49 protein-coding genes (2 of these 49 running past the window's edge) are annotated in these 57,671 nt (G+C 57.6%); 28 read left to right on the top strand and 21 right to left on the bottom strand.

What is annotated here, in order from left to right:
- The 5 genes in view from gsiD to iaaA are tightly spaced (at most 52 nt apart) and all read right to left on the bottom strand, a layout consistent with a single transcriptional unit that may run on beyond the window.
- A protein-coding gene (gsiD, locus tag KOSB73_RS11815) for a glutathione ABC transporter permease GsiD (RefSeq protein WP_004135139.1) crosses the window boundary here: on the bottom strand, window positions 1-528 show its 5' portion. Its footprint begins 384 nt before the window's first position; only the first 528 of its 912 coding nucleotides appear in the window; it begins with the start codon at window positions 526-528; its stop codon lies beyond the left edge, outside the window.
- A gap of 1 nt (window position 529) precedes the next feature.
- Window positions 530-1,450, bottom strand: a complete 921-nt coding sequence (gene gsiC / locus KOSB73_RS11810) for a glutathione ABC transporter permease GsiC (protein ID WP_004130799.1) — start codon at window positions 1,448-1,450, stop codon at window positions 530-532.
- A gap of 52 nt (window positions 1,451-1,502) precedes the next feature.
- Window positions 1,503-3,041, bottom strand: coding sequence for a glutathione ABC transporter substrate-binding protein GsiB (gsiB, locus tag KOSB73_RS11805; RefSeq protein WP_004135142.1), 1,539 nt, complete (start codon window positions 3,039-3,041; stop codon window positions 1,503-1,505).
- Window positions 3,042-3,078: 37 nt separating this feature from the next.
- A complete protein-coding gene (gene gsiA / locus KOSB73_RS11800) occupies window positions 3,079-4,932 on the bottom strand; it encodes a glutathione ABC transporter ATP-binding protein GsiA (protein ID WP_024360112.1) in 1,854 nt (617 codons plus the stop codon).
- Window positions 4,933-4,944: 12 nt separating this feature from the next.
- The gene (gene iaaA, locus KOSB73_RS11795; RefSeq protein ID WP_004135143.1) at window positions 4,945-5,886 is read right to left on the bottom strand and encodes a beta-aspartyl-peptidase; all 942 of its coding nucleotides are present in this window, start codon (window positions 5,884-5,886) and stop codon (window positions 4,945-4,947) included.
- Window positions 5,887-6,063: 177 nt separating this feature from the next.
- On the opposite strand from iaaA, the gene moeA reads away from it, so the two are divergent.
- The 6 genes from moeA (at window position 6,064) to KOSB73_RS11765 (ending at window position 13,970) form a co-directional block, all read left to right on the top strand.
- Entirely contained in the window at window positions 6,064-7,299 is a 1,236-nt protein-coding gene (moeA, locus tag KOSB73_RS11790) for a molybdopterin molybdotransferase MoeA (RefSeq protein WP_004135145.1), read from the top strand.
- Window positions 7,299-8,054, top strand: coding sequence for a molybdopterin-synthase adenylyltransferase MoeB (moeB, locus tag KOSB73_RS11785; RefSeq protein WP_004135152.1), 756 nt, complete (start codon window positions 7,299-7,301; stop codon window positions 8,052-8,054). The genes moeA and moeB overlap by 1 nt, the downstream gene beginning before the upstream one ends.
- Before the next feature lie 152 nt (window positions 8,055-8,206).
- Complete coding sequence (locus KOSB73_RS11780; protein WP_024360114.1) at window positions 8,207-9,106, top strand: glycyl-radical enzyme activating protein; 900 nt, start codon at window positions 8,207-8,209, stop codon at window positions 9,104-9,106.
- A gap of 4 nt (window positions 9,107-9,110) precedes the next feature.
- Window positions 9,111-11,543, top strand: a complete 2,433-nt coding sequence (locus KOSB73_RS11775; RefSeq protein WP_049131729.1) for a formate C-acetyltransferase/glycerol dehydratase family glycyl radical enzyme — start codon at window positions 9,111-9,113, stop codon at window positions 11,541-11,543.
- Window positions 11,544-11,752: 209 nt separating this feature from the next.
- The gene (locus KOSB73_RS11770) at window positions 11,753-12,568 is read left to right on the top strand and encodes a Cof-type HAD-IIB family hydrolase (protein ID WP_004135161.1); all 816 of its coding nucleotides are present in this window, start codon (window positions 11,753-11,755) and stop codon (window positions 12,566-12,568) included.
- Between the two features lie 136 nt (window positions 12,569-12,704).
- On the top strand, window positions 12,705-13,970 hold the full coding sequence (locus tag KOSB73_RS11765) for a DUF1479 domain-containing protein (RefSeq protein WP_004135162.1): 1,266 nt from the start codon (window positions 12,705-12,707) through the stop codon (window positions 13,968-13,970).
- Here the strand turns inward: KOSB73_RS11765 and KOSB73_RS11760 are convergent.
- Window positions 13,967-15,040: a LacI family DNA-binding transcriptional regulator gene (locus KOSB73_RS11760; RefSeq protein WP_024360117.1), complete on the bottom strand. Its 1,074-nt coding sequence runs from the start codon at window positions 15,038-15,040 to the stop codon at window positions 13,967-13,969. The genes KOSB73_RS11765 and KOSB73_RS11760 overlap by 4 nt on opposite strands.
- 298 nt (window positions 15,041-15,338) lie before the next feature.
- Here KOSB73_RS11760 and KOSB73_RS11755 point away from each other — a divergent pair, with 298 nt between their 5' ends.
- Together KOSB73_RS11755 and KOSB73_RS11750 are read left to right on the top strand one after the other, a co-directional pair.
- A complete protein-coding gene (locus KOSB73_RS11755) occupies window positions 15,339-16,640 on the top strand; it encodes an MFS transporter (protein WP_004135164.1) in 1,302 nt (433 codons plus the stop codon).
- Between the two features lie 15 nt (window positions 16,641-16,655).
- Window positions 16,656-19,019: a glycoside hydrolase family 31 protein gene (locus KOSB73_RS11750; protein ID WP_098140526.1), complete on the top strand. Its 2,364-nt coding sequence runs from the start codon at window positions 16,656-16,658 to the stop codon at window positions 19,017-19,019.
- Between the two features lie 168 nt (window positions 19,020-19,187).
- Here the strand turns inward: KOSB73_RS11750 and KOSB73_RS11745 are convergent, their stop codons facing one another.
- Window positions 19,188-20,780, bottom strand: coding sequence for an ABC-F family ATPase (locus KOSB73_RS11745; protein ID WP_004135166.1), 1,593 nt, complete (start codon window positions 20,778-20,780; stop codon window positions 19,188-19,190).
- 177 nt (window positions 20,781-20,957) lie between these two features.
- On the opposite strand from KOSB73_RS11745, the gene KOSB73_RS11740 reads away from it, so the two are divergent.
- Complete coding sequence (locus tag KOSB73_RS11740; protein WP_098140525.1) at window positions 20,958-21,740, top strand: tyrosine-protein phosphatase; 783 nt, start codon at window positions 20,958-20,960, stop codon at window positions 21,738-21,740.
- A 190-nt stretch (window positions 21,741-21,930) separates the two neighbouring features.
- Window positions 21,931-22,845 (top strand): L,D-transpeptidase, encoded by a 915-nt coding sequence (gene ldtB / locus KOSB73_RS11735; RefSeq protein ID WP_004130773.1) that lies wholly within the window; start codon window positions 21,931-21,933, stop codon window positions 22,843-22,845.
- Between the two features lie 43 nt (window positions 22,846-22,888).
- Here the strand turns inward: ldtB and KOSB73_RS11730 are convergent, their stop codons facing one another.
- From KOSB73_RS11730 to mntR, 5 genes are all read right to left on the bottom strand, one after another.
- On the bottom strand, window positions 22,889-23,605 hold the full coding sequence (locus KOSB73_RS11730; RefSeq protein ID WP_004135171.1) for a GntR family transcriptional regulator: 717 nt from the start codon (window positions 23,603-23,605) through the stop codon (window positions 22,889-22,891).
- 70 nt (window positions 23,606-23,675) lie between these two features.
- Entirely contained in the window at window positions 23,676-25,052 is a 1,377-nt protein-coding gene (locus KOSB73_RS11725) for a glycoside hydrolase family 1 protein (protein WP_024360121.1), read from the bottom strand.
- A gap of 151 nt (window positions 25,053-25,203) precedes the next feature.
- Entirely contained in the window at window positions 25,204-26,244 is a 1,041-nt protein-coding gene (locus KOSB73_RS11720) for an aldo/keto reductase (protein WP_098140524.1), read from the bottom strand.
- 109 nt (window positions 26,245-26,353) lie between these two features.
- The gene (locus tag KOSB73_RS11715) at window positions 26,354-27,460 is read right to left on the bottom strand and encodes an anion transporter (RefSeq protein WP_004135174.1); all 1,107 of its coding nucleotides are present in this window, start codon (window positions 27,458-27,460) and stop codon (window positions 26,354-26,356) included.
- Window positions 27,457-27,930, bottom strand: coding sequence for a manganese-binding transcriptional regulator MntR (mntR, locus tag KOSB73_RS11710; protein ID WP_004130763.1), 474 nt, complete (start codon window positions 27,928-27,930; stop codon window positions 27,457-27,459). The genes KOSB73_RS11715 and mntR overlap by 4 nt, the downstream gene beginning before the upstream one ends.
- Before the next feature lie 182 nt (window positions 27,931-28,112).
- Here mntR and mntS point away from each other — a divergent pair, with 182 nt between their 5' ends.
- Window positions 28,113-28,238, top strand: a complete 126-nt coding sequence (gene mntS, locus KOSB73_RS11705) for a manganase accumulation protein MntS (protein ID WP_004130761.1) — start codon at window positions 28,113-28,115, stop codon at window positions 28,236-28,238.
- Window positions 28,239-28,506: 268 nt separating this feature from the next.
- Window positions 28,507-30,084, top strand: coding sequence for a phosphoethanolamine transferase (locus KOSB73_RS11700; RefSeq protein WP_098140523.1), 1,578 nt, complete (start codon window positions 28,507-28,509; stop codon window positions 30,082-30,084).
- A 69-nt stretch (window positions 30,085-30,153) separates the two neighbouring features.
- Here the strand turns inward: KOSB73_RS11700 and ompX are convergent, their stop codons facing one another.
- Complete coding sequence (ompX, locus tag KOSB73_RS11695; protein WP_004130755.1) at window positions 30,154-30,666, bottom strand: outer membrane protein OmpX; 513 nt, start codon at window positions 30,664-30,666, stop codon at window positions 30,154-30,156.
- Between the two features lie 351 nt (window positions 30,667-31,017).
- Here ompX and rhtA point away from each other — a divergent pair, with 351 nt between their 5' ends.
- From rhtA to ybiO, 6 genes are all read left to right on the top strand, one after another.
- On the top strand, window positions 31,018-31,905 hold the full coding sequence (rhtA, locus tag KOSB73_RS11690; RefSeq protein WP_004130753.1) for a threonine/homoserine exporter RhtA: 888 nt from the start codon (window positions 31,018-31,020) through the stop codon (window positions 31,903-31,905).
- A 221-nt stretch (window positions 31,906-32,126) separates the two neighbouring features.
- A complete protein-coding gene (gene dps, locus KOSB73_RS11685) occupies window positions 32,127-32,630 on the top strand; it encodes a DNA starvation/stationary phase protection protein Dps (RefSeq protein ID WP_004130751.1) in 504 nt (167 codons plus the stop codon).
- 376 nt (window positions 32,631-33,006) lie between these two features.
- Window positions 33,007-33,753, top strand: a complete 747-nt coding sequence (glnH, locus tag KOSB73_RS11680) for a glutamine ABC transporter substrate-binding protein GlnH (protein WP_004135178.1) — start codon at window positions 33,007-33,009, stop codon at window positions 33,751-33,753.
- Window positions 33,754-33,887: 134 nt separating this feature from the next.
- Window positions 33,888-34,547 carry a glutamine ABC transporter permease GlnP gene (glnP, locus tag KOSB73_RS11675; protein WP_004100490.1) on the top strand — a complete coding sequence of 220 codons (660 nt, stop codon included), beginning with the start codon at window positions 33,888-33,890 and terminating at the stop codon, window positions 34,545-34,547.
- A complete protein-coding gene (gene glnQ / locus KOSB73_RS11670) occupies window positions 34,544-35,266 on the top strand; it encodes a glutamine ABC transporter ATP-binding protein GlnQ (RefSeq protein ID WP_004135180.1) in 723 nt (240 codons plus the stop codon). The genes glnP and glnQ overlap by 4 nt, the downstream gene beginning before the upstream one ends.
- Window positions 35,267-35,375: 109 nt before the next feature.
- Window positions 35,376-37,586 carry a mechanosensitive channel protein gene (gene ybiO / locus KOSB73_RS11665; RefSeq protein ID WP_098140522.1) on the top strand — a complete coding sequence of 737 codons (2,211 nt, stop codon included), beginning with the start codon at window positions 35,376-35,378 and terminating at the stop codon, window positions 37,584-37,586.
- Here the strand turns inward: ybiO and rlmF are convergent.
- Window positions 37,581-38,495: a 23S rRNA (adenine(1618)-N(6))-methyltransferase RlmF gene (gene rlmF / locus KOSB73_RS11660; protein WP_024360126.1), complete on the bottom strand. Its 915-nt coding sequence runs from the start codon at window positions 38,493-38,495 to the stop codon at window positions 37,581-37,583. The two genes, ybiO and rlmF, sit on opposite strands and share 6 nt — an antisense overlap.
- 95 nt (window positions 38,496-38,590) lie before the next feature.
- On the opposite strand from rlmF, the gene KOSB73_RS11655 reads away from it, so the two are divergent.
- The 5 genes from KOSB73_RS11655 to ybiJ all read left to right on the top strand — a co-directional run bounded on the left by KOSB73_RS11655 (window position 38,591) and on the right by ybiJ (window position 43,394).
- Complete coding sequence (locus KOSB73_RS11655) at window positions 38,591-39,205, top strand: flavin reductase family protein (RefSeq protein ID WP_024360127.1); 615 nt, start codon at window positions 38,591-38,593, stop codon at window positions 39,203-39,205.
- Between the two features lie 296 nt (window positions 39,206-39,501).
- On the top strand, window positions 39,502-41,790 hold the full coding sequence (locus tag KOSB73_RS11650) for a catecholate siderophore receptor Fiu (RefSeq protein WP_082237398.1): 2,289 nt from the start codon (window positions 39,502-39,504) through the stop codon (window positions 41,788-41,790).
- Window positions 41,791-41,835: 45 nt separating this feature from the next.
- Window positions 41,836-42,513 (top strand): PKHD-type hydroxylase YbiX, encoded by a 678-nt coding sequence (gene ybiX, locus KOSB73_RS11645; RefSeq protein ID WP_004135195.1) that lies wholly within the window; start codon window positions 41,836-41,838, stop codon window positions 42,511-42,513.
- 68 nt (window positions 42,514-42,581) lie between these two features.
- Complete coding sequence (locus KOSB73_RS11640) at window positions 42,582-42,848, top strand: DksA/TraR family C4-type zinc finger protein (RefSeq protein WP_004130731.1); 267 nt, start codon at window positions 42,582-42,584, stop codon at window positions 42,846-42,848.
- Between the two features lie 285 nt (window positions 42,849-43,133).
- Entirely contained in the window at window positions 43,134-43,394 is a 261-nt protein-coding gene (ybiJ, locus tag KOSB73_RS11635) for a DUF1471 family protein YbiJ (protein WP_004130722.1), read from the top strand.
- 122 nt (window positions 43,395-43,516) lie between these two features.
- Here the strand turns inward: ybiJ and ybiB are convergent, their stop codons facing one another.
- The 7 genes from ybiB to KOSB73_RS11600 all read right to left on the bottom strand — a co-directional run bounded on the left by ybiB (window position 43,517) and on the right by KOSB73_RS11600 (window position 52,428).
- On the bottom strand, window positions 43,517-44,485 hold the full coding sequence (ybiB, locus tag KOSB73_RS11630; protein ID WP_024360129.1) for a DNA-binding protein YbiB: 969 nt from the start codon (window positions 44,483-44,485) through the stop codon (window positions 43,517-43,519).
- Between the two features lie 42 nt (window positions 44,486-44,527).
- Complete coding sequence (gene dinG, locus KOSB73_RS11625; RefSeq protein WP_098140521.1) at window positions 44,528-46,672, bottom strand: ATP-dependent DNA helicase DinG; 2,145 nt, start codon at window positions 46,670-46,672, stop codon at window positions 44,528-44,530.
- Window positions 46,673-46,874: 202 nt separating this feature from the next.
- Window positions 46,875-48,227 (bottom strand): ATP-dependent RNA helicase RhlE, encoded by a 1,353-nt coding sequence (rhlE, locus tag KOSB73_RS11620; protein ID WP_049087280.1) that lies wholly within the window; start codon window positions 48,225-48,227, stop codon window positions 46,875-46,877.
- A 218-nt stretch (window positions 48,228-48,445) separates the two neighbouring features.
- Window positions 48,446-49,438, bottom strand: coding sequence for a transketolase family protein (locus tag KOSB73_RS11615; RefSeq protein ID WP_049087279.1), 993 nt, complete (start codon window positions 49,436-49,438; stop codon window positions 48,446-48,448).
- Complete coding sequence (locus KOSB73_RS11610) at window positions 49,438-50,283, bottom strand: transketolase (protein ID WP_098140520.1); 846 nt, start codon at window positions 50,281-50,283, stop codon at window positions 49,438-49,440. The genes KOSB73_RS11615 and KOSB73_RS11610 overlap by 1 nt, the downstream gene beginning before the upstream one ends.
- 13 nt (window positions 50,284-50,296) lie before the next feature.
- Window positions 50,297-51,046 (bottom strand): SDR family NAD(P)-dependent oxidoreductase, encoded by a 750-nt coding sequence (locus tag KOSB73_RS11605; RefSeq protein WP_024360134.1) that lies wholly within the window; start codon window positions 51,044-51,046, stop codon window positions 50,297-50,299.
- 50 nt (window positions 51,047-51,096) lie between these two features.
- Window positions 51,097-52,428, bottom strand: coding sequence for an MFS transporter (locus tag KOSB73_RS11600; protein WP_064342381.1), 1,332 nt, complete (start codon window positions 52,426-52,428; stop codon window positions 51,097-51,099).
- Window positions 52,429-52,767: 339 nt separating this feature from the next.
- Here KOSB73_RS11600 and KOSB73_RS11595 point away from each other — a divergent pair, with 339 nt between their 5' ends.
- The 5 genes from KOSB73_RS11595 to KOSB73_RS11575 form a co-directional block, all read left to right on the top strand.
- Window positions 52,768-53,691 carry a LysR substrate-binding domain-containing protein gene (locus tag KOSB73_RS11595; protein WP_004135224.1) on the top strand — a complete coding sequence of 308 codons (924 nt, stop codon included), beginning with the start codon at window positions 52,768-52,770 and terminating at the stop codon, window positions 53,689-53,691.
- A gap of 71 nt (window positions 53,692-53,762) precedes the next feature.
- Window positions 53,763-54,440: a transcriptional regulator CecR gene (gene cecR, locus KOSB73_RS11590; RefSeq protein WP_024360135.1), complete on the top strand. Its 678-nt coding sequence runs from the start codon at window positions 53,763-53,765 to the stop codon at window positions 54,438-54,440.
- On the top strand, window positions 54,437-55,429 hold the full coding sequence (hlyD, locus tag KOSB73_RS11585; RefSeq protein ID WP_049087275.1) for a secretion protein HlyD: 993 nt from the start codon (window positions 54,437-54,439) through the stop codon (window positions 55,427-55,429). Before cecR ends, hlyD begins: the two co-directional genes overlap by 4 nt.
- Window positions 55,426-57,165, top strand: a complete 1,740-nt coding sequence (locus tag KOSB73_RS11580) for an ATP-binding cassette domain-containing protein (protein ID WP_024360137.1) — start codon at window positions 55,426-55,428, stop codon at window positions 57,163-57,165. Before hlyD ends, KOSB73_RS11580 begins: the two co-directional genes overlap by 4 nt.
- Window positions 57,155-57,671: the beginning of an ABC transporter permease gene (locus KOSB73_RS11575; protein WP_004135232.1), read on the top strand. Its footprint extends 617 nt past the window's final position; 517 of the gene's 1,134 nt are visible here — the first part of the coding sequence; it begins with the start codon at window positions 57,155-57,157; its stop codon lies off the right edge, out of view. The genes KOSB73_RS11580 and KOSB73_RS11575 overlap by 11 nt, the downstream gene beginning before the upstream one ends.

Genomic DNA, 57,671 nt, shown 5'->3' with positions numbered 1-57,671 from the left:
GATCGAAAAGATCGCCACCGCGATAATCACGTTCGACATTCCGCTTCCCATTACCGCCACCACCGCAATTGCCAGCAAAATCCCCGGGAAAGCGAACAGCACGTCACAGATACGCATAATAATGCGGTCCCACCAGCCTTCGTAGTATCCGGCCAGTAGCCCAAGCACCGTGCCGATGGCCGCGCCGATGAATACCGCGAGTACCCCGGCGGCCAGCGAGATCTGCGCCCCCACCAGCACCCGACTGAAGATATCCCGCCCCAGGGAATCAACGCCGAACCAGTGCATCATTGACGGGCCGTCGTTGAGCCGGTCGTAATCAAAATAGTTTTCCGCATCGAACGGCGCAATCCACGGCGCTACGATCGCCACCGCGATCAGCAGCAGGACAAATATCCCCGCCCCCATCGCCACCGGCTGACGGCGAAACCGCCGCCAGAACTCGTGCCATGGGGTACGTATCTGCCCGGGTTTAATCCCCGGCATCGCGTTGATAACCGCTTGTCTTCTCCAGTTGAGCAATCGCACCTTACTTGTACCTGATAGCTGGATTAATGGCGGCATACAGCACGTCCACCACTAAATTAATAAGAATAAACTCCAGCGAAAACAGGAGGACTTCCGCCTGAATCACCGGGTAATCGCGCATCTCCACCGAGTCCACCAGCAGACGCCCGAGGCCTGGCCAGTTAAAGACCTTCTCCACCACGATTGAACCGCCGAGCAAAAAGCCGAACTGCAGCCCCATCATGGTCACCACCGGGATCATCGCGTTGCGCAGGCCGTGCTTGAGCACCACCAGCGTTTCGCTGACGCCTTTCGCCCGCGCGGTACGCATGTAATCTTCATGCAGGACATCGACGAACGAGGCGCGGGTAAAGCGCGCCATCACCGCCGCCACCGCCGCACCCAGGGTCAGCGAAGGCAGAATATAGTGGCGCCAGCTGTCGGCGCCCACCGTCGGCAGCCAGCCCAGCTCAACGGAAAAGACCTGCATCAACAGCATGCCGAGCGCGAACGCCGGGAACGAGATCCCGGTCACCGCCAGCGCCATCCCCAGGCGATCCGGCCAGCGGTTGCGCCACACCGCCGCCACGATCCCCGCCGCCATCCCGAACACTACCGCCCAGCTCATGCTGGCGAGCGTCAGCCAGAACGTGGGCATGAAACGGCTGGCGATTTCGCTGCTTACCGGGCGACGCGAGGCCATCGAGGTACCGAAATCCCCCTGCACAATATTGCTGATATAGTGCCAGAACTGCACGTGCAGCGGCCGATCGAGCCCCAACTGCTGGCGCACCATTCCCACCACCTGAGCATCCGCTTCCGGCCCGGCAATCAGCCGCGCCGGGTCCCCGGGCAGCATATGCACGAACAGAAACACCAGCACCGCCACAATCAGCAGCGTGGGGATCAGCCCCAGCAGGCGTTTAATCACATAATTGAGCATGCTTCTCCTTGCGTGAAATCCCCGCAGCCTGCGCCCGGGGACCCACAGCTATCTACTTAAGATCCGCCTGTTCAAAGCTAAATCCGGTATCCGGCTGGATATAGAATCCGGTCAGATTTTTACTGTGCGCTGAGACCAGTTTTTCGACCACCAGCGGCACCCACGGCGACTCTTTCCAGATAGTATCCTGCGCGTCCTTATACAGCCGCGTTTTTTCCTGCGCATCGGTGGTTTTCAGCGCGTCGTTGAGATCTTTATCGACCTGAGGATTGCTGTAGAAAGCGGTATTAAATAGGGTCGGCGGCCAGTTTTGCGACGCGAACAGCGGCGACAGCGCCCAGTCAGCTTCCCCGGTCGACGCCGACCAGCCGGTGTAGAACATGCGTACGCCGCTCTCTTTCTGCCCCTTACCTTCCACCTCCGCCGCGCGCTGGCCCGCATCCATCGCCGTCAGCTGCGCCTTAATGCCCACCTGCGCCAGCTGCTGCTGGGTAAACTGCAGCACTTTCTGCGCCGTACTGTGGTTATGCGACGACCACAGCGTGGTGCTAAATCCATTCGGATAGCCTGCCTCTTTCAGCAGCTCGCGGGCCTTGGCCGGATCGTACGGCCAGGCGCTGTAGCTTTCAGCGTAGGCAATAGACGGTGGCACCACGCCGGTCGCCGGGGTGGCATAGCCCGCAAAGGCCACCTTCACCAGCGCCTGACGGTTGATGGCGTAGTTAATCGCCTCGCGCACTTTAGGGTTATCGAACGGCTTCTGCGTCACGTTCATGCTGATATAGCGCTGCATGATCGACGGGCTGGCCACCAGCTCCAGCTTGCTGTTTTTCTCCAGCAGCGGCGCCTGCTCGTAGGGGATCGGGAACGCAAACTGCGCTTCGCCGGTCTGCAGCATCGCCGCGCGGGTATTGTTATCCACCACCGGACGCCAGGTAATGGAGTCCAGCTTCGGCAGCCCCGGCTGCCAGTAACCGGCGAACTTCTTCACTTTAACGAAGTCGGTCTGATTCCAGGTGTCGAGCTGGTACGGACCGGTGCCGACCGGATGGAAACCAATCTCTTTACCATATTTCTTCAGCGCCGCCGGAGAAATCATCGCCGTTGCCGGGTGGGCCAGGATATTAATAAACGCCGAGAAAGGCTGTTTGAGGGTAATTTTCACCGTCGTCGGGTCAACCGCCTCGGTGCTGGCGATATTTTTATACAGGTTATAGCGCTTGAGATGATTTTCCGGATTGCTGGCGCGATCGAGGTTGGCCTTGACCGCTTCGGCATTAAACTCGGTACCGTCCTGGAACTTCACCCCCGGGTGCAGCTTAATGGTATAAACCAGCCCGTCCGGAGAAACGGTATAGCTTTCCGCCAGCACGTTATGCAGTTTCATCTCTTTATCCAGGCCGAACAGCCCCTGATAGAAAGACTTCGCCACCGCCTGCGACAGCGTGTCGTTAGCATCATAGGGGTCGAGGGTCGTAAAGTTAGAACCGACCGCCACCACCACATCTTTTGCGGCAAAAGCCGGCGTCGCTGCCAGCGCCGAAGCGACGCCCAGCGCCAACAGCCATTTGCCTGAAACGCGTTGAGTCATGTTGTTCTCCTGAAATGCTGCATTATGGATGTCGTTGTTATCGTGCCAGCACGTCGGCGGCGGACTCTCTGGCGACAAAGTGCCCCGGCCCCACCTGCTGTAACGGCGTACTCACCCCCTCTTCGCCCCGCCTGAAGATATTACCCGGCAGCTCGTCGGAGAGCAGCACGCGCTGCGGACGACGATGCGTAGGGTCGGCTACCGGAACGGCGGCCATCAGTTTACGGGTATAGGGATGCTGCGGGTTTTCAAACACCGCGCGGCGCGGGCCAATTTCGACAATGCGCCCGCGATACATCACCGCCACGCGGTGGCTGATGCGCTCAACCACCGCCATGTCATGGGAAATAAACAGAAATGCGATGCCCATCTCGCGCTGCAAATCGAGCATCAGATTGATAATTTGCGCGCGTATCGACACGTCCAGCGCCGATACCGATTCATCGGCAATCACCACTTTTGGATTGAGCGCCAGCGCGCGGGCAATACAGATGCGCTGGCGCTGGCCGCCGGAAAACTCGTGCGGATAGCGCCAGGCATGTTCCGGCTCCAGTCCGACGCGTTCCAGTAGCCAGGCGACACGTTCGCGGGCGGCGTCCCCCTCGAGCAGGCGGTGCACGCGCAGCGGCTCCATAATCGAATAGCCCACCGTTTGCCGCGGGTCGAGGGAAGCGTAAGGGTCCTGGAAAATAAACTGGATATCGCGGCGCAGCGCCTGAAGCTTACCGCCCGTCAGCGTATCAATCCGCTGACCGTTGAAGGTGATGCTGCCGCCCTGGGTTTCCACCAGACGCAGCAGCGCCCGTCCGGTGGTGGATTTACCGCAGCCCGACTCCCCCACCAGGCTTAGGGTTTCGCCGGGCCATAAATCAAAACTGACTTTTTCGACCGCATGCACTTCACGGGTAATGCGGTTGAGAATACCGCTACGCAGCGGAAAGCGCGCCACCAGATCGCGAACTTTGAGGATCGGTTCCCCGGCCACAACGGTGTTCTGCTCCTCCGGCGACGGGCTTTGGTTTAGCAGCGGGAAACGGCGCGGCAGAGAGGTGCCGCGCATCGCGCCCAACCTGGGCACCGCGGCCAGCAGCGCCTGGGTATAGGGATGCTGCGGCGCGCGGAAAATCTCCTCCACGCTGCCGGTCTCCACCGCTTCGCCGCGATACATCACCAGCACGCGGTCGGCGATATCGGCCACCACGCCCATATCGTGGGTAATAAAGATAACGCCCATCGCCATCTCTTTTTGCAGAACGGCGATCAGCTGTAAAATTTGCGCCTGGATAGTCACATCCAGCGCGGTCGTCGGTTCATCGGCAATCAGCACCGCCGGGCGGCAGGAGAGCGCCATGGCGATCATCACCCGCTGACGCATCCCGCCGGAAAGCTGATGCGGAAAGCGCGACAGCATGGCTTCCGCTTCCGGAATGCGTACCTGATCGAGCATTTTTTTCGCTTCGCGCAGGGCCTCATCATGCTTCAGGCCCTGATGTAATCGAATCGACTCGGCAATCTGTTCACCGATAGTGAAGACCGGATTCAGCGAGGTCATCGGCTCCTGAAAGATCATCGCCATATCCGCGCCGCGCACGCCGCGCATATCGGCGTCAGACTGTTCGCTCAGCTCAATCACCTGCCGGTTGCGACGACGCAGCAGCAGCGCATCGCTGCGCACTTCGCTGACCGCCCGATCGAGCAGGCGCATCAGCGCCAGCGACGTTACCGATTTGCCCGAGCCGGACTCGCCGACTATCGCCAGCGTCTCGCCGCGCCGCAGGGTAAACGACAGGTCGCGAACGGCGGAAAAAGCCTGCTGCTGCTGGCTAAACGTAACGTTCAGACCGCGCACCTGCAGAACATCATTAGCATCGATTTCTTGACTATGCGGCAACGCCCTTTCCTCTTATTCGCGATAAATACCAATCGTGGGCGTATCACCCGCATAACACCAGGCCCGGTACATGCCTTCACTATTAAACGGCAGCGCCACGTTGCCTTCACGGTCGACGGCGATCAGGCCGCCGCTGCCGCCCAGCGCGGGAAGTTTCTCCATCACCACCCTTTCGCAGGCCTCCTGCAGGCTGAGATGGCTGTACTCCACCAGCGCCGAAATATCGTAAGCCGCCAGCGTACGCATAAACACTTCGCCGGTGCCGGTACAGGAAACGGCGACGCTGGCGTTATTGGCATAGCAGCCCGCCCCCGGCAGCGGGCTATCGCCGACGCGTCCCGGCAGCTTATTGGTCATTCCGCCGGTTGATGTCGCCGCCGCGAGGTTACCCGCCAGATCCAGCGCAACCGCGCCGACGGTGCCCATTTTGTGCCGCTCATCCAGCGGCGCGGCGTGGTGGTCGAGCACGATATCGCCGCCCTCCTGCGCCTGACGCAGCTGCAGCAAGCGCTCGGGGGTCGAAAACAGGCTGTTATCGACCCGTTCCATACCGTGGGCAGCGGCAAACGCTTCCGCCCCCTCGCCAATCAACAGCACATGCGGGCTCTGTTCCAGCACCAGGCGCGCCGCCAGCACCGGATTACGTAAATGCTGAACTCCCGCCACGGCGCCGGCCTGCAAGCGGCAGCCATCCATCACGCAGGCATCGAGTTCATGGCGGCTATCGCGGGTAAATACCGAGCCAATACCGGCGTTAAATAACGGGCACTCCTCCAGCAGCCGGACCGCTTCGGTTACCGCATCCAGCGCGCTGGCCCCGGCCGCCAGCATTTTTTGTCCGCTATCGACAATCGCCGACAGCGCCGTTACGTACTCCCGCTCGCGCGCCGGCGTCATCTGCGCGCGGCTAATCGCCCCGGCCCCGCCGTGAATTGCTATAACCGCCTTACCCATTACGCCGTTCCTTACCGATAAAGTGTATAAATATCATTATCGTGCTGACTGTCCTATACAATTTTTGAATATAGAAAGAGCGGACGGTGATGTAAAGCTTGTACCCAGGTGGCATATAGCCCGCCCCTCTTTTCTGCCATAATAGGCGTTTTCGATGTTTGCCCGCAGGAGAAACCCATGGATTTTACCGCCGGACTGATGCCGCTCGACACAGCCCTGACCCAGATGCTCACTCGTATTACGCCGCTGAATGCGACGGAAACCGTACCGCTGTTGCAGGCCTTTTCGCGCGTGACCGCCCATGATCTCGTTTCACCGCTCAACGTTCCCGGTTTTGATAACTCGGCGATGGACGGCTACGCCGTACGCCTGGCGGATCTCGCCGACGGCGCAGCGCTGCCGGTGGCGGGCAAGGCCTTCGCCGGTCAACCCTATAACGGCGTCTGGCCCGCGGGCGCCTGTATCCGCATTATGACCGGCGCGCCGGTACCGGAAGGCTGCGACGCGGTGGTCATGCAGGAGCAGACCGAACAAACCGATGATGGGATCCGCTTTATCGCCCCGGTGAAAAACGGGCAGAATATCCGTCGTCTCGGCGAAGATATCGCTCATGGCGCGGTCGTCTTCCCCGCGGGAACCCGCCTGACCGCCGCCGAGCTGCCGGTCATCGCCTCGCTGGGCATTGCCGAGGTTGACGTGGTGCGTAAAGTGCGGGTGGCGGTGTTCTCCACCGGCGATGAGCTCCAGCTGCCGGGCCAGCCGCTGGCCGACGGGCAAATTTACGATACCAACCGCCTGGCGGTACACCTGATGCTGCAGGAGCTGGGCTGCGAAGTGATTAACCTCGGCATTATTCCCGACGACCCGGCTAAACTGCGCGAAGCCTTTATCCAGGCAGACCAGCAGGCCGACGTGGTGATAAGCTCCGGGGGCGTTTCCGTCGGCGAGGCGGACTACACCAAAGCGATCCTCGAAGAGCTGGGGGAAATCGGCTTCTGGAAGCTGGCGATTAAGCCGGGTAAACCTTTCGCCTTCGGCAAGCTCGGCCATAGCTGGTTCTGCGGCCTGCCGGGTAACCCGGTTTCCGCCACGCTGACCTTCTACCAACTGGTTCAGCCGCTGCTGGCGAAGCTGTCCGGCAACGTCGGGCAGGCTCAGCCGATGCGCCTGCGCGTGCGCGCCGCAACCCATCTGAAAAAATCGCCGGGCCGTCTCGATTTTCAACGCGGTGTGCTGCAGCGCGGCCCGGACGGCGAGCTGGTGGTAAACAGCACCGGTCACCAGGGCTCGCATATCTTTAGCTCATTCAGCCTCGGCAACTGCTTTATCGTGCTGGAGCGCGAGCGCGGCAACGTGGAAGCCGGCGAATGGGTGGAAGTCGAGCCGTTTAATCATCTGTTCGGAGGGCTGTAATGGGCGTGGAGCTGAGCGATGCGGAGATGCTGCGCTATAACCGGCAGATTATTCTTCGCGATTTCGATTTTGACGGTCAGGAGCAGCTGAAAGCCTCGCGCGTGCTGGTCGTCGGCCTCGGCGGGCTGGGCTGCGCCGCCGCGCAGTATCTGGCGGCGGCAGGCGTCGGCCAGCTTACCCTGCTCGATTTCGATACCGTGTCGCTCTCCAACCTTCAGCGCCAGACCCTGCACAGCGACGCCACCATCGGCCAGCCGAAGGTCGACTCCGCCCGCGGCGCGCTGGCGCGGATGAATCCCCACGTTCAGCTCACGACGCTCAACGCACGGCTGGAAGACGCGGCGCTGGCGGCGCAAATCGCCGCCCACGATCTGGTGCTCGACTGTACCGACAACGTCGCGATCCGTAACCAGCTCAACGCCGGATGTTTCCGCCATAAAACGCCGCTGGTCTCCGGCGCCGCGATTCGCATGGAGGGACAAATCAGCGTCTTTACGTATCAGGAAGATGAACCCTGCTACCGCTGCCTGAGCCGCCTGTTTGGCGACAACGCCCTCACCTGCGTCGAGGCCGGCGTCATGGCGCCGCTGGTTGGCATCATTGGTTCACTACAGGCGATGGAGGCGATTAAGCTGCTCGCCCGCTACGGCAGCCCGGCGACCGGCAAAATCGTCATGTACGACGCCATGCGCTGTCAGTTCCGCGAAATGACGCTGCCGCGTAACCCTCACTGCGAGGTGTGCGGTACGCCCTAACCCCTTTCCGGCGGTACCGCCGCCGGATGTTTTGTGACCCGCCGCGACTTTTTCGCCTCCGTTTTCCCCCCTCGCTATGCTTGTTGATTTATATCAATACAACTTTCATTCGAAAGTAATTTAATCTTCATATGCAAATTAAAGGGTGAATTATGATCTTCAACATTCAGCGTTATTCAACCCATGACGGCCCGGGGATCCGCACTGTCGTCTTCCTCAAAGGGTGTTCGCTGGGCTGCCGCTGGTGCCAGAACCCGGAAAGCCGCGCCCGCACGGCGGATTTGCTGTATGACGCGCGCCTGTGCCTGGACGGCTGCGACCTCTGCCAGCAGGCCGCGCCGGAGGTGATTACCCGCAAGCTGGACGGCCTGATTATCCACCGCGAAAAACTCACCGATGCGTATATTGGCAAACTGCGCGACTGCTGCCCGACCACCGCATTAACGGTGTGCGGCGAAGAGAAGAGCGTCGAAGAGATTATGGCCACGGTGCTGCGCGACCAACCGTTTTACGAGCGCAGCGGCGGCGGCGTCACGCTCTCCGGCGGCGAGCCGTTTATGAATCCCGAGCTGGCCCGCCAGCTGTTTGAGGCCAGCCACAACGCGGGGATCCACACCGCGGTCGAAACCTGCCTGCACGTGCCGTGGAAATACGTCGAGCCCTCTTTGCCGTTTATCGACCTGTTTCTCGCTGACCTCAAGCACGTCAACGAAGCGATTTTCCAGCAGTGGACGGACGGCAGCGCCCGCCGGGTGCTGGATAACCTGCAGCGCGTCGCGCAGGCCGGAAAGAAAATTATCATTCGCGTGCCGCTGATCCAGGGCTTTAACGCCAACGAAAGCGATATTGCCGCCATTACCGATTTTGCCGCTGACCGCTTAAAGGTTGGCGAGATCCACTTCCTGCCGTACCACACGTTAGGAATGAATAAATACCAATTACTCAGTCAGCCCTATACCGCACCCGATAAACCGCTTGCTGCACCCGAGCTGCTCGCCTTCGCGCAGCGCTATGCTCAGAGCAAAGGTTTAACGGCGACTCTACGAGGATAACCTTATGACAACGTTGAAACTGGATACTCTGAGCCCGCGCATTCAGGCGCATAAAATGGCGCTGGTGCATATCGTCAAGCCGCCGGTCTGTACCGAGCGCGCCCAGCACTATACCGAAGCCTATCAACAGCACCTGGATAAACCGATCCCGGTACGCCGCGCGCTGGCGCTGGCCCATCACCTGGCGGAACGCACGATCTGGATTAAGCACGATGAACTGATCGTCGGCAACCAGGCCAGCGAAGTTCGCGCGGCGCCTATCTTCCCGGAATACACCGTTAGCTGGATCGAAAAAGAGATCGACGACCTCGCCGATCGCCCCGGTGCCGGGTTTGCCGTTAGCGAAGAGAATAAACGCGTGCTCCACGAAGTGTGCCCGTGGTGGCGCGGTCAAACCGTGCAGGATCGCTGCTACGGCATGTTTACCGACGAGCAAAAAGCGCTGCTGGCGACCGGCATTATCAAAGCGGAAGGCAATATGACCTCCGGCGATGCTCACCTTGCGGTCAACTATCCGCTGCTGCTGGAAAAAGGCCTCGACGGCATGCGGGCGAAAGTCGCCGAACGCCGTTCACGCATTAACCTGACCGTGCTGGAAGATCTGCACGGCGAGCAGTTCCTCAAAGCCATTGATATCGTGCTGGAAGCGGTCAGCGAACACTGTAAGCGCTACGCCGGGCTGGCGCGCAGCATGGCCGCGACGGAGAGCCGCGAAGCCCGCCGCGACGAGCTGCTGGTGATAGCCGAAAACTGCGATATCATCGCCCACGAGCCGCCGAAGACCTTCTGGCAGGCGCTGCAGCTGTGCTATTTCATCCAGCTGATTCTGCAGATCGAATCCAACGGCCACTCGGTCTCTTTCGGCCGCATGGATCAGTATCTCTACCCTTACTACCGCCGCGACGTTGAGCTGGCACAATCATTGGATCGCGAACACGCCATCGAGCTGCTGCACTGCTGCTGGCTGAAGCTGCTGGAGGTGAATAAAATTCGCTCCGGCTCGCACTCGAAGGCCTCCGCCGGTAGCCCGCTGTACCAGAACGTCACCATCGGCGGCCAGAATCTGGTGGACGGCAACGCGCAGGACGCGGTGAACCCGCTCTCCTACGCCATCCTTGAATCCTGCGGTCGCCTGCGCTCGACACAGCCTAACCTCAGCGTGCGCTATCACGCGGGCATGAGCAACGACTTCCTCGACGCCTGCGTGCAGGTGATCCGCTGCGGCTTCGGCATGCCGGCGTTCAATAACGACGAAATCGTTATTCCTGAATTTATCAAACTCGGTATTGAGCCGCAGGACGCGTACGACTATGCCGCTATCGGCTGCATCGAAACCGCCGTCGGCGGCAAATGGGGCTATCGCTGCACCGGGATGAGCTTTATCAACTTCGCCCGCGTCATGCTGGCGACCCTGGAAGGCGGCCGCGACGCCACCAGCGGTCAGGTCTTCCTGCCGCAGGAGCACGCCCTGTCGAAAGGCAACTTCGACAACTTCGAGCAGGTGCTGGCCGACTGGGATACGCAGATCCGCTACTACACGCGCAAATCTATCGAGATTGAGTACGTCGTCGACACCATGCTGGAAGAGAACGTACACGATATTCTCTGCTCGGCGCTGGTGGATGACTGCATCGAGCGCGCGAAGAGCATTAAGCAGGGCGGCGCGAAATATGACTGGGTTTCCGGTCTGCAGGTCGGCATCGCTAACCTCGGCAACAGCCTGGCGGCGGTGAAGAAGCTGGTGTTCGATCAGGGCGTTATTGGTCAGCAGGCGCTGGCAAAGGCGCTGGCTGAAGACTTCGAAGGCCTGACCCACGAGCAGCTGCGCCAGCGCTTAATCAACGGCGCGCCGAAATACGGCAACGATGAGGACAGCGTGGATATGCTGCTGGCTCGCGCCTACCAGACCTATATCGATGAGCTGAAGCTGTATCATAACCCACGCTACGGCCGCGGCCCGATCGGCGGTAACTACTACGCCGGCACCTCGTCCATTTCCGCCAATGTGCCGTTTGGCGCGCAGACCATGGCGACCCCAGATGGCCGTAAGGCGCACTCGCCGCTGGCGGAAGGGGCCAGCCCGGCCTCCGGTACCGACCATCTCGGGCCGACCGCGGTCATCAGCTCGGTGGGCAAACTGCCGACCGGTTCGATTCTTGGCGGCGTGTTGCTTAACCAGAAGCTGAACCCGGCCACGCTGGAGAATGAATCCGATAAGCAGAAACTGATGGTGCTGCTGCGCACCTTCTTCGAGGTGCATAAAGGCTGGCATATTCAGTACAACATCGTGTCGCGCGAGACGCTGCTTGAAGCGAAGAAACATCCTGACCAGTATCGCGATTTAGTGGTCCGCGTGGCCGGTTACTCGGCGTTCTTTACCGCCCTGTCGCCGGATGCTCAGGACGATATTATCGCCCGTACCGAGCATACGCTGTAAATAACGTCCCCCGGCTTGCGCTGCGCTTAGCCGGGCTACAGGTTCGAAGCCGTTTGCGGGCCACTGCCCCGGGTAAGGCGTTTACGTCGCAACCCGGGGTTTTCTCCTGCACATCGGTGAACGCCAACTTTCATTCGAAATAAATTTGTGCTCCCCATCACATTGTAATTAGAATGTTACTGGTCGAAGTTAAGCCAGGAGCATGTGTTATGACCGTTAAAGTTATCGTCACCGATATGGACGGAACTTTTCTCAATGACGCCAAGCAGTATGACCGCTCGCGTTTTCTTGCGCAGTTCGCGCAACTGCAACAGCAGGGTATTGAATTCGTTGTCGCCAGCGGCAACCAGTACTACCAACTGATCTCTTTTTTCCCGGAAATCCGCGACCGCATCTCCTTTGTCGCCGAGAACGGCGCGCTGGTTTACGAACACGGTCAACAGCTGTTCCACGGCGAACTGACCCGTCATGAATCCCAGGTCGTCATTGGCGAACTGCTGAAAGACCCGCAGCTCAACTTCGTCGCCTGCGGCCTCGAAAGCGCCTATGTCAGCGACCGCGCGCCCGAGGCGTTCGTCACCCTGATGTCAAAGCACTACCATCGCCTGCAGCGCATTAGCAGCTATCATGATATTGACGATAAGCTGTTCAAGTTTTCGCTTAACCTGCCGGATAGCGAAATCCCGCAGCTTATCGATAAACTGCACGTCTCGCTGGACGGCATCATGAAGCCGGTCACCAGCGGCTTCGGCTTCGTCGATTTAATTATCCCCGGCCTGCATAAAGCCAACGGCATCAGCCGCCTGCTGAAGCGCTGGAGCATCTCGCCGCAGGCGTGCGTGGCCATTGGCGACAGCGCTAACGATACGGAAATGCTCAAGCTGGTGAAATACTCTTTCGCGATGGCCAACGCCGCCGACAGCATCAAGGCGGTGTCGCGTTTTGCCACCGATGATAATAACCACGACGGCGCGCTGAACGTTATTCAGGCCGTCCTCGACCACGCCGCCCCCTTCAACCAGTAACGCCGCGCCGGGGTTGACCGCCCCGGCTTCCCGTTTTGTGCGCCTCTGCATAATTTTAAACTTGCATTAACTTAATTTTAACTTAAATTATCATATGTAATATTTATTACTTTCGAATGAAAGATGAGAGGTCATCATGGCTGTTACCCATACCAGTGAAACTTTACCTGCCGACCCTAAAGCGGCTATCCGCCAGATCAAGCGGGAGCTGCGGGCGCAAATTGGCGACGTACAGGCGGTGTTCGATCGGCTGACGGCGCGTATCGCCGCGCGTCTGGAAGAGATTGACGCCCTCAAGGCCAGCGCTCAGGACGTTTGGCCGACAATCCCGTTCGAGGCGATTGCGCGTGGCCAGGTCACGGAGGCCCAGCGCGAGCTCATCAAGCGTCGCGGCTGCGCGGTCATCAAAGGCCATTTTTCTCGCGAACGGGCGCTGGCGTGGGATAACTCGATGCTCGACTATCTCGACCGCAACCATTTTGATGATGTCTACAGAGGCCCGGGCGATACCTTTTTTGGCTCGCTGGAGGCGTCGCGGCCGGAAATCTATCCGATTTACTGGTCCCAGGCGCAGATGCAGGCGCGCCAGAGCGACGAAATGGCCGCCGTGCAGTCGTTCCTCAACCGCCTGTGGACGTTTAACCGCGACGGGAAACAGTGGTTTAACCCGGACGTGAGCGTCATCTACCCGGACCGCATTCGCCGCCGCCCGCCGGGAACCACCTCGAAAGGTCTGGGCGCGCATACCGACTCCGGCGCCCTGGAGCGCTGGCTGCTGCCGGCCTATCAGAAAGTGTTTGCCGACGTGTTTAATGGCAATATTGATGCTTACGACCCGTGGGACGCGGCGCACCGTACCGAAGTCGAAGAGTATACGGTCGACAATACCACCAAATGCTCGGTGTTCCGCACCTTCCAGGGCTGGACCGCGCTCTCCGATATGATCCCCGATCAGGGTCTGCTGCACGTGGTGCCGATCCCGGAAGCGATGGCGTACGTGCTGCTGCGTCCGCTGCTCGATGATGTCCCGGATGATGAACTGTGCGGCGTCGCGCCGGGTAAGGTGCTGCCGATTTCGGAAAAATGGCATCCGCTGCTGATCAAAGCTTTAAGCTCTATTCCGGCGCTTAACGCGGGCGATTCGGTATGGTGGCACTGCGACGTGATCCACTCGGTCGCGCCGGTGGAAAATCAGCAGGGCTGGGGCAACGTGATGTATATTCCCGCCGCGCCAATGTGTGAGAAAAACCTCGCCTACGCGCAGAAGGTCAAAGTCGCGCTGGCGCGCGGCGCTTCGCCGGGCGACTTCCCGCGCGAAGATTATGAAGCCAGCTGGGAAGGACGTTTCACGCTGGATGATTTAAATATCCACGGTAAGCGCGCGCTGGGAATGGTTGATTAATCGTCATATAGCCCCTTCGCTTCAACGGCGGTACGGCGGTTACCGGCGCGTATCCGCCGCACCGAATCGCGTACCGCCAGCGTGCCATGCAAGAGTAACGCGCCGTGCGGCGCATCGGGACGGATCAGTCTTTGCTGTAGCAAATGCACCGCTTCAACCCCTAATTCATCGCGCGGGACGTGGACGGCGGTTAGCGGTACATCCTGAATCGCCGCCAGGTTAAAACCGTCGATACTCATGACGGAAATGTCCTGCGGGACGCGCAAACCGCGTTTTTGTAAGGCGGCGATCGTGCCTGCCGCCATAAAATCACCGCCCACCAGAAATGCCGTCGGCAGCGGGCCGTCGCCGCGCTGATCCAGCCACTCTCCTACTTTTTCCTCGGTATCCCGGGCGCTGAAATTGGCCACATCAATGAGATCCCTGCTTTCGGCAAAGCTCAAATTCCGCGCGCGCCACGCCTGCTTGATCCCCAGCAGACGCAGCTCCATGGTATAGCGGCGCAGGCACATCACGTTCATGATTGCCTGATGCCCCATCTCAAACAGGTAGCGGGCGGCGAACTGGCCGATCAGCCGATGATCCGGCGCGACGGAGGGTAAGCGCATTCCCGCGTCGTGGCAGTTGATCATCACGCAGGGCTTCGCCAGATCGGCCGCCAGATCGTGAATATGCGGATCGTCGATACCCAGTAAAATAGCGGCCTGGGTCGAGGCTTCATGCATGCGCTGCAAAAACAAATTGGCATCGCTGTCATTCTCTTCCAGCGCGCAGTAGCGCAGGTGCACCTCGTGCGGCATAAGGGCGCTATTGATGCTTTGAATCACCCGATAGTAGTAAATATCCGTACGCTCATCGAAAGCGCGCTGGGGCGCGAATACCACGAGGTTGTTGAGCAGCATTCGCCCGGCGGCGATACCCTCCATCACGCCCAGCTGGCGGGCGCACTCCAGTACCCTCTGGCGGGCCCTGGCGCTGGTGTTCGCTTTCCCCGCCAGCACCCGCGATACCGTGCTGACCGACAGCCCGGTACGCGCCGCGATTTCGCTCACTTTAAGCTTTTTGTCCATTTTGTGATCGCGCTCTACTTTGCTGATGAAAAAATTTTCATATCGAGAATGTGAATATTTTTAAGCGATTTGGCGATGTCATACTGCGATCCCGATCGCCCCATGAAAAAATTTGCAGAATTGTCGCTATTGCCCGCTCGCATTCTCCCTTAGCCTGAATTGGTCCAACACCTTTGAGATTAGTCAACCAATAGTGTCGAGACATCAACCTTAACAAACAACGAAATAGAAAATTTTAGCGACAACTCAGCAAGCGGGTTGGTCAATTTTCCCTACTACATGTCTCGTGGAGAGTTCTATGAGCCAAGGCCTCAATAACGATATGGCGGTGAGTAAATCGCGCCGCATAGTGAAGAACCTGCGCTGGTGGATGCTGGTGCTGTTTTTGCTCGGCGTCACCGTTAACTACATCACGCGCAATTCGCTGGGGATTATCGCCCCGGAATTAAAAACCTCTCTCGGTATTACCACTGAACAGTACTCGTGGATCGTCGGCGCTTTTCAGCTGGCGTATACCATTTTTCAGCCGCTCTGCGGCTGGCTTATCGACGTCATTGGCCTCAAGCTCGGCTTTATGATCTGCGCCACGCTGTGGGCCATCGCCTGCATCGCCCATGCCGGCGCGGGGAGCTGGCTGCACCTGGCGATTCTGCGCTTTTTCATGGGCGGCGCTGAGGCGGCGGCGACGCCAGCCAACGCCAAAACGCTCGGCGAGTGGTTCCCTAAATCCGAGCGCCCAATCGCGGCAGGCTGGGCCGGGGTGGGTTTTTCCATCGGCGCCATGCTGGCGCCGCCGATTATCTACTTCGCGCACGCCTCGTTCGGCTGGCAGGGCGCATTTATGTTCACCGGCGCGCTGGCGCTCGTATGGGTCGTACTGTGGTGGGCGTTCTATCATAACCCGGAAAAACACCCTAACCTCGGCAAAGCCGAGCTGGCGCTTATCCAGCAGGACAATGAAGCGCCGCCGGTTAAGCTGCCCTTCTTTACCGCGCTGAAAACCGTATCGAAAAACAAGCGCTTCTACGGTATCGCCATTCCGGCCTTTATGGCGGAACCCGCCTGGGCGGTGCTGAGCTTCTGGGTACCGCTCTACCTGGCGAAAGAGCACGGCATGGATCTCAAGCAAATCGCCATGTTTGCCTGGCTGCCGTTTCTGGCGGCCGACCTCGGCAGCGTCGCCAGCGGCTATCTGACCAAACTGTATACCCGCTGGTTCGGCTGCTCGCGGGTGAACTCGGTGGTCGCCAGCTCCGTCACCGGCGCCTTCCTGATGATTTCCCTCGCCACCGTGGCGATTACCCGCGATCCCTATATCACCATCGTGCTGATTTCAATTGGCGGCTTCGGCCACCAGATTATCTCCTGCATGCTCAGCGCGCTGGTGGTGGAGTCGTTCGATAAAGGGCAGATGGCGACCGTAAACGGGATGCGCGGCTCCGCCGCCTGGATCGCCAGCTTTTTGTTCTCGCTGTTAATTGGCGTCACCGCCGACAAAATCGGCTTCAACCCGCTATTTATCGCCATGGGGTTCTTTGACCTGATTGGCGCGGTATTCCTGGTGGCATTTATTGCTGAACGTCGCGCAAAACGCGCCTGAGAGTGGATGTAAAAAATGAAGACTTTGAAAAACTGGACCTTACACCAACGGCTGGAGCATCACGTTGAGCTGCTCGTCGACGGCCAGCACACCCTGTGTCTGTACGTGCTGGAAGAAAATATGTTCCGCGTACTGCTGAAGCGGCACGGCCAGCTGGCGCTGGATCGCACCTGGAGTATCGCTCCCCAACAGGACGTGCCGTGGGAAGGACGCCCGCGCGAAGAGCTGAGCGGCTTTAGCCTACCCGCCTGGCAGCTCACGGAGCATAGCGACGCCCTGACCATTGCCACCGACCAGCTGCGCGTCACCGTCCACCAGCCGCTGTGGCTGGAATGGCGCTATCGCGATGAGGCCGGCGAGTGGCAGCCGCTGGCGAACGACCGCCCCACCAGCGCCTATCTGGCGAATGCGCACGGCGACGGCGTTGCCCACTACCTGAGCCGACGCAAAGACGAACGCTTCTACGGTCTGGGCGAAAAAGCCGGCAATCTGCAGCGTAACGGTAAACGCTATGAGATGCGTAACCTCGACGCCATGGGCTATAACGCGGCGAGCACCGACCCGCTGTACAAACATATTCCGTTTACCATCACGCAGCGCAGCGATGTCAGCTACGGTCTGTTTTACGACAACCTGAGCAGCTGCTGGCTGGATCTCGGCAACGAAATCGATAATTACCATACCGCCTATCGCCGTTGGCAGGCGGAAGCGGGAGACATTGATTACTATTTGTTTTCCGGCAAGCGGGTACTGGATATCACCAAAGCGTTCGTCCGCCTGACCGGCAAAACGCTGTTCGGACCGAAATGGAGTCTCGGCTACAGCGGTTCGACGATGCACTACACCGACGCGCCGGATGCGCAAAACCAGCTGATGAACTTTATCCGCCTGTGCGATGAACACGCCATTCCGTGCGATTCGTTCCAGCTCTCTTCCGGCTATACCTCGATTAACGGCAAGCGCTACGTCTTTAACTGGAACAACGACAAGGTGCCGCAGCCGAAGGTGATGAGCCAGGCCTTCCACGATGCCGGGCTGAAGCTCGCCGCCAATATTAAGCCCTGCCTGCTGCAGGACCATCCGCGCTATCTCGAGGTCGCGGAGCGCGGGCTCTTTATCCGCGATTCACAGGCCGATGCTCCCGAGCGCTCCAGCTTCTGGGATGACGAAGGGTCGCATCTCGACTTTACCAACCCGCAAACCGTCGCCTGGTGGCAGGAAGGCGTGACGACCCAATTGCTGGAGCTGGGCATCGACTCCACGTGGAACGATAATAACGAGTATGAAGTCTGGGACGGCGAAGCCCGCTGTCACGGATTCGGCCACGAAATTGCTATCAAACATATTCGCCCGGTGATGCCGCTGCTGATGATGCGCGCGTCGCTGGAGGCCCAGCATCGCTTTGCGCCGCAGAAACGCCCGTATCTGATCTCTCGCTCCGGCTGCGCCGGGATGCAGCGCTACGTCCAGACCTGGAGCGGCGATAACCGCACCAACTGGGAGACGCTGCGCTATAACACCCGCATGGGGCTGGGTATGAGCTTGTCCGGGCTGTTCAACGTCGGACACGATGTGGGCGGCTTCTCTGGCGACAAACCGGACCCGGAGCTGTTCGTGCGCTGGGTACAAAACGGCGTTATGCATCCGCGGTTTACCATTCACTCGTGGAATGACGACCAGACGGTCAACGAAGCCTGGATGTACCCGGAGGTCACCCCGGCGATCCGTTCAGCCATTGAGCTGCGCTATCGTCTGCTGCCGTACCTCTATACCCTGCTGTGGCAGGCTCACGCCGACGATGAACCGATGCTGCGCCCGACCTTCCTCGATCACGAACACGATGCGCAGACGTTTGCCGAATGCGACGACTTCCTGCTGGGTCGCGATCTGCTGGTCGCCAGCGTCGTCGAACCCGGCGCGCGTCAGCGCCGCGTGTGGTTGCCGGCAAACCAGGACGGCTGGTACGACTTTTACAGCCACCAGTGGTACGCAGGCGGCCAGTGGATCGTCCTTGATGCGCCGCTGGAAAAACTGCCGCTGCTGGTTCGCGCCGGGACAGGCCTGCCGCTTAGCGAACGCATTCGCCACGTTTGCGCTGAAAAAGACGATACCCGCGAGCTGAAACTGTTCCCGCTGAAAGGAATGGGGACCTGTCGCGGCCTGCTGTTTGAAGACGACGGCGAAAGCTGGGGCTACCGGAACGGCAATGCGCTGTGGGTGGAATGGGAAATGGTCTGCGATAGCGCCAGCATTAACCTGAAGGTCAAGGCGCGCGGCGATTATCGTCCGGCGTGGAAAGCGCTGAAGGTATCGTTGCCGGCGGGGGAAAAACGCAGGCTGCGGGTGAACGGTGAAGAAAGGAGCGAGTGGCGGGTGTAGCCCGGATAAGGCGCAGCGGCGCCTCCGGGGAATTCTGCCACTCTGCAAACTGCTCCCGGGGGCGGCGCTCAACGCGCCTTGCCCGGGCTACGGGCTCACCGCCGTCTGCGGGCCGCTAGCCCGGATAAGGCGCAGCGGCGCCGCAATCCGGGACAAGCAACAGAAAAATTATTCGATACCTTTAGTGCGCAGATAATCTTCGTAGTTACCGGTGAAGTCGACCACGCGCTCCGGCGTAATTTCAATCACCCGGGTCGCCAGCGAGCTCACAAACTCACGGTCGTGGGAAACAAAAATCAGGGTCCCCTGATACATCTCCAGCGCCATGTTCAGCGATTCGATCGATTCCATATCCAGGTGGTTGGTCGGTTCGTCCATCACCAGAATGTTCGGTTTCTGCATCATCAGCTTACCGAACAGCATACGGCCTTTTTCGCCGCCGGAGAGCACTTTCGCCGGCTTTTTGATGTCGTCCTGGCTGAACAGCAGTCGGCCCAGGATGCTGCGCACCGCCTGTTCGTCATCGCTTTCCTGTTTCCACTGGCTCATCCACTCAAATACCGTCAGATCGTTTTCGAATTCATATTCGTGATCCTGGGCATAGTAGCCAATCTGCGCGTTCTCGGACCATTTAACGGTACCGTTATCCGGCATCAGGTCGCCGACCAGGGTTTTCAGCATTGTGGATTTACCCACGCCGTTGGCGCCCAGAATAGCGATCTTCTCCCCCACTTCCAGCAGCAGGTTGAAGTTTTTAAACAGCGGGCCGTTGTCAAAGCCTTTTGCCAGCGCTTCCACTTCCAGAGCGTTACGGAACAGCTTCTTATCCTGCTCAAAGCGAATGAACGGGTTCTGACGGCTGGACGCTTTCACTTCGTCCAGCTTAATTTTGTCAATCTGACGGGCGCGTGAGGTCGCCTGGCGAGATTTAGAGGCGTTGGCGCTAAAGCGGCTCACGAAAGATTGCAGGTCGGCAATCTGCGCTTTTTTCTTGGCGTTATCCGCCAGCAGACGTTCGCGCGCCTGGGTCGCCGCGGTCATATATTCATCGTAGTTGCCCGGGTAAACGCGCAGCTCGCCGTAATCCAGATCCGCCATGTGGGTACAAACCATGTTCAGGAAGTGACGGTCGTGCGAAATGATGATCATGGTGCTGTCGCGATCGTTGAGGGTCTGCTCCAGCCAGCGGATGGTATCGATGTCCAGGTTGTTCGTCGGTTCATCAAGCAGCAGGATATCCGGGTTGGAGAACAGCGCCTGCGCCAGCAGCACGCGCAGCTTCCAGCCGGGAGCCACTTCGCTCATCGGGCCGTAATGCTGTTCAACCGGGATACCGACGCCGAGCAGCAGTTCGCCGGCGCGCGCTTCGGCGGAGTAGCCGTCCATCTCGCCGTACAGCACTTCAAGGTCAGCCACCTTGTAACCGTCTTCTTCGCTCATCTCCGCCAGGGAGTAGATGCGATCGCGCTCCTGCTTCACTTCCCACAGCTCGCCGTGGCCCATAATGACCGTATCCAGCACGCTGAACTCTTCAAACGCAAACTGATCCTGGCGCAGCTTACCGATACGCTCATTCGGGTCGAGGGAGACGTTGCCCAGCGTCGGCTCAAGATCGCCGCCGAGGATCTTCATAAAGGTGGACTTGCCGCTACCGTTGGCGCCAATCAGGCCGTAACGATTGCCGCCGCCAAATTTGACGGAAATATTTTCGAACAGCGGCTTACTGCCGAACTGCATGGTGACGTTGCTGGATACTAGCACGGGGTTATCCTGAAAATAGAGAATGAGAAGTGTGATGAACCAGACATTATGCCAGCAAATGCTTCACTTTTCACGGGGCGTTATAAAATCATCAATGACGCTTGTGTTAGGGTCGTGTCATATTGCGCGGTTACACTGCTTAATGCGTAATTTTTTACCTTAATCTGGAAGGAACCTATGACCACACTCTCCCGCCATCCGGCTTTCTTATCGCTGCAGGGCGGTATCAACTTTCGTGACCTGGGCGGCCAGCGTACCGCCGACGGGCGCCGCGTGCGGACCGGAAAACTATTCCGCTCCGGCTCGCTGCATATGATGACGGCCGATGACCTCACCCACCTGGACGCCATCCCTCTGAGCCGGGTCATTGATTATCGCGACCCGGGAGAAGTGAATCGTAGCCCCGATAAGCTGAACGAAGCGGCTCGCTACCTCAACGCTCCGGCGAATCCGCACGTTCGCGACGTCAACGCCAAAGTCACCGAGCTCAACGCCGCCACGCTAAACGCCCTTAACGGCGAGCAGTTTATGCTGGAGCTCTATCGCCAGCTGCCGTTTAATAACGCCGCTTATCGCCAGCTGGCCGGCTGGCTGATGGAGCCTTTCGACGGCGCGCTATTGCAGCACTGCGCGGTAGGGAAAGACCGTACCGGCGTGGGCTGCGCGCTGACGCTGTTCGCCCTCGGCTGCGATCGCCACACGGTGATGGAGGAGTACCTGCTCACCCAGGGCATGCTGACGCAGGTCGAGGATTTTTTGCTCGCATCCCTCGGCAATGAGCTGTCCGTCCGCGGTCGGCAAAACCTGGCGGAAATGATGACGGTGCATGAATCTTACCTTGCCGCCGCGCTTTCCGGCATCGATGAACGTTACGCCAGCGTCGATGCCTGGCTGGAAAAAGAGTATCAGCTGACGCCGCAGGCGCGAGAAGCGCTCCAGGCGCGGCTTCTGGAGGGGTAATCCCCTCCCGTTTTTAGCCTGCAGGGCCAGCGTTGACGGGCTACACTCACGGTCACAGGAAAAAAATGTGATTTCGTACACATCTCATTTACCTGTTTGCCGGAAAGCACATATAATGCGCTCCCATCGACTTCCTGTTTAAACTGACAAAGGCCTGTGCGGCATTAATATCGCCCACGACATAAAGATTATGAAATTATCAACACTCTTCGCGGCAGCCTTCGCCATCGTGGGCTTTTGCAACACAGCTTCTGCTGTAACCTACCCTCTGCCTACCGACGGCAGCCGTCTGATTGGCCAGAACCAGGTGATCACCATTCCGGAAGGCAACAAGCAGCCGCTGGAATATTTCGCCGCCGAATACCAGATGGGTTTATCCAACATGCTGGAAGCCAACCCGGGCGTGGACACCTTCCTGCCGAAAGGCGGCACCGTGCTGAATATCCCGCAGCAGCTGATCCTGCCGGACACCGTGCATGAGGGTATCGTCATCAACAGCGCGGAAATGCGCCTTTACTACTATCCGAAGGGCACCAACACCGTCATCGTGCTGCCGATCGGTATCGGCCAGCTCGGCAAAGACACCCCGATCAACTGGGTAACCAAAGTTGAGCGTAAAAAAGCCGGTCCGACCTGGACGCCTACCGCCAAAATGCACGCTGAATATGCCGCTGCCGGCGAACCGCTGCCGGCCGTTGTTCCGGCCGGTCCTGATAACCCGATGGGCCTGTACGCGCTGTATATCGGCCGCCTGTACGCCATTCACGGCACCAACGCCAACTTCGGCATCGGCCTGCGCGTCAGCCACGGCTGCGTGCGTCTGCGTAACGACGATATTAAATTCCTGTTTGAAAACGTGCCGGTCGGCACCCGCGTAGAGTTTATCGATGAGCCGGTAAAAGCCACTACCGAGCCTGACGGCAGCCGCTTCATTGAAGTTCACAACCCGCTGTCCACCACTGAAGAGCAGTTCCAGGGCGGCGAAATCGTACCGATTAACCTGACCAAATCCGTACAGGCGATTACCAGCCAGACTGACGTAGACCAGAGCGTGGTCGATCAGGCGATCCAGAACCGTTCCGGTATGCCGGTGCGTCTGAACTAACAGCGCATCGCGCAGCGCGGCGGGCCCGGTGCCCGCCCTTTTTTTATCCGTTATTCACCAGAATAATTCCGCCGTGATCGTAGCGATAGTGGCAATGGGCATACTCCAGCGGCGTACCGTCCTCAAGATAGATCACCTGCTCCACCTCCAGCACCGGATCGCTCGCTTCGCAGTTGAGATATTCCCTGTCCAGCGCCTGCGGTTTCATCGCCCGCACCACCCGATACGATCCCATCATCTTGAGCCCCAGCGTCTCCTGCAGGTAGCGAAACACCGAGCCTTCGAGATGCGTTTTATTCAGGCCGGGCACCAGCGCGACCGGCATCACGGTGAGATCCAGCGACACCGGTTCCTCGTTGAGCAGCCGCAGGCGAACGAAATCATAGACCGGGGCATCGGCGTCAATCAGCAACGAAGTTTGCTCTTTTTCCGTCGGAAAGCGCAGCTCGAAGCGAATCACCCGGCTGGCCACTTCCCCTAAGTGCTCCCAGGTTTTGGTGGCGCCAAAATAGTCGCTGCCGGGCAGTTCCCACTGCGAAAGCTGGAGGAAATTTTTGCGCACGAAGGTGCCCTGCCCCTTGCGGGTGTAGATAAGGCCTTCGACAATCAGCTGACGCATCGCCTGCTGGATGGTCATCCTGCTGGTGCTGAATTCCGCCGCTAACGCGAACTGGTCGGGTAACGGCGCGCTGGCGGGATACTGTCGGCTGATGATACGTTTTTTGATTTCCCGCGCGATACTCAGATATTTGGCCGTCATTCCCCGATCCTTTTACGTTGCTGATAGCGACTGGCGGGCAGAATATACCATCTGCCCGCGCGAGGCGCCGTTACATCTCTTCGCCATTGCTGCGAATGGCCCGCTTGAGCCAGGCATAGCTTTTCTTCGGAACGCGCTTAAGGTCCTTCAGGTCGTGGTTTTCACGGTTCACATAGACAACGCCGTAGCGTTTGCGCATATCGCCCTGCGAACTGAGAATATCGATCAGCCCCCAGCCCAGATAGCCAATCACCTGCGCGCCGTCCTCAAATATCGCCTCTTTCATAGCGTTGATATGATCGCGATGATAGGCGATACGGTAATCGTCAGCGATCGGGTTCTCGCCGTCCCAGGACTCAATCACCCCGATGCCGTTTTCAATCGGGAAGACCGGCAGACGCCAGTCGTTGTAGTAGCGGGTAATGATGGTGCGAAAGCCCAGCGGATCAATCTGCCAGCCCCACTCGGTAGCGTTCAGATAGTCATTCTTTTTATCGCCGAACTGCATGTAGTGGTTCACCGGCGTGCCCGGCGGGATCGGATCGCTATCCAGCGCCTTGCTGGCGTAGTAGCTAAAGGCCAGATAGTCGATTTTGACCTGCGCCATCAGCGCCAGATCCTCTGCGCGGTAGATATCCGCAAAGCCTTCGCGAGCGACAACGTGCATGACTTCCGGGCTGTAGCCCTCCCCGGCGAAGGCGCGCAGCAGATTCTGGTTTAAAAATTCGTCGAGCTGCTGGGCGCAAAGGATATCGCGCGGTTTACAGGTCGCCGGATAGACCAGCGCGTGGGCCAGCATCCCGCCCATCAGGCACTGCGGCTTCGCCTGGTGCAGATACTGCGTCAGGTGCACGTGGGCCATCATCACGTGGTGCTGGATCTGATACAGCTCGCGCAGGGTCTTCTCGCCGCGCATGTAGCCTGAAATCAGAAACGCGTCCGGCATATGGTAGAGATTCTGTTCATTAAAGGTCAGCCACCACTTCACCTTGTCGCCAAAGCAGTCGATCATCTTCTGCCCGTAACGAATAAAGGCTTCCATCACCCGGCGGTCGGTAAACCCGTTGTAGCGTTCAGCCAGCGACAGCGGCATATCGAAGTGATACAGGCAGATCATCGGCTCAATGCCGCGGGCAATCAGGTCATCGATAAACTGGTGATAAAAGGCGATACCTTCTTCATTGAACTCACCGTCGCCTTCCGGGCAAACGCGGCTCCACGCAATCTGGAAGCGGTAGCAGTTCATGCCCAAATCCTGCATCAGGTCGAAGTCTTCCCGGTAGCGGTGGTACGAATCGGTCGCCACCTTCCAGTCGGAAGTCAATTCCGCGGACTGGCGGATATCGTAAACCGACATCCCTTTACCGCCCTCATTCCACGCCCCCTCGGTTTGCATGCTGGAAACCGAGTTACCCCATAAAAAATCTGCCGCTAGTGTTCTGTTCATCGCTCGCACCCATGACTAGTCATATAAATTTCATGACTAGTCATATAAACGAAATCTTATTTTCGGGCAAACCCAGGGATCGTTTTTTGTGAGCGCAGCGGATAAAAAAGCCGGATCGCGAAACAGACGATCCGGCGTGCAAGAGAGGAAGTTACTGCTGTGCTAGCTGGTCGCGACGGTATTCGCCCTGGCGCTCCAGCATCCAGCCCGGATACTCTCGCGGCAGCGCGCTGACCGCATCAAGCCGCGCCAGCTCGTCGCCGCTGAGGACAATGCTGGTTGCCGCGAGGTTCTCGGCGAGCTGCTCCGCGCGCTTCGCGCCAATGATCACACTGCTTACCGCCGGCTGATGCAGCAGCCAGGCCAGCGCGATTTGCGCCACCGAAACGCCCTTCGCATCGGCAATCTCGCGCATTACATCAATGCAGTCAAAAGCCCGCGCTTTGTTCACCGGTGGGAAATCGAACTCCTGACGACGGCCGCCGCTCGCCGACTGTCCGTCGCGATCGTACTTACCGCTGAGCAGCCCTCCCGCCAGCGGACTCCAGACCATCAGGCCCAGGCCTTCGCTCTGCATCATTGGCGCCAGCTCGCGCTCCAGATCGCGCCCGGCAATGGTGTAGTAAGCCTGCAACGAGGCAAAGCGCGCCAGCCCCAGTCGTTCGGAAATGCCCAGCGCTTTGACTATCTGCCATGCCGCCCAGTTCGACACGCCGATGTAGCGGACGTGGCCGTGCTGCACCAGATTATCCAGCGCATACAGCGTCTCCTCGATGGGGGTCGCCGGATCGAAGCCATGGAGTTGATAGAGATCGATATGATCGAGCTGCAGGCGACGCAGGCTCTCCTTCACGCTGCCGATGATGTGATAGCGCGAACTGCCGCGCGAGTTCACGCCTGCGGTGCCGGTTTCGCCAAACACTTTAGTCGCCACCACGACGTTTTCACGCGGCACCTTCATATTCTTCAACGCCTGGCCGGTAATCTCTTCCGAGCGCCCTTCCGAATAGACGTTAGCGGTGTCGATAAAGTTGATGCCCGCATCGAGCGCGCTGCCCACTAGCTGCTCTGCCTCCGCCTGGCGCAGCTGCCCCACTTTCCCCCACAGGCCGCCTTCGCCGCCGAAGGTCATGGTGCCCAGGCACAGCTCAGAGACAAAAAGGCCGGTATGGCCCAGTTTTTGATAACGCATAGGACTCTCCTTAATCAGGGTGATTCACCATCGTGAAGAGAGTTATACCCCGGAAAAGGAGAGCGCGAATGTGGCGTTTCTGTCCGTTTCTTGCCCAATTCTCTGAAAATCAGAGCTGCAGCAATCCATACCCCACCAGCGCCGCCCACAGCAGCATGGGCAGGGAATAGACGTGGAAACGCCACCAGATACGACGATCGCCGGCCATGCGCAGCGCAATCAGATTGGCCAGCGAGCCCGGCAGCAGGCCGAACCCGCCGACGTTAACCGCCCAGGCCAGCAGCGTTGAGGGCGGAACGTAATTAAGCAGCAAAATGGTCGCCGGGACGTTGCTGATAAACTGCGACAGGCCAATCGAGGTCAGCCACAATCCTCCCGCCGAGAGCTGGCCAACGCCGTTGAGCGCATGCTGTAGAACAGGCAGTTGGATCAGCAGGTGAACGTCAATAAACATCGCCATAAACACCAGCAGCAGCGTCCAGTCGACGTTGATAATCACCGCCCGCGCCAGCAGCAGAAAACCCAGCGCGATCAGCGCCAGTCCCCACAGCTCCTGCTTCAGCTCTAAGGCGGTCAAAAAGACCAGATAGAACGCCAGGCAGCTCCAGACCAGCTTTGGCCGCCACGATGGCGCCTTATCGCTGCTCTGATAGTTGAGATGCTTCGCGGGAAAGCAGAACCAGCACAGCGCCAGCAGGGTGATCATCATCGCCGCCGCCAGCGGCAGCATCTGGCCGATAAAGGCCGGAAAGGAGAGACCTGAGCGCCCCCAGAGAAGAATGTTTTGCGGGTTTCCGATAGGCGTTAACAACGACCCGGCGTTCACCGCCAGCGCTTCAAAAATGATTAACCGGCTTGTCGGGATGGCGCACCATTTTTTCAGGGTCAGCGTGAGCGGTACGACAATAAACAGCGCCACATCGTTGGTTAAGAAGGTGGAAAGCAGCGCGGCCGCCAGCACCATAAAAATGGCCAGCTGGCGTTCGGTCACAAAGCGGCGCGCCATTTTGCGGCCAATGACGTCAAAATAGCCGCTCAGTTCGATACCTTTGGTCAGTAGCATCAGCCCGCTAAGGGTGATAATCGTATGCCAGTCAATGGCGTGAAGCCAGGCGGCGGGGGCAAACGGAACAAAGAAGCTTAAAACAACGCCGATAATCAGCAGCAGATGTAAAAAGCGGTCGCGGATCAGCGACTGAACAAAGACGAGGTTCATTCTCCCAGCGACCCCTGCTTGAGGGTAAACTGTTTAAACATCGCCAGCGTCTCTTCGCTGACGTGGTGCTCCATCCCTTCGGCGTCGCGACGCGCAATCTCCGGGCTAACGCCGATCACCAGTAAAAAGTTTTCGACGATCTGGTGGCGTTCCCGGCTTTCATGCGCCAGCTTCTCGCCTTCCGGAGTCAAAAAGATCCCCCGCCAGGGGATCTGTTCGATCAGCCCGACGCTCGCCAGTCTTTTTAACATTTTCGCAACCGTTGGCTGCGACACCCCAAGACGCGCGGCCATGTCCACCTGACGGGCTTCTCCCACTTCCATAATTAGATCGGAGATCAGCTCCACGTAGTCATCAATCAGCTCCCGACGATGCGCCTCGCGCACCTGACGAAACCCCTCAACGTGCTCCTCGACATTCACTAGCTGCGTCACTTTTTTTGTTATTGGCTTACCTGCGCGACGGTTCATTGTGCTTCCTCATTCCTGTGACGCATCAAGCATCATATAAAAGGATCCCCATTGTAATGGATCGCGCACGGAGAACAAAAAATTAACGTTTTAGCCATAGCTATAAAATATAGCCTGTGCTATATCTGTACGTAATACACACATCCTTCAGGGAGCGAAGGACGAAGTTACAGGAGGTCGTTATGAATGAATTCAAGAGGTGCTTAAACGTGTTTACCCATTCTCCTTTTAAAGTTCGGTTAATGCTTGTCGGTATGCTGTGCGATCTGATCAACGGCAAACCCCCACAGGATAAACCCAACAACTAGCGCGGCGTCGCGGTACGCCGCTTCATTTTTCTGTCATATTTCCCTGCCACACTGGCTGATTACTCAGCGCTTCAGCAACTTTTTTCAAGTTTTGTAAGCTTTCTCCCAAAACAATCCGTTATGGATAGTTGACCTTAACATTTGCAAGCCCTATCTTTTGTCAGCCCTGCCACTACTGCGGCTCGCAGAGACCCTCTTCACGCACTGTCCAGCAGGTTTTACCCCTTGATGCCAGGGGACGCACATGGCTCTTTTTTGATTGTTTACTATGAATGTCACGCTGAAAGAAACGCTGGTCGCCCGCGGACTGGTACTGAACCCATGGACAGGATTCTATTTTTTACAATCGCTGTTTATTAACCTGGCGCTGGGCTACGACTTTAGCCTGCTCTATACCGTTGCTTTTACCTGCGTGCTGCATCTTCTGTGGCGCAGCTTTCCGCGCGCGCAAAAAGTGGTGGTCGGCGTTTATTCGCTGCTGGCGGCCATGTACTACCCTTTTGGCCAGGCCTACGGCGCGCCTAACTTCAATACGCTGCTGGCGCTGCATGCCACCAACCTCGAAGAGTCCACCGAGATCCTGACCATTTTCCCGTGGTACAACTATCTGCTGGCCGTGTTTATCTTTGCGCTCGGCGTCATTGCCGTACGCCGCAAGCCGGAAACGTCGGCGCGCTGGGGGAAAATGGATACGCTGGGGCTGCTGTTCTGCACCGCGAGTTTCTTTCTCCAGCCGGTGCAAAACCTCGCCTGGGGCGGCGTCTTTAAGGTTATCGATACCGGCTATCCCGCCGTCCGCTTCGTTAAAGATGTGGTGGTGAATAATAATGAAGTGCTGGATGAGCAGGCGCGAATGGCGCAGCTCGCCAATATGAAAGACAGCTGGCACGTACTGGCGGTAAAGCCGAAGTATCATCTGTATGTGGTGGTGATTGGCGAGAGCGCCCGTCGCGATGCGCTCGGCGCCTTTGGCGGCCACTGGGACAACACCCCGTTCGCCAGTTCGGTAAAAGGCTATCTGTTCAATGACTACGTTGCCGCCAGCGGCTCAACGCAGAAGTCGCTCGGTTTAACCCTCAACCGGGTGGTCGACGATAAGCCGCAGTTTCAGGATAACTTTGTGACCCTCGCCAACCGCGCCGGTTTTCAGACCTGGTGGTTCTCGAATCAGGGGCAAATTGGCGAATACGATACGGCGATTGCCAGCATCGCCAAACGCGCGGATGAGGTTCAGTTCCTCAAGAATGGTGATTTCGAGGCCAATAAAAATACCCAGGATGAGCAGCTCTTAACGCTGACCGCGCAGGTGCTGGCCACCCGCCGTACCCAGCCGCAGCTGATCGTCCTGCATTTAATGGGCTCACATCCGCAGGCCTGCGATCGCACCAAAGGGAAATACACGGTTTTTGTTCAGTCGAAAGAGACCTCCTGCTATCTCTACACCATGACGCAAACCGACACGCTGCTGAGCAATCTTTATACTCAGCTACAAAACTCTGGCGAAACCTTCTCGATGACCTATTTTTCCGATCACGGTCTGGCATTTAAAGAGCGCGGGAAAGAGGTGCAGTATCTGGCGCACGACGATAAGTATCAGCAGAATTTCCAGGTACCGTTTATGGTGATCTCCAGCGATGATAAAGCGCATAAGGTCATTAAAGCGCGGCGCTCCGCCAACGACTTCCTGAGCTTCTTTTCCCAGTGGACCGGGATCAGCGCTCAGGAGATTGCCCCGCGCTATCGTTTCATCTCTGAACAAAAGGCTGGCCCAACCTACATCACCAACTTCCAGCTGAAGAAAGTGGACTATACCCATCTGGGTACCGACGCGTTCACTATCAATTAACTCAGACGCGTAAACAGCAGGCAAAAAAAATCCGCCCCTCGAGGCGGATTTTTTATATCACCGAAGTGATTAGAAGCGGTAACCTACGCCAGCAATCCAGGTGCCAACGTCAACGTTACGAATGCGAGACTGCTCGTAGGAGAAGTCCAGGGCAACGTTTTCGATCGGGTTGAACTGCAGACCAGCGCCGTAAGAGAAACCGTAGTCGCTCATATCAGATTTGTTCGGGTAGCTGTTGTCCTGGAATTTACCGTAACCAACACCCACTACGCCGTAGATGCTAGCCCAGTCGTTCAGACGGTAAGCCGGACCTGCGGTGATGCCGTAGTACTGGCCTTTTTTGTAAACGCCAGATTCAGAACGATCTTTTTCGGTGTAGGTGAAAGAACCGATAACACCCAGCGGGTTGTTGTCTTGCTCGTAGCGGTACTTCAGGTTGAAACCGCCAGCTTTGTTCGCTTCACCCTGCATGTCGCTCTGCGCGTAGCCACCGGTAACGGTAGAAGTCGCAGCGAAAGCAGTGGTACCTACGGATGCAGCCAGAACAACGGCCAGTGCTGAAAAACGTGCAATTTTATTCATAACCACCTCAAATGTGTTTCTAATAAGTCCTAAGCCTTAAATATAACAAAAACTTTTGGGAAACTCTTTTCACTTTACATTGTCTAACGTACTTTTTCATGTAACTAAAGGTTTCTACGTTTCTATAACAAACTGGAAAACAAACCTTTTTTACAAATATACTCCTATTAAGGCTCATAAAGCGCCAGACGTGTATCCAGATTATTCCTAATCTGGTGGTGAAATTATCTTCAGACCCGCCCTATTGTACTGCTTTTAAGACCCTTTTTTTCAACATTAGCTCAACCGGCGCGGGGTAATTCAATTACACTGGAACCTTTACCGCATTTGACAAAATTGACAGGAGAAAGGATGCCCGGCTCGTCTCGTAAGGTACCGGCATGGTTGCCGATACTGGTTATTTTAATCGCCATGATTTCCATTCAGAGCGGCGCCTCGCTGGCCAAATCACTCTTCCCGCTGGTCGGCGCCCCAGGCGTTACCGCCCTGCGCCTGGCGCTCGGTACCTTAATCCTGGTGGTCATCTTCAAACCCTGGCGCCTGCGCTTTGCCCCGGAGCAGCGTCTGCCGCTGCTGCTGTATGGCCTCTCGCTTGGCGCGATGAACTACCTGTTCTATTTATCGATTCAACGCATTCCGCTCGGCGTCGCCGTCGCGCTGGAGTTTACCGGGCCGCTGGCGGTAGCGCTATTTGGATCCCGCCGCCCCCTCGACTTCGTCTGGGTGGCGCTGGCGGTGCTCGGGCTATGGTTCCTGCTGCCGCTGGGGCAAAGCGTGGCGCAGATCGATCCCGTTGGCGCGCTGCTGGCGCTCGGCGCGGGCGCATGCTGGGCGGTTTACATTCTGACCGGCCAGCGCGCCGGGGAAGAGCACGGCCCGGCAACGGTTGCCATGGGGTCGCTGATCGCCGCGGTGGTCTTCGTGCCGATGGGGATGATTCAGGCCAGCGATACGCTATTTCAGTGGGGGCTGCTGCTGCCGGGGCTCGGGATCGCCATTTTATCTACCGCGCTGCCCTACTCTCTGGAGATGGTGGCCCTGACCCGTATGCCGAGCAAGACGTTCGGCACCCTGATGAGCATGGAGCCGGCTCTCGCCGCGCTTTCCGGGATGGTGTTTCTTGGCGAAACGCTAACCGCGACCCAAACGCTGGCGCTGGGGGCGATTATCCTGGCGTCAATGGGCTCTACGCTGACAATGCGTCGGGAAACCAAAATCCAGAAGGTCGACATCAGCTAACTAAAAAAGGGCTGATTGGCGGAAAAACCAATCAACCCCCTTTGATTTATAAAGCATTTCACCCGACTAACAGCCCTGCACTATCAGACCGATAGAGACTACCGCCGCTGCAAAGCTCAGATCCGTTGCTATACTTAATTCCGCAAGTTATTGGGATGAGACGCTCCGAATAATTCGAATTTGAAGTATGACGAGTACATATATCAAGAGGATATGACACTATGAGTACCGCAAAACTGGTTAAAACTAAAGCAACGAATCTGCTCTATACCCGTAACGACGTCGCTGATAGCGCTAAGAAGGCGACCGTTGAGCTGCTGAATCGCCAGGTGATCCAGTTCATTGACCTGTCTTTGATTACCAAACAGGCTCACTGGAATATGCGCGGTGCAAACTTTATTGCCGTTCATGAGATGCTGGACGGCTTCCGCACTGCGCTCGTCGACCACCTTGATACGATGGCAGAACGTGCCGTACAGCTTGGTGGCGTAGCGCTGGGTACCACTCAGGTCATCAACAGCAAAAGCCCGCTGAAAAGCTACCCGCTGGATATCCATAGCGTCCAGGACCATCTGAAAGAGCTGGCCGACCGCTATGCCATCGTCGCCAACGATGTGCGTAAAGCCATCGATGAAGCCAAAGATGAAGACACCGCTGATATCTTCACCGCCGCTTCCCGCGACCTGGATAAATTCCTGTGGTTCATCGAAGCCAATATCGAGTAACGCTAACTGCCGTCAGCCACGCTGGCGGCTTTTTTTATTTACTTCCTTCCCCCCCGCCACGCACCACCTCAGTGCATGAGAATGTTCAAAATACGTGCAAAAGTAAATCAATTGTAATAATCACCTCACACAATCGTTACGCCGAGATTGTTTTAACATCAGGGTTTGCGCTAAAAATGCTCGTGTTATGCGATGCTCTTATGATGCACCAAAATAACGCCCCATAATGGTGCATTTAACGTTGTCCGTTATCAACATTGTGCAACAGGATTCATTCTGATTGTTATAAAACAACAGGTTGTAAAACTGGCATGATATTTTCATAAGGCAACTTGTTCTCGCAGGGGATCGTCCCGTGGATAAAAAAGGAAATGCTATGAAGTCTGTATTTAAAGTTTCACTGGCTGCACTGACCCTGGCTTTTGCGGTTTCTTCTCACGCCGCTGATAAAAAACTGGTTGTCGCGACCGATACGGCGTTTGTTCCGTTCGAATTTAAGCAGGGCGATAAGTATGTTGGTTTCGACGTTGACCTGTGGGCAGCGATTGCAAAAGAGCTGAAGCTCGATTACACCCTGAAGCCAATGGACTTCAGCGGCATTATTCCGGCGCTGCAAACCAAAAACATCGACCTTGCGCTGGCGGGGATCACCATCACCGACGAGCGTAAAAAAGCCATCGACTTCTCAGACGGCTACTACAAAAGCGGCCTGCTGGTCATGGTCAACGCCAATAACAACGATATTAAGGATGTCAAAGATCTGAACGGTAAAGTGGTTGCCGTGAAAGGCGGCACCGGTTCCGTTGATTACGCAAAAGCGAATATCAAAACCAAAGATCTGCGCCAGTTCCCGAACATCGATAACGCCTATATGGAACTGGGCACCGGTCGTGCCGATGCGGTTCTGCACGATACGCCAAACATCCTTTACTTCATCAAAACGGCGGGCAACGGCAAGTTCAAAGCGGTAGGCGACTCGCTGGAAGCGCAAAACTACGGTATCGCCTTCCCGAAAGGCAGCGACGAGCTGCGCGAAAAAGTGAACGGCGCGCTGAAAACGCTGCGTGAGAACGGCACCTACAACGAAATTTATAAAAAATGGTTCGGTACTGAACCCAAATAATAATTAGCGATGCTCTCTTCCAGGCCTGCGGTGGTCTGGTAGACCTGGAGCGCTCCGGGCTACCCCCTCAGCAGGCCTGAATAGTTTTCTCAGAGGGTTTTCCTCTGTTTTCGAGACGGTAACAGGAACACATTATGCAGTTTGACTGGAGTGCCATCTGGCCCGCCATTCCTATTTTGCTGGAAGGCGCCAAAATGACGCTGTGGATTTCGGTCCTCGGCCTGGTCGGCGGTCTGATAATCGGTCTGGTGGCCGGTTTCGCCCGCTGTTTCGGCGGCTGGATTGCCAACCACATCGCGCTGGTCTTTATCGAAATCATCCGCGGCACCCCGATTGTGGTGCAGGTGATGTTCATCTACTTCGCTCTACCCATGGCGTTTAGCGATTTACGTATCGACCCGTTCTCCGCGGCGGTGGTCACCATTATGATCAACTCCGGCGCCTATATTGCGGAAATCACCCGCGGCGCGGTGCTGTCGATCCATAAAGGCTTTCGCGAAGCCGGCCTCGCGCTGGGCCTCTCTCGTCGGGAAACCATTCGCTACGTGATCCTGCCGCTGGCGCTGCGCCGTATGCTGCCACCGCTGGGCAACCAGTGGATTATCAGCATCAAAGATACTTCGCTGTTTATCGTCATCGGCGTGGCCGAACTGACCCGCCAGGGCCAGGAAATTATTGCCGGTAACTTCCGCGCGCTGGAAATCTGGAGCGCCGTTGCGGTTATCTATCTGATCATCACCCTGGTGCTGAGCTTTGTTCTGCGTCGTCTTGAAAGAAGGATGAAAATCCTGTGATTGAATTTAAAAACGTTTCCAAGCACTTTGGCCCAACCAAAGTGCTGCATGATATCGATCTGAAGATCAACCAGGGCGAAGTCGTGGTGATTATCGGGCCGTCCGGCTCCGGTAAATCGACCCTGCTGCGCTGTATTAACAAACTTGAAGAGATTACCAGCGGCGATCTGATCGTCGACGGTCTGAAGGTCAACGACCCGAAGGTTGACGAGCGCCTGATTCGCCAGGAAGCCGGTATGGTGTTCCAGCAGTTTTATCTGTTCCCGCACCTGACGGCGCTGGAAAACGTGATGTTTGGCCCGCTGCGCGTGCGCGGCGCCAATAAAGCGGCGGCGGAAAAACTGGCGAAAGACCTGCTGGAGAAAGTCGGCCTCGCGGAACGCGCGCACCACTATCCTTCTGAGCTTTCAGGCGGGCAGCAGCAGCGCGTGGCCATTGCCCGGGCGCTGGCGGTGAAACCGAAAATGATGCTGTTTGATGAGCCCACTTCCGCGCTTGACCCCGAACTGCGTCATGAAGTGCTGAAGGTGATGCAGGATCTGGCCGAAGAAGGCATGACCATGGTTATCGTTACCCATGAAATCGGCTTCGCCGAGAAAGTGGCTTCGCGCCTGATCTTTATCGATAAAGGGCGCATTGCGGAAGATGGCGATCCGCAGGTACTGGTGAATAACCCGCCCAGCCCGCGCCTGCGCGAGTTTTTGCAGCACGTAGCCTGATGCCTCCGGCTCTCCCTTCGCGGGAGAGCCGCTTTCCAGAATCATCCCAACCCCACTCTCCGAATCGCGTCTTCTATACTTATTGGTTTGAGATGCAATGGAGGTGCCTGTGCCGCGGATTTTGTTACTGCTTGCCCTATTCTTCACCGCTCCGCTATGGGCCGCGACGCTGCCCGGCGTTCCGGCAGCCACAACGGAGCAGTCCAGCAGTAGCGAACCCGATGTGGCGCAGAAGAAAGCGGCCTACGGCGCGCTGGCCGACGTGCTTGAAAACGCCGACGCTCGTCAGGAGCTTATCGATCAGTTGCGGAAAGCCGCCGCCACGCCGCCGCCGGACAGTACGCCGACGCTGACGCCGCCGGAAATAAAAGATGAGACCACGGTGCTGGAGAACGTCACCCACATCAGCCGCGAATACGGCGAACAGCTCTCTTCGCGCTTCTCCCAGCTGTGGCGCAACATCACCGGTTCTCCGCACAAAGCGTTTAATTCACAAACCTTCACCAGCGCCGCCTGGCATTTCCTGCTGCTGGCAGGTCTGGTGTTTGCGTTCTGGTGGCTGGTACGCCTGGCGGCCCTGCCGCTGTATCGCAAGATGGGTCACTGGGGACGGCATAAAAACCGCGACCGCAGCAACTGGCTTCAGCTACCTGCAACGATCGCCGGCGCGTTTATTTTCGACCTGCTTCTGCTGGCGCTCACCCTCTTCGTGGGCCAGCTTTTAAGCGACCGCCTGAACGGTAATAATCCCACCATCGCCTTCCAGCAAAGCCTGTTTCTCAACGCCTTCGCGCTGATTGAATTTTTCAAGGCCATTCTGCGGCTCATTTTCTGCCCCCGCATCCCGGAGCTACGCCCGTTCAACCTCAGCGATGACGCGGCGAAATACTGGAACCTGCGCCTGAGCGCGCTGAGCAGCCTGATTGGCTACGGGCTCATCGTCGCGGTGCCGATTATCTCCAACCAGGTCAACGTCCAGTTTGGCGCGTTGGCCAACGTGGTGATTATGCTGTGCATTACGCTCTGGGCGCTGTATCTGATATTTCACAATAAGAAATTGATTACCCAAGGACTCATCCATCTCGCCGACCGCTCGCTGGCCTTCTTTAGCCTGTTTATCCGCGCCTTTGCGCTGATCTGGCACTGGCTGGCCTGCGCTTACTTTATCGTGCTGTTTTTCTTCTCGCTGTTCGACCCCGGCAACAGCCTGAAATTTATGATGGGCGCGACGCTGCGCAGCCTGGCCATCATCGGTGCCGCCGCGCTGGTCTCCGGTATTCTGTCGCGCTGGATTGCGAAAACCATCACCCTGTCGCCGGAAACCCAGCGCAACTATCCTGAACTGCAAAAACGGCTTAACGGCTGGATCTCCGCCTCGCTGAAAGCGGCGCGGATATTAACGGTTTGCGTGGCGATTATGCTGCTGCTCAGCGCGTGGGGCCTGTTCGATTTTTGGCAGTGGATGCATAACGGTAGCGGGCAAAAAGCGGTGGATGTGCTGATCCGCATCGCGCTGATCCTGTTCTTCTCGGCGATTGGCTGGACGCTGCTCGCCAGCCTGATTGAAAACCGTCTGGCATCGGATATTCACGGCCGCCCGCTGCCCAGCGCCCGCGCCCGAACGCTGCTGACGCTGTTTCGCAACGCGCTGGCGGTCGTCATTAGCACCATTACTATCATGATCCTGCTTTCGGAAGTGGGTGTGAATATCGCCCCGCTGCTGGCCGGCGCCGGCGCGCTGGGCCTCGCGATTTCGTTCGGCGCGCAAACCCTGGTTAAAGATATTATTACCGGGATTTTCATCCAATTTGAGAACGGCATGAATACCGGCGATCTGGTGACCATCGGGCCGTTAACCGGGACGGTAGAACGTATGTCGATTCGTTCCGTCGGCGTACGCCAGGATACCGGCGCCTATCATATTATTCCGTGGTCTTCGATAACCACCTTCGCCAACTTCGTGCGCGGGATCGGCTCGGTGGTGGCCAACTATGATGTTGACCGGCAAGAAGATCTGGATAAGGCCAACCAGGCGCTGAAAGACGCGGTCGCGGAAGTGATGGCGCAGGAAGAGATTCGCGGGCTGATCATTGGCGAGCCCTCCTTCGCCGGGCTGGTGGGCTTAAGCAACACCGCCTTCACCCTGCGCGTCACCTTTACTACTCTGCCGCTGAAGCAGTGGACGGTCCGCTTCGCTCTTGATACTCAGGTAAAACGACACTTTGACCTCGCGGGCGTGCGGGCGCCGGTACAAACTTACCAGGTTCTGCCGATGCCAGCGCCGGCGGGACCGCCGGCTCCCGCCGAGCCGACGTTATAAAGCGCGGCGACGTTTGGCTTCGTCCATAAAGGTCCAGGCGATAAAGCGGCTTTGCTTATTCCCCTGGGCCATCTCTTTTTTCACCACTTTCACCGCGCCGACGTCGGTCAGCGCGCGGTAGAGCGGCGGCAGGTTGTCGCCGCGAGACACCAGCGAGGTAAACCACTTCACCTGACGGCCAAACTGCTGGCTCTCCTGAATCATCTGCGTAATAAACGCGACCTCGCCCCCTTCGCACCACAGCTCCTGCTGCTGGCCGCCAAAGTTCAGCACGCTCTCTTCGCCCAGCCCCAGGTTGCGACGCTTACGCTCACCGCCCGCCTGCGCGCTGGCGGCGGAATCATGGAACGGCGGGTTGCACAGGGTTGCGTCGTAGGTCTCATTTTTATGAATAATGCCGGTCAGAATCGCTTTGGCGTCTTTTTGACGACGCAGGCGGATCTGGCGAGTAAGGCCGGGATTGCCGTTGACGATAGCCTGGGCGCTGGCGAAGGCGTCGGCGTTCACTTCGCTGCCGGTGAAGCGCCAGCCGTACTCATGCACGCCGATCAGCGGATAGATGCAGTTTGCGCCAACGCCAATATCGAGAATGCTGGCGTTGGCCGGGATGGTCCCGCTATCCAGCGCCAGCAGATCGGCGAGATGATGGAGGTAGTCCGCCCTGCCCGGCACCGGCGGGCAGAGAAAGCCGTCGGGTATATCCCAGTGTTTCACCGCGTAGAAGTGCGCCAGCAGCGCTTTATTCAGCGCCTTCACCGCCAGCGGGTTAGCGAAGTCGATGGTCTGCTCACCCACCGGGTTAAGGGTGATAAAGCCCTGTAGCTCAGGGTGGGCCTGGCACAGCGCGGGCAGGTCGTAGCGTTGTTGGTGACGGTTACGCGGGTGTAACCCCGGTTTCTGGGCTTTCATGGCAATCTCCTTTGAACAGCCGCGTAAGATACCCGTTGACGGCGGCGCGGTAAATAAGTGAGTCTGGATATCTCTTTTTTTGTCACGGGTATCGTATGTACTTCTACCAACCTTCGCACGGACACGGGCTGCCTCACGACCCGCTGAACGCTATTATCGGGCCGCGGCCCATCGGCTGGATAGCTTCCGTTGATAACAGCGGCCAGCGTAACCTCGCCCCCTACAGTTTTTTCAACTGCTTTAACTATCGGCCACCCATTATTGGTTTTGCCAGCAGCGGTTGGAAAGATAGCGTGCAGAATATCGCTGAGACGAAAGAGTTCGTCTGGAACCTGGCCACCCGCCCTCTGGCGGTCGCGATGAACGAAACCTCGGCCACCCTTCCCCATAACGAAGATGAATTCATCCGCGCCGGGCTGACTGCCGCTCCCAGCCGCATCGTCAGCGCGCCGCGGGTCGCCGAAAGCCCGGTAAACTTCGAGTGTCGCCTCTCACAATGCATCCAGTTAACCACCGCCGAAGGGCAAGCGGTTGACACCTGGCTGGTGCTGGGCGAAGTGGTCGCGGTGCATATCGATGAATCGCTGCTGGATGACGGAATTTACCAGACCGCCAAGGCCCAACCAATCCTGCGCGCCGGAGGGCCAAGCGCCTATTACGGCATTGATGAAAGCCTGCGTTTTGATCTTATTCGTCCGGACGCCCGCTAAGCGTACTTCCCGGCCGGCAATATCTCCGTTGCCCAGGCCGGGCTGCTGATTTCCGTATCCCCGCCTTAAGCTCCCCCTCCCCGTGCGCTTTATGTAGAAAAATTGCGGTCAATGTAAATAAATGTATTTATTTTTTTATAAATGAGTGATAAAAATTCGTTCGTTTTTGATAATGATTATCACAATCACTATCAAACTCATTACTTTGTATAGAAATCACCTGCAGTGGTCGGGGCGAAGCAACGCTTCGTCTGCGGTCGTTATGGCCTAATTAAAACGATAAGTCACTTATTGAAATGGAAAAAAATAACAATTTGCCGTTCAGCAGTTTTAACTCGCTCACGCTCTTCACTGGCTTATGCCTAAGTCTTTCTCCGTCCGGCCAGCTACTTGCAGCGGATAGCACTGAAAATACTAGCGGCGAAACGCTGGTGGTCGAAGCGCAGACGCCATCGCTTTACGCGCCGACCCGCTCCGCCGATCCAAAATTTTCACGGCCGATCGCCGACACCACGCGAACGGTTACCGTGGTTTCTGAGCAGGTGATGAAGGATCAGGGGGTCACTAACCTTACCGACGCGCTGAAAAACGTCCCCGGCGTCGGCGCTTTCTTTGCTGGCGAAAACGGCAACTCGACCACCGGCGACGCCATTTACATGCGCGGTGCGGACACCTCCAACAGCATTTACGTCGACGGTATCCGCGATATTGGCAGCGTCAGCCGCGATACGTTTAATACCGAACAGGTCGAAGTCATCAAGGGACCGTCAGGCTCCGACTATGGGCGCAGCGCGCCGACCGGCTCGATCAATATGATCAGCAAACAGCCGCGCCTCGATTCGGGTATCGACGCCTCCGCCAGCGCTGGCAGCGCCTGGTTCCGACGCGGCACGCTGGATATTAACCAGGCCATTGGCGAAACCAGCGCGGTGCGTCTGAATCTGATGGGCGAGAAAACCCACGACGCGGGCCGGGACAAGGTGAAAAACGAGCGTTACGGCGTCGCGCCATCGGCGGCATTTGGTCTCGGCACCGAGAACCGCCTGTACCTTAACTATCTGCACGTGACCCAGCACAACACCCCCGACGGCGGCATTCCTACCATCGGGCTGCCGGGCTATTCCGCTCCCAACGCCGGCACCTCGGCGCTGAATCACTCCGGCAAGGTCGCCACCAGCAACTTCTACGGCACCGATTCCGACTACGATGATTCCACAACCGATACCGTGACGATGCGTTTCGAGCACGACCTGAGCGACACGACGACGATCCGCAACACCACCCGCTGGTCTCGCGTGAAGCAGGATTATCTGATGACCGCGGTGATGGGCGGAGCGTCAAACATTTCCCAGCCAAACCCTGACGATGTGGGCACCTGGACCTGGTCGCGCCTGGCGAATACCAAAGACATCAGCAACAAGATCCTGACCAACCAGACTAACCTGACGTCGACGTTCTACACCGGCGCTATCGGTCATGACGTCAGCACCGGCGTGGAATTCACCCGTGAAACCCAGACCAACTACGGGGTCTATCCGCTCACGCCTCCGGCGGTGAATATTTACCATCCGAACAGCGACATCTCCATCGGCGGCCTGAACCGCAGCGGCGCCAACGCTAACGGGCAGACGGATACCTTCGGCGTCTATGCTTTCGATACCCTGCAAATTTCCCAGGACTTCGAACTTAACGGCGGGATCCGTCTGGACAATTACCAGACCAAATATGATAGCGCCAGCCTGTGCGGCGGTACCGGACGCGGCGCCATTGCCTGCCCGACGGGGGTCGCGAAAAATACCCCGCTCACCACCGTCGATACCTCAACCAGCGGTAACCTGGTGAACTGGAAGGCCGGCGCGCTGTACCACCTGACCGATAACGGCAATCTCTACGTCAACTACGCCGTTTCCCAGCAGCCGCCGGGAGGCAGCAACTTTACCCTCGCGCAAAGCGGCACCGGCAGCAGCGCCAACCGAACCGACTTTAAACCGCAGAAGGCCAAAACCAGCGAGCTCGGCACCAAGTGGGAGCTGATGGATAAACGCCTGCTGCTGACCGCCGCCCTCTTCCGCACCGATATTGAAAACGAAGTCGAGCAGAACGACGACGGCAGCTATTCGCAGTATGGTAAGAAACGCGTTGAAGGCTATGAGATTTCGCTGGCCGGTAACATCACTCCTGACTGGCAGGTTATCGGCGGCTATACCCAACAGCATGCCAGCGTTCGTGAAGGCGCGAACACCGCCCAGGATGGCACCAGCGCGCTGCCGTATACGCCAGAGCACGCGTTTACCCTCTGGAGCCAGTACCAGGCCACCGATGCGATCGCCGTCGGCGCCGGCGCGCGATACGTCGGCAGCATGCATCGCGGCAGCGACGGCGCGGTCGGCACGCCTTCTTATACCGAAGGCTACTGGGTGGCCGATGCTAAAGTCGGTTACCGCATTAACCGCAATCTCGACCTGCAGCTGAACGTCTACAACCTGTTTGATACCGACTACGTCGCCTCGATTAACAAGAGCGGCTACCGTTATCACCCGGGCGAGCCGCGGACCTTCCTGCTTACCGCCAATATCCATTTCTGATCCACGGCGGGGCGGCAACGCCCCGTTTTCTCAGGAGATAAAACGATGATGTACCATATTCCCGCCGTTCTCACCCCTCAGGAAGTGGACGATTTTACCGCTCAGCTTCAGCAGGCGGAATGGGTTGACGGGCGCGTGACGACCGGCGACCAGGGCGCTCAGGTCAAACATAACCAGCAGGTGGACACCCGCAGCAACCTCTACGCCGAGCTTCAGGGCAACGTGCTGGCGGCGCTGAACCGCAGTTCGCTTTTTTTTGCCGCCGCGCTGCCGAAGGCGATTTCCAGCCCGCTGTTCAACCGCTACCAGCAGAGCGAAACTTACGGTTTTCACGTCGACGGCGCGGTGCGCAGCCAGGCGCAGGGCGGCTGGATGCGCACCGATCTTTCCGCCACCCTGTTTTTAAGCGCTCCGGAAAGTTACGCAGGCGGTGAGCTGGTCGTCAACGACACCTACGGGCAGCACGCGGTTAAGCTCCCGGCCGGGGACCTGGTGCTCTACCCTTCGAGCAGCCTGCACTGCGTCACCCCGGTGACCTCAGGCGTCCGCGTCGCCTCGTTCTTATGGATTCAGTCAATGATCCGTGACGATAAACGCCGCAGTATGCTGTTTGAACTGGATGGCAATATTCAGAAATTAAAAAGCCGCCACGGCGAAAGCGACGAAGTGCTGTCTCTGCTTAATCTGTACCATAACCTGCTGCGCGAATGGTCAGAGATCTGAGCCTTGTCTGGTCATTTTTTACCCCCATATTCTCTATACTAAAGAGAGAAGAGATAGCGAGGTGAACTATGGCATCAGGTTGGGCAAATGATGACGCGGTGCAGGAACAGATCGACAGCACCATCAACGACGCGATAGCCCGGGCGCGAAATGAGCTGTCATCGGGCGAAAGCAACAAATTTTGTGAAGAATGCGGAGAGCCGATTCCTGAGGCGCGCCGACGGGCGGTTGCGGGAGTCAAATACTGCGTTAAATGCCAACAGGAGAAAGATTTACATAACAATACATTTTCGGGATATAATCGCAGAGGTTCCAAAGATAGCCAGCTTCGCTGACCGATATTTACCGTTCATTACCGCATATCGCATTAACTTTTCGCGCACGATTTTTGGCAAACGGAGTGGCAAAATGTGCCCTTCCAGCCCGCTGAATGCCGTCCCAACCGGTTTCGCCGCCACCGGCTAAAATAATTTATTAATATTCAATAAATTAATAATCATTCAAAAAATTAGATTGAGATTGTTAATTTCCTTCGATTTTATCTCCCGCCAAAAACCGTGATACTTATCACATCGACGGAACATCGTCCCCTATACAGAACAACCTGCGAGAGATTAATTATGAAAAACATCAAATACGCTGCTGCCGCTATCGCCCTGTCCGCTCTGTCTTTCGGCGCGTTCGCCGCTCAGCCGGTCACATCGGCTCAGGCAGAGAGCATGAACAAAATCGGTGTGGTTTCTGCTGAAGGCGCGACGACGCTGGATGGACTGGAAGCCAAACTGGCTGAAAAAGCAGAGGCCGCTGGCGCGACCGGCTATAGCATTACCTCCGCTAACAGCAACAACAAACTGAGCGGTACCGCGGTTATCTACAAATAATCGCCAGCATTTCCTGTAGCAACACTCTGTAATGCCACTGTTTTAACCCTGTAAGATCCTTTAATACCCTTGCCTTGCCCGTCCATGCCACTGGACGGGCTTTTTTTTGCCTGCCGATACAGTTACCAGCTCTCAGCCACCTTCGCCAGCCCCTGCTCCAGAGAGGAGGCGACGCCGGTCGCCACCAGACAGCAGGCCAGCTGAATTTTCAGCGATTGCGGCAACGGCTCGCTCCCTACAGAACAGCGCTCAATCCAGCGCGCGGTCACTTCGGGATCTTTTGACGCCGGCAGGACGAGCGCCTGCTCCGCTGCGCCATCCTGACGCTCGTTAACCACCCGCGTACCGGCCGCGTCAATCAGGCTGATCTGCGGACAGCGCTGCGGATTGGCGTAAACTTCGCCTTCGGTACCGTGCATCAGCAGCGCCCGGCCGCCGATCTCGGCAAAGAATTTCGCCACCCGGCCAACGTATTCAGGATGCGAAACGCTCGACAGGCGCAGCGCCGCATCTTCAGCAAACGGCGTCGCCAGCTTGGCCAGCGTGTGGGCGCTGTTACGCACCCCCATGCGCCAGCGCATCGCCAGCTGTTTTTCCAGCGGCGGACACAATGCGCCGACCGGCACGTAAACCGGCTGATGGCTGTCTAACCGCGCCTGGGCCTGGCCCGCCTGAAGCGTCGCCGGGATCCCCATCAGTTCAAAAATCGTTTCCGTCAGCACGCGGGTGGGATCGTGGCTCACGCCGTGAACAATCACCGGGAAGCCAAGCTTATGCAGAAGCACGGCGAGCAGAGGCGTCAGGTTAGCCTGCTTGCGCGCGCCGTTGTAGCTGGGGATCACTATCGGCATCGGTTTAGCGACCGGCGGCGTCAGCTTCATCGTATGATTCTGCATCGCTTCATAGAAGCCCTTCATCTCCGCTTCACCTTCGCCCTTGATGCGCAGGGCAATGAGAATGCCGCCGAGTTCGAGCTCAGGCACCTCGCCGTTAAGCATCCGCGAGTAGAGCGCGCGCGCCGTCTCCACGTCCAGGTCGCGGGCGTGATTTTTGCCGCGCCCGACTTCTTTAATGATTTTGCTGTAGTCCATTGCAGGCTCCTCTGAGCTTCTCACATCATCGACACTGCACCGCTAACGCCGTTTGCGACGCGTCTGTTTTGTTTTAGTTTTTACTATAACCTCAGGGACGGCTGGCTGCTCTATCGGAAATACGGGTAATGCATTCAATAAACGCTTACCGTAGTTTTTGGTTAACAGGCGTTTGTCATAAATCACCGCCTCTCCCCAGCAGCTATGGCTTCGAATCAGGCGGCCAACCTGCTGAATCAGGTTGAATGACGCGCTGGGCAGGCTCTGAACTTCGAACGGATAGCGGTTGAGGCTTTTGAGCCACTCGCCTTCGGTAATCACCACCGGGCTGTCTATCGGCGGGAACGCGATCTTATGAATATGCACCTGGCTTAACAGCTCGCCTTTTAAATCCAGCCCTTCCGCGAAGGACTGCAGCCCAACCAGTACGCTGCGCTCGCCGCCTTCTACGCGTTTGCGATGCAGCTCGACCAGCCGGTAGCGAGGCTTATCGCCCTGAACCAGCAGCAGCAGGCGCAGATCGGTAACGTGTTCGAGAAAGCGCTGCATCGCTCTTCCGCTGGCGAACAGCACCAGCATGCCGAGATGCTTTTTGCTCTCGACCTGCTCCCGGAAATAGGCGGCCATCTCGGCGATATGCTGCTCTTCGTTATCGATAAGCGGTTCGTAATGCATCTGCGGAATGACGATTTTACCCTGTTCGACGTGGTTGAATGGCGAGTCCAGCGCCACAAAGCGGTCTCCCGCCTTCTCTTTCAGCCCGCTCATCTCCTGCAAACGCGAAAAGCTATTCAGCGAGCGTAGCGTCGCAGAGGTGACGACGATATGCGGGACGCTGCGCCACAGCAGCCTCTCCAGCTGTTCGCTGACGCGGATCCCCACGCAGTGGAACCAGATATGCATCTGGCCGTCCCGCAGGTCGCGGGTAACCCATTTGGTCACCGGCGCGCCGGAGGATTGCGCCAGCGATGCCAGCCGCCAGAGTTTACTTTGGCTCTCAAACATCCCCAGCGCGCGGTTCATCTGCAGCAGAACCCGATGCAAACGCACCACGTCGTGGCTGCCGGTTTTTTCGCCCAGATCGTTAAGGAACAGCTCCGCCAGACCGCGCAGCGTCTCGGTGAGCTTCGCCAGCCGCTGGCAGATTTCCATCACTTCCGCCGGTAGCTCTCCCATCGGGAAGCGGTGCTCAGCCTCCTGCCCGGCCGGCATGTACAGGTTGAGGATGTTATTCAGGGAGGAGATGAGTTCGTAGAGCTCCTCGCAATGCCCATTCAGCCGTTCGGGATTGGCCAGCGGCGGCGTGGTCTTAGGGCGAAACTGCTCCATGCAGGTCGCGACCAGCTTCGTAAAAAGATCCAGCTGCAGGCGGTACCACGGGGCGGTAATTTCCGCGCTCATTTCCAGCGCATCGCGGGCCACCTCCGGAAGATGGTGGCCTTCATCCAGCACCAGCAGCAAATGCTTAGGCTCCGGCAGCACCGCTTCGCTCTCCATGGCCGCCATCACCAGCGCATGGTTCGCCACCACCACTTCCGCCTCCTGGATTTCCCGGCGGGCGACGAAGAAGGGGCATTCGCGGTAGTAGTGGCAGTTGCGGTTCAGACAGCTGGCTTTGTCGGTGCTCAGGCGGCTCCATAATGAATCATCAACGTTTTTATCGGTATGATCGCGCAGGCCGTCCCATTTATAGCTATCGAGATCCGCTTTCAGCGTCGCGCACAGCTTCTGCTCCGCCTGGTTATTGGGCGTGAGTTCGTCATCAAGAAAGGCCAGTAAATCCTGCTGCGTCGGTTCGGTGCTGGCAAGGGCGGCCAGGTTACGCGGGCAGACGTAGCGCCCGCGGCCAAAGGCGGCGGTAAATCGCAGGTCGGGAATGATTTTGCGCAGCAGCGGCAGGTCTTTGCTGTAGATTTGGTCCTGCAGAGCAACGTTGGCGGTACTGACCACCAGCGTTTTTTGTTCTTCACGGGCAATGGCGATGCCGGGAATCAGATATGACAAGGTTTTACCGACGCCGGTCGGGGCTTCTATCGCCAGATGCCGCCCCTCTTCCCCGGCAAGCGTCTTCGCCACATCGGCGATCATCTGCCGCTGCGGAGGACGGGGAATAAAGTCAGGAATTTGTTCCTGAAGCGCCTTATACCAGGCGGCGATTTGCGCTTTCAGCGCTGCGGTCAAAGCCATGAGAAAACCTGAATACTGTATAAACAGCCACTATTGTGCCATTTTTTCGCCATCGGGAGGAATGTCTTTCTGAGCAAACTGGAATCTCGCTCGAGGTTCAACGTGAGCGAAGAGCATGCCGGGCAAGGAGCCTTACCCGGATAACCCATCCGGGGCATGGCCGCGCGTTCGCGGCTATGCCCGCAGGAGTGACGGGATAGGGTTACTCAGCCGCCGCGGGTTTGCGCGGGCGACGACGGCGAGGAGGTTTACCGTCCTGAGTTCGCGCTTTCGGCGCTTCGCCATCGGTACGACGCGGCGCGGACTGCTGACCGCGACCTTGTCCCTGGCCGCCGCGGCCCTGACTTTGGCCACCACGGCCGCCGCCGCCGCGCTGCTGCTGACGACCGTTCTGAATCGGCTCGGCTTTGATCGACGGATCCGGCTCATAGCCCGCAAGGGCGATACGCGGGATCTCTTTTTTCAGCAAGCGTTCGATATCATGCAGCAGCTTATGTTCATCCACGCAGACCAGCGACAGCGCTTCACCCGTTGCCGCGGCGCGCCCGGTACGACCAATACGGTGCACATAGTCTTCCGGTACGTTTGGCAGCTCGTAGTTCACTACGTGCGGCAGCTCTTCAATGTCCAGACCGCGCGCGGCGATATCGGTCGCCACCAGCACGCGAATACCGCCGGATTTAAAGTCAGCCAACGCGCGGGTACGCGCGCCCTGGCTCTTGTTGCCGTGAATGGCGGCGCTGCGGATGCCGTCTTTATTAAGCTGCTCCGCCAGATGGTTAGCGCCGTGCTTGGTGCGGGTAAAGACCAGCACCTGCTGCCAGTTGCCTTCGCCGATCATCTGCGACAGCAGCTCGCGCTTGCGCTTTTTGTCGACAAAATGCACCAGCTGGCTCACCTGTTCTGAAGCGGTGTTGCGGCGAGCGACTTCAATTTCCAGCGGATTATGCAGCAGCTTTTCCGCCAGCGATTTAATCTCGTCGGAGAAGGTTGCGGAGAACAGCAGGTTCTGGCGCTTTGCCGGCAGCTTCGCCAGTACCCGGCGAATATCGTGAATAAAGCCCATATCCAGCATACGGTCGGCTTCATCCAGCACCAGCACTTCAACTTTGTCCAGGCTCACGGCGTTCTGATGTTCAAGATCCAGCAGGCGGCCGGGCGTTGCCACCAGGATATCGACGCCGCTGCGCAGCTTCATCATCTGCGGGTTAATGCTCACGCCGCCGAACACCACCAGCGAACGAACGTTAAGGTATTTGCTGTAATCCCGCACGTTCTCGCCAATCTGCGCCGCCAGCTCGCGCGTGGGGGTCAGGATCAGCGCGCGCACCGGACGACGGCCTTTAGCGTGCGGTTCTTTCTGGACCAGATGCTGAAGCAGCGGCAGCGTAAATCCCGCCGTTTTACCAGTACCGGTCTGGGCGCTGGCCATCAGATCGCGACCCTGTAATACCGCCGGGATGGCCTGCTGCTGAATAGGGGTTGGCTCAACGTAGCCCTGCTCAGCGACGGCGCGCAGGATTTCAGGATTCAGGCCAAGGGAATCAAAAGACATAACAACTCCGAACCGCCCCGGCCCGTCACAGGCGTAGTTTTCAGGGAGATTATTGCGAAAGAGATGGCAAAAACCACAATGCCATGAAGCTGCGCAGTCTAGCAGATTTTGTGATGAACCGCATAAAATCTGCCGAAAAGAATCCTCTGGCTAACAAACCACTGCTCCCGGTCCTGGCGATAAACAAGCGCCGCCGCAGAACGCGGCGGCGAAAACAACTAACGCAGGCGATACTTAATTTTTTCGACCATCTTCGCGGTGGAAATGCCGTAGCGGTCGTGCAGCGTCGGAAGCGCCCCGGCCAGCAGGAATTCGTCGGGCAAACCAACGGTATCCAGTTCGCAGCGCACGCCTTTGCGCATCAGCAGCGCGGCAACCGCCTCCCCTAACCCGCCAACCGACGTGTGGTTTTCCGCGGTCACCACCAGACGACCGGGCCTCGACGCCTGCGCAACGATCGCTTTTTCATCGAGCGGTTTGATGGTGGGTACGTGCAGTACCGCCGCGCTGATATTATCGGCCCGCAGTTTTGCAACCGCTTCCAGGGCGCGCATGGTCATCAGCCCGGAAGAGATGATCAGCACATCATTACCGTCCTCCAGCAGCTTCGCCTTGCCCAGCTCAAACTGATAATCATATTTATCGAGCACCAGCGGCACCTTACCGCGCAGCAGACGCATATACACCGGACCGCTGTGGTCGGCAATCGCCGGTACCGCCTGTTCTATCTCCAGCGCATCACAGGGATCGACGATGACCATCCCGGGAATGCCGCGCATAATCGCCAGATCTTCCGTTGCCTGATGGCTCGGCCCGTAGCCGGTAGTCAGACCCGGCAGCGCCGCGCAGATCTTTACGTTCAGATGCTCTTCGGCAATAACCTGATGGATAAAATCATAGGCGCGGCGGGTAGCAAAAGCGGCATAGGTGGTGGCGAAGGGAATAAATCCCTCCTTCGCCATTCCCCCGGCGGCCCCCATCAGCAGCTGCTCCGCCATCCCCATCTGGAAGAAGCGATCCGGGAAGGCCTGGGCGAAGATATGCAGATCGGTATACTTTGACAGATCCGCGGTCATCCCGACGATTTCCGGGCGCTGCGCCGCCAGCTTCGATAGGGCGACGCCAAACGGGGCGGAAACGGTCGCCTGGCCTTCATCAGCAATAGAGGCGATCATCGCCGACGTCTTTAAACGTGGTTTACTCTGGCTCATTACAGCACTCCTTCCGGTTTGTTGGCGTCCAGCACCGCAATCGCCTTTTGCCATTCGTCGGCATCGACGCGGATAAAATGGTTCTTATCGCGGGTTTCCAGGAACGGCACCCCTTTGCCCATCAGCGTGTCGCATAAAATGACCCGCGGCTGGTTGCCCGCATGATTTTTCGCGTTGTCGAAGGCGGTAATCACCGCCGCCAGATCGTTGCCGTCCACGCGCTGCACGTACCAGCCGAAGGCGGACCATTTTTCATGCAGCGGCTCAAAGCCGAGAATTTTGCGCGAATCGCCGTCCGCCTGCTGTTTGTTCACATCAACGATATTTATCAGGTTCGTCAGGCCGTAATGGGCCGCCGACATCGCCGCTTCCCAGGTCGACCCTTCGTCCAGCTCCCCATCCGACATGGAGTTATAAACCCAGGATGCGCTGCGCTTCTGCCGCAGGCCGAGCGCCATCCCGACGGCAATGGAGAGCCCCTGCCCCAGCGAGCCGCCTGACATCTCCATCCCCGGCGTATAGGTTGCCATACCCGACATCGGCAGACGGCTGTCGTCGGAGCCGTAGGTCTCCAGCTCCTCTTGCGGGATAATTTCCGCTTCCAGCAGCGCCGCATAATAGGCGATGGCGTAATGGCCGTGCGAGAGCAGGAAGCGGTCGCGTCCTTCCCACTCCGGTTCTTCCGGGCGGTAGCGCATCGCGTGGCTGAACGCGGTGGCCAGCACATCCGCATAGCCTAACGCCTGGCCGATGTAGCCCTGTCCCTGAACCTCGCCCATTTGCAGGGCATAGCGGCGGATACGCCACGCCGCCGCGGCAACTTTTTGTAATTCTGTGATTTTCATCTGCTTGCCTCGCTTAGTGGATTAACATGCCGCCGTTCACGTCCAGGGTGATACCGGTCGAGTAGGAAGAGAGATCGCTGCCGAGGAACAGGGCGGCGCGCGCGATATCCACCGCATCGCCAAGGCGGTTCATCGGGATCCCGGCAAGGATATTGGCCGTCATGTCGTCGGTCAGCTTACCGGCGGTGATATCGGTCTGAATCAGCCCCGGGGTAATGCAGTTAACGCGGACGTTATCCGGACCAAGCTCGCGCGCCATCGCCCGCGCCAGGCCGAGCACCCCGGCTTTCGCCGCGCTGTAGTGCGGGCCGCCGAAGATACCGCCGCCGCGCTGGGCGGAAACCGAAGAGATACAGACGATGCTGCCCGATTTTTGCGCCCGCATCGTCGGAATAACCGCCTGCGACATCAGCAACGTGCCGCGCAGGCTGACGTCCAGCACCGCGTCGTAGTTGGCGCGCTTAATATCCATCAGCTTCAGCGGCTGAGTAATCCCGGCATTATTCACCAGCACATCGACCCGGCCATATTTCGCCAGAATCTGTTCCATCGCCGCCTGAACCTGAACTTCATCGGCAACGTTCGCCGCCAGGCCAAGATGGCCTTCGCCTAAGGCCGCGGCCGCCGCTTTGCTGGCTTCGCCATTGAGGTCGATAATGACCACGCTGGCGCCGTTTTTAGCAAATAATTTGGCGGTGGCAAAACCCAAACCGCGTGCCGAGGCCGCGCCGGTAATAATGGCGACTTTATCTTTTAATAACATATTTTCACTCCATGACATGACGTCATATTAATTAACAGGATGTATTTCCGTTATTGTGGCTCATCGAGAAAGAGAATCACCACCAGACCTATTGCGGCGCAGATACCAAAATAGGTGAATACCGAATTAAAGCTGCCGGTTTGATCGAGTAAAAAGCCCGCAGCCATCGGGGCAACAAATCCGCCGAGGTTACCGCCGCTATTGATAATAGAAGAGGCGATCGGATAGGTTTTATTATCCGAAACGGCCATACCGTAGGCGGTAAAGGCCGGCCAGCCAATATTCAAGCATAAACCGACGAAGAATAATCCGACACAGACCGCCCAGGTGCTCGCGGGAATATTTAGCATAATGAGCATCATGACCACGGTGGAAATCGCGGTAAACATCATTGTCGGTTTACGTCGCCGGCCTAATACCTTATCCGAAATCCATCCACCGCCAATCGCACCTATAAAACCGCCAATACACGGCATACTTGCCACGAAGCCCATGCTCATTACATCAAAACCGCGCTCTTTAACCAAATACAGCGGGATCCACGTTAATAATCCGTACAGCACGCTAACCATCATAAAATAAGCCAGACAGTCGCCAAGAATATTTTTCGAGGTAAATAATCCTTTCGCCGTATCAATAGGGGTAAGCTTTTTCACCCGAATAAATTTATCCAGCCAGATAAAGCGATCGGCAATTAATATATTTTGCCGTACGGCGTTTTTATCGCTTTCACGCCCGGCGTTAATCTTTTCCAGTTCGCTTTGCGAAACAAATCCGCTCTCTGCGGGTGTTGACTTAACCAACAGGTACCACGCCACCGCCGCCACAATTCCCGGTATCGCAAAGGAGAAAAAGACCCATCGCCAGCCCCAGGTTACCGCGATCCATACCGCCAGCGGCGGTACGATGATCGGCGCAAACATGGTGGCGGCGATGTAGACGCCCGTTGCCGTGGCTTTCTCTTTCGGCGGGAACCAGTTATTAATGGTCGAAGCCAGGCCTACCGGACATGGCCCTTCGCTAAGCCCCAGCCCCAGCCGCACCATCTTCAGGCCAAACACCGAGCTCACGGTGCCCATTAGCCAGGTAAAAGCGGAAAAACCGAAAATCGACAGCGCGACCAGCCCTCGCGTGCCGCGTTTGGCAATGAAAAAGCCGGCCGGGATCTGGCTGACCGCATAGCCCAGGAAAAACATGCTGGCGATGGCCCCGGCTTCAAAGTTGTTGATATGAAACTCATCAATAATGAACGGCAATACCGCGCCGATATTCGTTCTGTCGGCGTAATTTATGGCATACACCAGGAAAATCATCGTCAAAACCACAAAACGATATTTTGTTTTCCTGGCGTCAGTACAGACCACAGTATCTATACGTGACATAGGGTATCCTCTGTATTTTTTATGCTTTTTGTCGCGAACCTTACCGCATCGCGCCCTGTTATCAGGCCTGTGGTTGCAATATAACAATCCCAAAAAGAAAGGGTATTCAAAAAAGCTCAATTACGCGTGAGAAAAATTTGCTTCGTGACTGCATTCAAATTCCTGTCAATTATTTTTCCGAGGGCTTCATATTTAAAACTGTTAAGTTCATCACGGATTACGCCATATCTTATTTCCCGGCTATGCTATCCTGACCCTCATTTTCTGGGATAACCGCTGGATGTACTGTTTTTTGAGTAAACAAATCACCCTGCATTATTCCACTCACCGGAGGAAATCATGAACCAGCCGCTGCCAAATAAAAGCTTGCCGATGCCATCCTTACGCAATATTCAGGCATTTATTGAAGTGGCCGATACCGGCAGCCTGAACCTGGCAGCGGAGAATCTCAATATTACAGCTTCCGCAGTCAGTCATCAGATAGCCAGCCTGGAACAGTATCTGGGAAAGAAGATATTTTCCCGCAGCAGTAAAGGAATGGTCTTAACCACCATTGGTGAAAAATATCTTAAAGAAGTTTCCGGAGCCTTAAATATTATTGGCCAGGCCACTAACCAGGTGATTAATGATATCCACCAGGATTATTTACGGATTCATTCAGCGCCGAGCTTTGGCTTATTGTGGTTGATGCCCCGACTTCATAAGTTTCGCCAGGCCTGGCCGGAGCTTAAAATTAGCCTGACCTGTTCTTATGAAAGCATTCAGTTCTCCCGCGATAATATCGATATTGATATTCGCCACGGGCTCTCACAGTGGCCGACCCTGGTGGTCAAGACCATAAAAAACGAACGCATGCTCCCCTTCACCTCATCGACTTATTTAGCCGGACGCGACGTTCAGTCCATTGAAGATTTGTTGGCCTGCGATCTTATTCATTCCGATAGCACGCTGATCGGCTGGAGCAACTGGCTGTCCTGGCATAAGGTTCGCGGCTGGAATAAAAACTTTATTTTTAATTTTGACCGCTCCTATATGAGTATCGAGGCCGCGCGCATGGGGATGGGGATTATTCTTGAGAGTAATTTGCTGGCCGGGCAGAGCGTTCGTCAACGTCACCTGGAACCCGTCTTTAGCCGCGACGTCAGTATGCCGGTGAATGCCCATCACTTCGTTTTACCGCACCCGAATGAGCAAAAAGAGAAAGTGAAGATCTTCTTTAACTGGGTTGCCGAAGAGCTAAGCCACGAAGGATTTCATATCTAGCAGCAAACGGTGGACAAACTGCAAACCTGCGCCTAGAGTTAATCAATCGATTGATTAACTTTTCCAGCGCGATGACGACAACTCCCATTACCAGCAAGGGCGAGCAGGCGAAAAGCCAGCTTATCGCCGCCGCAATCGCCCAGTTTGGCGAATACGGCCTGCACGCCACGACCCGCGATATCGCCGCTCAGGCCGGGCAAAATATCGCCGCCATTACCTACTATTTTGGTTCCAAAGACGATCTCTACCTCGCCTGCGCCCAGTGGATCGCTGATTTTATCGAACACAATTTCCGCCCCCACGCACAGGCGGCGGAAGCGCTGTTCACTGAGCCTGTGCCGGATAAAACTGCGATGCGCAGCCTGATACTTGGCGCCTGCCAGAACATGATCCTGCTGCTGACCCAGGACGACACCGTCAATTTGAGCAAATTCATCTCCCGCGAGCAGTTGTCGCCGACGCCGGCCTACCGGCTCATCCACGATCAGGTGATTGCTCCACTACACTGCTACCTGACCCGTTTAATCGCCGCCTATACCGGCCTTAACGCCGACAGCACGCAAATGGTGCTTCACACCCACGCGCTGCTGGGCGAAGTGCTCGCTTTTCGCCTTGGGCGGGAAACGGTGCTGCGCCGCGCGGGCTGGGCCGAGTTCGATCGGGACAAAACCGCACAAATTATTGAGGTTATCACCTGCCATATTGATTTCGTTCTGGAAGGATTATCGCAAAGGAGTCTGGAGTCATGAAAAAACCGCTCATCATCGTTGTGCTGCTTCTCCTGCTGGTCGCTGTCCTTGGCGGAGGCTGGTGGTGGTACCAGAGCAGCCAGCAGAAAACGCTCACGCTATATGGCAACGTGGATATTCGTACCGTCAACCTCAGCTTCCGCGTGGGCGGGCGGCTGGCGTCGCTCAGCGTCGACGAGGGCGATGCGATTAAAGCCGGGCAGACCCTGGGCGAGCTGGATCGCGCGCCGTACGAAAACGCCCTCCAACAGGCGCAGGCCAACGTGTCCACCGCCCGGGCGCAGTACGACCTGATGATGGCGGGGTATCGTTCGGAAGAGATTGCCCAGGCCGCCGCCGCGGTCAACCAGGCGCAGGCGGCTTACGACTACGCGCAGAACTTTTACCAACGCCAGCTGGGGCTGCGCAAAAGCAGCGCCATCTCCGCTAACGACCTGGAAAACGCCCGCTCCTCGCGCGATCAGGCCCAGGCGACGCTGAAGTCCGCGCAGGATAAGCTGCGCCAGTATCGCGCGGGAAATCGTCCGCAGGAAATCGCCCAGGCCAAAGCCAGCCTTGAGCAGGCGCAGGCCGCGCTGGCGCAGGCGAAGCTCGATCTGCACGATACCACGTTGACCTCGCCGTCCGACGGAACGCTGATGACTCGCGCCGTCGAGCCGGGCAGCATGCTCAGCGCCGGCGGCACGGTGATGACGCTCTCGTTAACCCATCCGGTGTGGGTACGCGCCTATATCGATGAAAAAAACCTCGGCCAGGCCCAGCCGGGTCGCGAAGTGCTGCTTTACACCGATAGTCGCCCGGATAAACCCTACCGCGGCAAAATCGGCTTCGTTTCCCCTACCGCTGAATTCACGCCGAAAACCGTGGAGACGCCGGATCTGCGCACCGATCTGGTTTATCGCCTGCGTATTGTGGTCACCGATGCCGACGACGCGCTGCGCCAGGGGATGCCTGTCACCGTCACCTTCAGTCACGGAAACGGCCAATGAGCGAGGACGTCATTACGCTGAGCGGCCTGACCCGGCGCTTTGCCGGCATGGACCGCCCGGCCGTCGCGCCGCTGGACTGCACCATTCACTCCGGCTATGTAACCGGTCTGGTGGGCCCTGACGGCGCGGGAAAAACCACCCTGATGCGCATGCTCGCCGGGCTGCTGAAGCCCGACGCAGGCAGCGCAACGGTCATCGGCTACGACCCGATTGCCGACGATAGCGCCCTGCACGCGGTGCTCGGCTATATGCCGCAGAAATTCGGCCTGTATGAAGATCTGACGGTGATGGAAAACCTGACGCTCTACGCCGATCTGCGCAGCGTGACCGGCGAGGCGCGGGAAAAAACCTTCGCCAGGCTGCTGGAATTTACCTCCCTCGGCCCCTTTACCAGCCGGCTGGCGGGCAAGCTTTCCGGCGGCATGAAGCAGAAACTTGGTCTGGCCTGCACCCTGGTCGGCGAACCGAAAGTCCTGCTGCTTGATGAACCCGGCGTCGGCGTCGACCCCATCTCGCGCCGCGAACTGTGGCAAATGGTGCATGAACTGGCGGGCGACGGAATGCTGATCCTCTGGAGCACCTCTTATCTTGATGAGGCCGAGCAGTGCCGGGACGTGCTGTTGATGAACGAGGGCCAGCTGCTCTATCAGGGGGCGCCAAAAGAGCTGACGCAGACCATGGCCGGACGCAGCTTTTTGATTTCCAGCGGCGAGGAGAATAATCGCCGCCTCCTCCAGCGGACGCTGAAGCTGCCGCAGGTGAGCGATGGCGTGATTCAGGGGAAATCGGTACGCCTGATCCTTAAAAAAGAGGCCAGCATCAGTGAAGTCCAGAACGCTACCGATATGCCGCCGCTCGAGGTCGCCGAAACCGCGCCGCGCTTCGAGGACGCCTTTATCGACCTGCTGGGCGGCGCCGGGACCGCCGAATCGCCGCTGGGCAACATTATCCACACCGTGGAAGGCTCCCATGAGGACACGGTGATTGAAGCGCAGACCCTGACCAAGAAATTCGGCGATTTTGCCGCCACCGACCACGTTGATTTCCAGGTCAAGCGCGGGGAGATATTCGGCCTCCTCGGGCCTAACGGCGCGGGCAAGTCCACTACCTTTAAGATGATGTGCGGCCTGCTGGTCCCCACCTCCGGTAAAGCGCTGGTGCTGGGCATGGACCTGAAAGTCAGCTCCGGCAAGGCGCGTCAGCATCTGGGCTATATGGCGCAGAAGTTCTCGCTCTACGGCAACCTTTCCGTCGAGCAGAACCTGCGCTTCTTCTCCGGCGTGTACGGCCTGCGCGGGCGGGAGCAGAACGACAAAATCGCCAGCATGAGCGAGGCGTTTGGCCTGAAAAGCATCGCCCGGCAGGCCGCCGACGATCTGCCGCTCGGCTATAAGCAGCGCCTGGCGCTGGCCTGCTCGCTAATGCACGAGCCGGATATCCTGTTTCTTGATGAACCCACTTCCGGGGTCGATCCCCTCACCCGCCGTGAATTCTGGCTGCATATCAACAGCATGGTGGATAAAGGCGTGACGGTGATGGTCACCACCCACTTTATGGATGAAGCGGAGTATTGCGATCGTATCGGCCTGGTCTATCACGGCAAGCTGATCGCCAGCGGCACGCCGGACGATTTGAAGGCGCTGGCAGCGGATGATAAACAGCCTGACCCGACGATGGAGCAGGCATTTATCACCCTCATCCACGATTGGGACAAGGAGAACGCCGGTGAGCGCTAAATGGCTATCGTGGCGGCGCGTACGCGCCCTGTGCGTGAAAGAGACGCGGCAGATTGTCCGCGACCCCAGCAGCTGGCTGATTGCGGTGGTCATCCCCCTGCTGCTGCTATTTATCTTTGGCTACGGGATTAACCTCGACTCCAGCAAGCTGCGGGTGGGCGTGCTGCTGGAGCAGCAAAGCGAAGAGGCGCTGGATTTTGTCCATACCATGACCGGCTCCCCCTATATCGACGCCACCGTCAGCGATAACCGCCAGCAACTGGTGCAGATGATGCAGGCGGGACGCATTCGCGCGCTGGTAACCATTCCGGTAGATTTCGACCGCAAGATGGCCCGCCCCGGCGACGATGCGCCGATCCAGCTCATCACCGACGGCAGCGAACCGAATACCGCTAACTTCGCCCAGGGCTACGTCGAAGGCATCTGGCAAATCTGGCAGCAGCAGCGGGCGGAAGATCGCGGCGAAACCTTCGAGCCGCTTATCGACGTGCAGACGCGCTACTGGT

This window comes from Klebsiella grimontii (genome assembly GCF_900200035.1).
In the GTDB taxonomy this organism is placed as follows: Bacteria; Pseudomonadota; Gammaproteobacteria; order Enterobacterales; family Enterobacteriaceae; genus Klebsiella; species Klebsiella grimontii.
Note: the sequence above shows the minus strand (reverse complement) of the source record. Positions and strands in the feature narration are given on the sequence as shown.

Excerpts from the sequence above, each read along its gene's own strand:
- gsiC (WP_004130799.1), bottom strand. The coding sequence starts at position 1,450 with ATGCTCAATTATGTGATTAAACGCCTGCTGGGGCTGATCCCCACGCTG.
- gsiB (WP_004135142.1), bottom strand. The coding sequence starts at position 3,041 with ATGACTCAACGCGTTTCAGGCAAATGGCTGTTGGCGCTGGGCGTCGCT.
- iaaA (WP_004135143.1), bottom strand. The coding sequence starts at position 5,886 with ATGGGTAAGGCGGTTATAGCAATTCACGGCGGGGCCGGGGCGATTAGC.
- moeA (WP_004135145.1), top strand. The coding sequence starts at position 6,064 with ATGGATTTTACCGCCGGACTGATGCCGCTCGACACAGCCCTGACCCAG.
- moeB (WP_004135152.1), top strand. The coding sequence starts at position 7,299 with ATGGGCGTGGAGCTGAGCGATGCGGAGATGCTGCGCTATAACCGGCAG.
- KOSB73_RS11780 (WP_024360114.1), top strand. The coding sequence starts at position 8,207 with ATGATCTTCAACATTCAGCGTTATTCAACCCATGACGGCCCGGGGATC.
- KOSB73_RS11775 (WP_049131729.1), top strand. The coding sequence starts at position 9,111 with ATGACAACGTTGAAACTGGATACTCTGAGCCCGCGCATTCAGGCGCAT.
- KOSB73_RS11770 (WP_004135161.1), top strand. The coding sequence starts at position 11,753 with ATGACCGTTAAAGTTATCGTCACCGATATGGACGGAACTTTTCTCAAT.
- KOSB73_RS11765 (WP_004135162.1), top strand. The coding sequence starts at position 12,705 with ATGGCTGTTACCCATACCAGTGAAACTTTACCTGCCGACCCTAAAGCG.
- KOSB73_RS11760 (WP_024360117.1), bottom strand. The coding sequence starts at position 15,040 with ATGGACAAAAAGCTTAAAGTGAGCGAAATCGCGGCGCGTACCGGGCTG.
- KOSB73_RS11755 (WP_004135164.1), top strand. The coding sequence starts at position 15,339 with ATGAGCCAAGGCCTCAATAACGATATGGCGGTGAGTAAATCGCGCCGC.
- KOSB73_RS11750 (WP_098140526.1), top strand. The coding sequence starts at position 16,656 with ATGAAGACTTTGAAAAACTGGACCTTACACCAACGGCTGGAGCATCAC.
- KOSB73_RS11740 (WP_098140525.1), top strand. The coding sequence starts at position 20,958 with ATGACCACACTCTCCCGCCATCCGGCTTTCTTATCGCTGCAGGGCGGT.
- ldtB (WP_004130773.1), top strand. The coding sequence starts at position 21,931 with ATGAAATTATCAACACTCTTCGCGGCAGCCTTCGCCATCGTGGGCTTT.
- KOSB73_RS11730 (WP_004135171.1), bottom strand. The coding sequence starts at position 23,605 with ATGACGGCCAAATATCTGAGTATCGCGCGGGAAATCAAAAAACGTATC.
- KOSB73_RS11725 (WP_024360121.1), bottom strand. The coding sequence starts at position 25,052 with ATGAACAGAACACTAGCGGCAGATTTTTTATGGGGTAACTCGGTTTCC.
- KOSB73_RS11720 (WP_098140524.1), bottom strand. The coding sequence starts at position 26,244 with ATGCGTTATCAAAAACTGGGCCATACCGGCCTTTTTGTCTCTGAGCTG.
- KOSB73_RS11715 (WP_004135174.1), bottom strand. The coding sequence starts at position 27,460 with ATGAACCTCGTCTTTGTTCAGTCGCTGATCCGCGACCGCTTTTTACAT.
- mntR (WP_004130763.1), bottom strand. The coding sequence starts at position 27,930 with ATGAACCGTCGCGCAGGTAAGCCAATAACAAAAAAAGTGACGCAGCTA.
- mntS (WP_004130761.1), top strand. The coding sequence starts at position 28,113 with ATGAATGAATTCAAGAGGTGCTTAAACGTGTTTACCCATTCTCCTTTT.
- KOSB73_RS11700 (WP_098140523.1), top strand. The coding sequence starts at position 28,507 with ATGAATGTCACGCTGAAAGAAACGCTGGTCGCCCGCGGACTGGTACTG.
- ompX (WP_004130755.1), bottom strand. The coding sequence starts at position 30,666 with ATGAATAAAATTGCACGTTTTTCAGCACTGGCCGTTGTTCTGGCTGCA.
- rhtA (WP_004130753.1), top strand. The coding sequence starts at position 31,018 with ATGCCCGGCTCGTCTCGTAAGGTACCGGCATGGTTGCCGATACTGGTT.
- dps (WP_004130751.1), top strand. The coding sequence starts at position 32,127 with ATGAGTACCGCAAAACTGGTTAAAACTAAAGCAACGAATCTGCTCTAT.
- glnH (WP_004135178.1), top strand. The coding sequence starts at position 33,007 with ATGAAGTCTGTATTTAAAGTTTCACTGGCTGCACTGACCCTGGCTTTT.
- glnP (WP_004100490.1), top strand. The coding sequence starts at position 33,888 with ATGCAGTTTGACTGGAGTGCCATCTGGCCCGCCATTCCTATTTTGCTG.
- rlmF (WP_024360126.1), bottom strand. The coding sequence starts at position 38,495 with ATGAAAGCCCAGAAACCGGGGTTACACCCGCGTAACCGTCACCAACAA.
- KOSB73_RS11655 (WP_024360127.1), top strand. The coding sequence starts at position 38,591 with ATGTACTTCTACCAACCTTCGCACGGACACGGGCTGCCTCACGACCCG.
- KOSB73_RS11650 (WP_082237398.1), top strand. The coding sequence starts at position 39,502 with ATGGAAAAAAATAACAATTTGCCGTTCAGCAGTTTTAACTCGCTCACG.
- ybiX (WP_004135195.1), top strand. The coding sequence starts at position 41,836 with ATGATGTACCATATTCCCGCCGTTCTCACCCCTCAGGAAGTGGACGAT.
- KOSB73_RS11640 (WP_004130731.1), top strand. The coding sequence starts at position 42,582 with ATGGCATCAGGTTGGGCAAATGATGACGCGGTGCAGGAACAGATCGAC.
- ybiJ (WP_004130722.1), top strand. The coding sequence starts at position 43,134 with ATGAAAAACATCAAATACGCTGCTGCCGCTATCGCCCTGTCCGCTCTG.
- ybiB (WP_024360129.1), bottom strand. The coding sequence starts at position 44,485 with ATGGACTACAGCAAAATCATTAAAGAAGTCGGGCGCGGCAAAAATCAC.
- dinG (WP_098140521.1), bottom strand. The coding sequence starts at position 46,672 with ATGGCTTTGACCGCAGCGCTGAAAGCGCAAATCGCCGCCTGGTATAAG.
- rhlE (WP_049087280.1), bottom strand. The coding sequence starts at position 48,227 with ATGTCTTTTGATTCCCTTGGCCTGAATCCTGAAATCCTGCGCGCCGTC.
- KOSB73_RS11615 (WP_049087279.1), bottom strand. The coding sequence starts at position 49,438 with ATGAGCCAGAGTAAACCACGTTTAAAGACGTCGGCGATGATCGCCTCT.
- KOSB73_RS11610 (WP_098140520.1), bottom strand. The coding sequence starts at position 50,283 with ATGAAAATCACAGAATTACAAAAAGTTGCCGCGGCGGCGTGGCGTATC.
- KOSB73_RS11605 (WP_024360134.1), bottom strand. The coding sequence starts at position 51,046 with ATGTTATTAAAAGATAAAGTCGCCATTATTACCGGCGCGGCCTCGGCA.
- KOSB73_RS11600 (WP_064342381.1), bottom strand. The coding sequence starts at position 52,428 with ATGTCACGTATAGATACTGTGGTCTGTACTGACGCCAGGAAAACAAAA.
- KOSB73_RS11595 (WP_004135224.1), top strand. The coding sequence starts at position 52,768 with ATGAACCAGCCGCTGCCAAATAAAAGCTTGCCGATGCCATCCTTACGC.
- cecR (WP_024360135.1), top strand. The coding sequence starts at position 53,763 with ATGACGACAACTCCCATTACCAGCAAGGGCGAGCAGGCGAAAAGCCAG.
- hlyD (WP_049087275.1), top strand. The coding sequence starts at position 54,437 with ATGAAAAAACCGCTCATCATCGTTGTGCTGCTTCTCCTGCTGGTCGCT.
- KOSB73_RS11580 (WP_024360137.1), top strand. The coding sequence starts at position 55,426 with ATGAGCGAGGACGTCATTACGCTGAGCGGCCTGACCCGGCGCTTTGCC.